The 57,671-nt window shown below is 36.8% G+C and carries 47 protein-coding genes and 1 pseudogene (1 of these 48 cut by a window edge); 12 read left to right on the top strand and 36 right to left on the bottom strand.

The window, feature by feature from the left end; all coding sequences use genetic code 11:
* Positions 1-201: 201 nt before the first annotated feature.
* Together rluA and GQR38_RS11245 are read left to right on the top strand one after the other, a co-directional pair.
* Positions 202-855 carry a bifunctional tRNA pseudouridine(32) synthase/23S rRNA pseudouridine(746) synthase RluA gene (rluA, locus tag GQR38_RS11250; protein WP_024589793.1) on the top strand — a complete coding sequence of 218 codons (654 nt, stop codon included), beginning with the start codon at positions 202-204 and terminating at the stop codon, positions 853-855.
* Positions 856-947: 92 nt separating this feature from the next.
* Positions 948-1,898 (top strand): DUF3530 family protein, encoded by a 951-nt coding sequence (locus GQR38_RS11245; protein WP_165721164.1) that lies wholly within the window; start codon positions 948-950, stop codon positions 1,896-1,898.
* Here the strand turns inward: GQR38_RS11245 and djlA are convergent.
* From djlA to GQR38_RS11230, 3 genes are read right to left on the bottom strand one after another with little or no spacing between them, the layout of a single operon-like run.
* On the bottom strand, positions 1,881-2,747 hold the full coding sequence (gene djlA / locus GQR38_RS11240) for a co-chaperone DjlA (protein ID WP_007585079.1): 867 nt from the start codon (positions 2,745-2,747) through the stop codon (positions 1,881-1,883). The two genes, GQR38_RS11245 and djlA, sit on opposite strands and share 18 nt — an antisense overlap.
* Positions 2,748-2,763: 16 nt before the next feature.
* Entirely contained in the window at positions 2,764-3,435 is a 672-nt protein-coding gene (murU, locus tag GQR38_RS11235) for an N-acetylmuramate alpha-1-phosphate uridylyltransferase MurU (RefSeq protein WP_165721165.1), read from the bottom strand.
* Complete coding sequence (locus GQR38_RS11230) at positions 3,432-4,433, bottom strand: phosphotransferase (protein ID WP_165721166.1); 1,002 nt, start codon at positions 4,431-4,433, stop codon at positions 3,432-3,434. The genes murU and GQR38_RS11230 overlap by 4 nt, the downstream gene beginning before the upstream one ends.
* Before the next feature lie 111 nt (positions 4,434-4,544).
* On the opposite strand from GQR38_RS11230, the gene lptD reads away from it, so the two are divergent.
* From lptD to GQR38_RS11185, 9 genes are all read left to right on the top strand, one after another.
* On the top strand, positions 4,545-6,797 hold the full coding sequence (gene lptD, locus GQR38_RS11225) for an LPS assembly protein LptD (RefSeq protein WP_024589798.1): 2,253 nt from the start codon (positions 4,545-4,547) through the stop codon (positions 6,795-6,797).
* Positions 6,798-7,133: 336 nt separating this feature from the next.
* The gene (surA, locus tag GQR38_RS11220; RefSeq protein WP_007585086.1) at positions 7,134-8,429 is read left to right on the top strand and encodes a peptidylprolyl isomerase SurA; all 1,296 of its coding nucleotides are present in this window, start codon (positions 7,134-7,136) and stop codon (positions 8,427-8,429) included.
* Between the two features lie 2 nt (positions 8,430-8,431).
* Positions 8,432-9,424 carry a 4-hydroxythreonine-4-phosphate dehydrogenase PdxA gene (pdxA, locus tag GQR38_RS11215; RefSeq protein ID WP_165721167.1) on the top strand — a complete coding sequence of 331 codons (993 nt, stop codon included), beginning with the start codon at positions 8,432-8,434 and terminating at the stop codon, positions 9,422-9,424.
* Complete coding sequence (gene rsmA / locus GQR38_RS11210) at positions 9,421-10,227, top strand: 16S rRNA (adenine(1518)-N(6)/adenine(1519)-N(6))-dimethyltransferase RsmA (protein ID WP_007585090.1); 807 nt, start codon at positions 9,421-9,423, stop codon at positions 10,225-10,227. The genes pdxA and rsmA overlap by 4 nt, the downstream gene beginning before the upstream one ends.
* Positions 10,211-10,600 (top strand): Co2+/Mg2+ efflux protein ApaG, encoded by a 390-nt coding sequence (gene apaG, locus GQR38_RS11205; protein WP_007585091.1) that lies wholly within the window; start codon positions 10,211-10,213, stop codon positions 10,598-10,600. The genes rsmA and apaG overlap by 17 nt, the downstream gene beginning before the upstream one ends.
* Before the next feature lie 8 nt (positions 10,601-10,608).
* Positions 10,609-11,427, top strand: a complete 819-nt coding sequence (locus GQR38_RS11200; protein WP_165721168.1) for a symmetrical bis(5'-nucleosyl)-tetraphosphatase — start codon at positions 10,609-10,611, stop codon at positions 11,425-11,427.
* Between the two features lie 136 nt (positions 11,428-11,563).
* Positions 11,564-13,579, top strand: a complete 2,016-nt coding sequence (locus GQR38_RS11195) for a methyl-accepting chemotaxis protein (protein ID WP_165721169.1) — start codon at positions 11,564-11,566, stop codon at positions 13,577-13,579.
* A 610-nt stretch (positions 13,580-14,189) separates the two neighbouring features.
* A complete protein-coding gene (locus tag GQR38_RS11190; RefSeq protein ID WP_165721170.1) occupies positions 14,190-14,642 on the top strand; it encodes a transposase in 453 nt (150 codons plus the stop codon).
* Positions 14,643-15,204: 562 nt separating this feature from the next.
* Positions 15,205-16,647 carry a capsule assembly Wzi family protein gene (locus tag GQR38_RS11185; RefSeq protein ID WP_165721171.1) on the top strand — a complete coding sequence of 481 codons (1,443 nt, stop codon included), beginning with the start codon at positions 15,205-15,207 and terminating at the stop codon, positions 16,645-16,647.
* A 607-nt stretch (positions 16,648-17,254) separates the two neighbouring features.
* Here GQR38_RS11185 and galU read toward each other — a convergent pair.
* The 19 genes and pseudogenes from galU to rfaH form a co-directional block, all read right to left on the bottom strand.
* Positions 17,255-18,145: a UTP--glucose-1-phosphate uridylyltransferase GalU gene (gene galU, locus GQR38_RS11180; protein ID WP_165721172.1), complete on the bottom strand. Its 891-nt coding sequence runs from the start codon at positions 18,143-18,145 to the stop codon at positions 17,255-17,257.
* A 198-nt stretch (positions 18,146-18,343) separates the two neighbouring features.
* Positions 18,344-19,348: an NAD-dependent epimerase gene (locus tag GQR38_RS11175; RefSeq protein ID WP_165721173.1), complete on the bottom strand. Its 1,005-nt coding sequence runs from the start codon at positions 19,346-19,348 to the stop codon at positions 18,344-18,346.
* 574 nt (positions 19,349-19,922) lie between these two features.
* Positions 19,923-20,063 (bottom strand): annotated as a pseudogene (locus GQR38_RS20670) (four helix bundle protein); the annotation flags it as partial.
* Positions 20,064-20,154: 91 nt separating this feature from the next.
* Positions 20,155-20,343 carry a four helix bundle protein gene (locus tag GQR38_RS20705; RefSeq protein ID WP_310735804.1) on the bottom strand — a complete coding sequence of 63 codons (189 nt, stop codon included), beginning with the start codon at positions 20,341-20,343 and terminating at the stop codon, positions 20,155-20,157.
* Between the two features lie 85 nt (positions 20,344-20,428).
* Positions 20,429-21,595, bottom strand: a complete 1,167-nt coding sequence (locus GQR38_RS11165; protein ID WP_165721174.1) for a nucleotide sugar dehydrogenase — start codon at positions 21,593-21,595, stop codon at positions 20,429-20,431.
* 288 nt (positions 21,596-21,883) lie between these two features.
* On the bottom strand, positions 21,884-23,839 hold the full coding sequence (locus GQR38_RS11160; protein ID WP_165721175.1) for a nucleoside-diphosphate sugar epimerase/dehydratase: 1,956 nt from the start codon (positions 23,837-23,839) through the stop codon (positions 21,884-21,886).
* A gap of 103 nt (positions 23,840-23,942) precedes the next feature.
* Positions 23,943-24,491, bottom strand: coding sequence for a sugar transferase (locus GQR38_RS11155; protein ID WP_165721176.1), 549 nt, complete (start codon positions 24,489-24,491; stop codon positions 23,943-23,945).
* Positions 24,492-24,506: 15 nt separating this feature from the next.
* The gene (locus GQR38_RS11150; RefSeq protein WP_165721177.1) at positions 24,507-25,445 is read right to left on the bottom strand and encodes an SDR family oxidoreductase; all 939 of its coding nucleotides are present in this window, start codon (positions 25,443-25,445) and stop codon (positions 24,507-24,509) included.
* Between the two features lie 2 nt (positions 25,446-25,447).
* Positions 25,448-26,596 (bottom strand): glycosyltransferase family 4 protein, encoded by a 1,149-nt coding sequence (locus GQR38_RS11145; protein WP_165721178.1) that lies wholly within the window; start codon positions 26,594-26,596, stop codon positions 25,448-25,450.
* Positions 26,597-26,641: 45 nt separating this feature from the next.
* Positions 26,642-27,790, bottom strand: a complete 1,149-nt coding sequence (locus tag GQR38_RS11140) for a glycosyltransferase (protein ID WP_165721179.1) — start codon at positions 27,788-27,790, stop codon at positions 26,642-26,644.
* On the bottom strand, positions 27,787-29,127 hold the full coding sequence (locus GQR38_RS11135) for a polysaccharide pyruvyl transferase family protein (protein WP_165721180.1): 1,341 nt from the start codon (positions 29,125-29,127) through the stop codon (positions 27,787-27,789). The genes GQR38_RS11140 and GQR38_RS11135 overlap by 4 nt, the downstream gene beginning before the upstream one ends.
* Positions 29,128-29,594: 467 nt before the next feature.
* Positions 29,595-30,707 (bottom strand): EpsG family protein, encoded by a 1,113-nt coding sequence (locus GQR38_RS11130; protein WP_165721181.1) that lies wholly within the window; start codon positions 30,705-30,707, stop codon positions 29,595-29,597.
* A 15-nt stretch (positions 30,708-30,722) separates the two neighbouring features.
* The gene (locus tag GQR38_RS11125) at positions 30,723-31,802 is read right to left on the bottom strand and encodes a glycosyltransferase (RefSeq protein ID WP_165721182.1); all 1,080 of its coding nucleotides are present in this window, start codon (positions 31,800-31,802) and stop codon (positions 30,723-30,725) included.
* A complete protein-coding gene (locus GQR38_RS11120) occupies positions 31,796-32,827 on the bottom strand; it encodes a polysaccharide pyruvyl transferase family protein (RefSeq protein ID WP_165721183.1) in 1,032 nt (343 codons plus the stop codon). Before GQR38_RS11120 ends, GQR38_RS11125 begins: the two co-directional genes overlap by 7 nt.
* Positions 32,817-34,031 carry an oligosaccharide flippase family protein gene (locus GQR38_RS11115; RefSeq protein WP_165721184.1) on the bottom strand — a complete coding sequence of 405 codons (1,215 nt, stop codon included), beginning with the start codon at positions 34,029-34,031 and terminating at the stop codon, positions 32,817-32,819. Before GQR38_RS11115 ends, GQR38_RS11120 begins: the two co-directional genes overlap by 11 nt.
* 575 nt (positions 34,032-34,606) lie before the next feature.
* Entirely contained in the window at positions 34,607-36,856 is a 2,250-nt protein-coding gene (locus tag GQR38_RS11110) for a polysaccharide biosynthesis tyrosine autokinase (RefSeq protein WP_165721185.1), read from the bottom strand.
* Positions 36,857-36,871: 15 nt separating this feature from the next.
* Positions 36,872-37,306, bottom strand: coding sequence for a low molecular weight protein-tyrosine-phosphatase (locus GQR38_RS11105; protein WP_007582278.1), 435 nt, complete (start codon positions 37,304-37,306; stop codon positions 36,872-36,874).
* A gap of 12 nt (positions 37,307-37,318) precedes the next feature.
* Positions 37,319-38,434 (bottom strand): polysaccharide export protein, encoded by a 1,116-nt coding sequence (locus tag GQR38_RS11100; protein ID WP_165721186.1) that lies wholly within the window; start codon positions 38,432-38,434, stop codon positions 37,319-37,321.
* Between the two features lie 997 nt (positions 38,435-39,431).
* Positions 39,432-39,914: a transcription/translation regulatory transformer protein RfaH gene (rfaH, locus tag GQR38_RS11090; protein WP_165721188.1), complete on the bottom strand. Its 483-nt coding sequence runs from the start codon at positions 39,912-39,914 to the stop codon at positions 39,432-39,434.
* A gap of 669 nt (positions 39,915-40,583) precedes the next feature.
* Between rfaH and GQR38_RS11085 the strand changes: the two genes are divergently transcribed.
* Entirely contained in the window at positions 40,584-41,954 is a 1,371-nt protein-coding gene (locus tag GQR38_RS11085) for an MBL fold metallo-hydrolase (protein ID WP_165721189.1), read from the top strand.
* 798 nt (positions 41,955-42,752) lie between these two features.
* On the opposite strand, the gene GQR38_RS11080 is transcribed toward GQR38_RS11085, so the two are convergent.
* The 14 genes from GQR38_RS11080 to GQR38_RS11015 form a co-directional block, all read right to left on the bottom strand.
* On the bottom strand, positions 42,753-43,979 hold the full coding sequence (locus GQR38_RS11080) for an exopolysaccharide biosynthesis polyprenyl glycosylphosphotransferase (RefSeq protein ID WP_024589829.1): 1,227 nt from the start codon (positions 43,977-43,979) through the stop codon (positions 42,753-42,755).
* A gap of 241 nt (positions 43,980-44,220) precedes the next feature.
* Entirely contained in the window at positions 44,221-45,282 is a 1,062-nt protein-coding gene (pseI, locus tag GQR38_RS11075) for a pseudaminic acid synthase (RefSeq protein WP_165721190.1), read from the bottom strand.
* A 7-nt stretch (positions 45,283-45,289) separates the two neighbouring features.
* Positions 45,290-46,813, bottom strand: coding sequence for a UDP-2,4-diacetamido-2,4,6-trideoxy-beta-L-altropyranose hydrolase (gene pseG, locus GQR38_RS11070; protein WP_165721191.1), 1,524 nt, complete (start codon positions 46,811-46,813; stop codon positions 45,290-45,292).
* Positions 46,807-47,493 (bottom strand): pseudaminic acid cytidylyltransferase, encoded by a 687-nt coding sequence (gene pseF, locus GQR38_RS11065; RefSeq protein ID WP_165721192.1) that lies wholly within the window; start codon positions 47,491-47,493, stop codon positions 46,807-46,809. The genes pseG and pseF overlap by 7 nt, the downstream gene beginning before the upstream one ends.
* Positions 47,494-47,495: 2 nt before the next feature.
* Positions 47,496-48,656: a UDP-4-amino-4,6-dideoxy-N-acetyl-beta-L-altrosamine transaminase gene (gene pseC / locus GQR38_RS11060; protein ID WP_165721193.1), complete on the bottom strand. Its 1,161-nt coding sequence runs from the start codon at positions 48,654-48,656 to the stop codon at positions 47,496-47,498.
* A gap of 10 nt (positions 48,657-48,666) precedes the next feature.
* Positions 48,667-49,680 (bottom strand): UDP-N-acetylglucosamine 4,6-dehydratase (inverting), encoded by a 1,014-nt coding sequence (pseB, locus tag GQR38_RS11055; RefSeq protein ID WP_024589834.1) that lies wholly within the window; start codon positions 49,678-49,680, stop codon positions 48,667-48,669.
* Positions 49,681-49,756: 76 nt separating this feature from the next.
* Positions 49,757-50,512: a glycosyltransferase gene (locus GQR38_RS11050; protein WP_165721194.1), complete on the bottom strand. Its 756-nt coding sequence runs from the start codon at positions 50,510-50,512 to the stop codon at positions 49,757-49,759.
* Positions 50,512-51,771 carry an FAD-dependent oxidoreductase gene (locus GQR38_RS11045; protein WP_101162756.1) on the bottom strand — a complete coding sequence of 420 codons (1,260 nt, stop codon included), beginning with the start codon at positions 51,769-51,771 and terminating at the stop codon, positions 50,512-50,514. Before GQR38_RS11045 ends, GQR38_RS11050 begins: the two co-directional genes overlap by 1 nt.
* Positions 51,768-52,553 (bottom strand): glycosyltransferase family A protein, encoded by a 786-nt coding sequence (locus GQR38_RS11040; RefSeq protein ID WP_024589837.1) that lies wholly within the window; start codon positions 52,551-52,553, stop codon positions 51,768-51,770. Before GQR38_RS11040 ends, GQR38_RS11045 begins: the two co-directional genes overlap by 4 nt.
* Before the next feature lies 1 nt (position 52,554).
* A complete protein-coding gene (locus GQR38_RS11035; RefSeq protein ID WP_024589838.1) occupies positions 52,555-53,625 on the bottom strand; it encodes an EpsG family protein in 1,071 nt (356 codons plus the stop codon).
* Between the two features lie 61 nt (positions 53,626-53,686).
* Complete coding sequence (locus GQR38_RS11030; protein WP_024589839.1) at positions 53,687-54,559, bottom strand: hypothetical protein; 873 nt, start codon at positions 54,557-54,559, stop codon at positions 53,687-53,689.
* Positions 54,560-55,768 (bottom strand): oligosaccharide flippase family protein, encoded by a 1,209-nt coding sequence (locus tag GQR38_RS11025; protein ID WP_165721195.1) that lies wholly within the window; start codon positions 55,766-55,768, stop codon positions 54,560-54,562. It lies immediately after the preceding gene.
* Between the two features lie 74 nt (positions 55,769-55,842).
* Entirely contained in the window at positions 55,843-56,763 is a 921-nt protein-coding gene (locus GQR38_RS11020) for a Wzz/FepE/Etk N-terminal domain-containing protein (protein ID WP_101163222.1), read from the bottom strand.
* Between the two features lie 7 nt (positions 56,764-56,770).
* Positions 56,771-57,671: the final stretch of an SLBB domain-containing protein gene (locus GQR38_RS11015; protein WP_165721196.1), read on the bottom strand. It continues 1,778 nt past the right edge of the window; only the last 901 of its 2,679 coding nucleotides appear in the window; its start codon lies beyond the right edge, outside the window; it ends in the stop codon at positions 56,771-56,773.

Raw genomic sequence — 57,671 nt, 5'->3', positions numbered from 1 at the left:
CATTTATGCTGCGTTATCGCCTAATTATGGGGAATAACCACACTACATAGGCTCTGCCTTGCCTAAAAACCAAACATACTACTGCAAATTCAACCACCAACGTTCAACACGCCCTAACTAAAACAATATAGCCAAACTTTTACTTGAGCCTGTTGGCTTGCTCTACTAAAATAGCGCCCTTCAAAATTACTAAGGTCGGCCGTGTTAGTTAATTACAATCCCCCTATGAGTCCGTATTTAACGATACTTTTTCAGGATGACGACTTACTGATAGTTAATAAACCAAGTGAGTTATTAACTGTCCCAGGTAAAGATCCTAAACATGCCGACAGCTTAATTAATCGTGTTAATCGTGTTTTTCCAACAGCAAGAATAGTGCACCGCTTAGATATGGCGACTTCTGGCATACTGTGCCTTGCCATGAATAAAGCAGCACACAGACATTTAAGTATGCAGTTTCAAGAGCGCGAAACAGCTAAACGTTACATAGCACGTGTATACGGACAACTTGAAGCTGAAACAGGATCAGTAGATTTACCCCTTATTTGTGATTGGCCTAATCGCCCAAAACAAATGGTTGATCACGACAGAGGTAAACCTTCGCTTACGCATTTCAAAATACTTGAGCGTGAAGAAAATGCAACCCGTGTAGAGCTAACTCCCATCACTGGTCGCTCGCATCAACTACGTGTGCATATGTTAAGCCTTGGTCATCCTATTTTAGGTGATAGACTTTACGCCCACAAAGAGGCACTTGCTGCCGCTCCTCGCTTACAATTACATGCACAAATGCTGCAATTAAAGCACCCTGTAACTGAGCAAGTACTTACTTTTGAAGCCGAATTAGAGTTTTAACAGGTTTAAATTTACTAGCTAATTCGCTCTATACATTAAACTTTTAGATAACCTTGCCGATACCTAACTAATTGTCATTAGTTAGGTGCGTTATGCTATTTACACGGTTTTTAAAAGGGGCTTTTTATATACAGCTCAGCTGTGCCCTACTTTTAGCTAACCCCATCAGCGCGGCTGAACATATTGCTCCACCTAATCTATCAAGCATTGAAAATAGCGACATTGAGCGACTACTTCCAAGCGATGAAATAAAGCCTATATTGGCGGGTGAAACAGAATTTTTAAGCCTTTACAGCGAGTATATGAGTAGTAATTTTAGAGGTATCGTAATACTTATACCCGATTGGCACTCTTCACCTACCAATAATTCAGGTATGAGCTACTTGCGCAAAGAGCTTAATAATTTAGGTTACAGCACCTACGCAATGACAGTGCCCGACATTGATTGGCAAACTAGTAAAATGGCAAAAACAACGCCCAGCGAAACCGAAGCTGCGCCGAGTAACGCCGAGGAGCCTGCATCATCCGACACAGCAACAAACGCACAACCGCAGCCTGCAAAAGTAAAAGGAGAACCTCATTACGTTAATGCAATTGAAAAAGTAACCGACGACATACTTGATAACTATAAAATAAATCTCATTTCTCGCTTTAATGCGCTGTATCAAACCGCTATGGAAGATTCGAATAATATAGTGGTTATAGCACAAGGCACGAGTGCGGGTGTGTTGTTGGAGTACTATGCAGATTTTCCGGACGAGAGAGTTGAGGCATTTATCAGTTTAAGTAGTTACTTACCTAATACCAAGCGTAACGAAAGCTTGAGCCAAACAGCATCACTTGTTACACCCGCCTTACTTGATATTTACTATGCAAATGACAGCACAGACATTTTAATGAGCCTTAAAAATCGTCAGCGCTGGGTTGACCGAAATGCAAAATTTGATTACCGCCAACGCCAGTTGTTTGGCCTGCGCGATCAACCCGATCAACACGCACGCCTAACAAAAGAAATAGACGGTTTTTTACGCCGACTTTTTTAAATACTCATAAGCAGCTTGAATATCTTGGCTCTTTTTAACAGCCAGTTCCATCATGTGCTTTGGTAAACCTTGCGATACTAATTTATCTGGATGATGTTGCGACATAAGTTTACGGTACGCTACTTTTATATCACGCTGCGTTGCATCGCTACTTAAGCCTAATAACGCCAATGCTTGCGCACGGTTCATATTATTATTTGGCGGTACATGGTGGCCAGAACCTTCACGGTAACTACTACTTTGACCTTGGTTTTGTTGCTGCTGATTAAAGCGCTGTTGTTGCTTTCTAAAGTTAAACTCTGCTTGGTAGCGCTTTAATACAAATGCAAAGTGTGTTTTAGAAATGCCTAGCTGTTTACTTACTTCTGCTAATAATTGCTTTTCTTGTTCGGCTAATACCCCGTCAGAAAACGCCATTTGAATTTGTATTTCTAAAAACAACTGTATTAGATCGTTTCGTTTAGCAAAGCGTTCTTTAAAATCGTGTACTGTTTCTTTAAGTGAAAAGTCGCTCTCTTTACCTGACTGAAATGCATGTTGTGCTTCGCGGCGTTCTTCGCCCTTTAAGCCCATTTCATCCATAAACAAGTTAGCCGCTTTTATATGTACTTCGCTGACTCGACCGTTCGATTTTGCAATGTGCCCCATGACAGCAAAGCAGCTTGAAAAGAATAAAGCTTGGCGCTCGTGAACATCGTCACCACTAAATAAGCTAGAAAAGCCGCCTGCTTTATCAAAGTTATTTTTTAAGCTTTTATCAAATAAATGACCTAGGTATAAACCTAAAATGGCACCAAATATTTTGCCAAACATAAAGCCAAAACAAAAACCGAGAATTTTTCCCCACATCTATAATACTGCCTTCTTAAAAATTGAGTTGTTGCGCCTCAAGGCGCTTGTTTAATTGGTTTAAACGCTCTGGTGTACCAATATCATCCCACTGCCCTATATAGAGCTCAGTAGAGACTAAATGTTCATTTAGCTTTTCACGTAAAATAGGCCCTAAAGGGCGAATACCTTGCGTTAATCCTTTAAAAAAATCAGCCTGATACCGGCCAATCCCCGAAAAGGTATATTTTTGACTCTCGGCCGATAAATGGCTCAATGCAAAGTCGCCATCTGGATTGTGTGGCGGGTTTTCTATAAGCACTATGTGCGCCTCACCGGGTTGTAAATGAAGTTGCTTTAGCGAACTTACATCATAGTCGGTGTATACATCGCCATTTACTACAATGAACGAGCCACCCAACAACGGTAACGCTTCAATAATACCGCCGGCCGTTTCAAGGCCACCTTCAACTTCTTGGCTATAAAGTATATTTACGCCAAATTGACTGCCATCTTTAAAGTAGTCTTTTATTTTATCACCCTGCCACGCAAGGTTTATTACAATATCGGTAATGCCGGCAGCTTTAAGGTTATTTATATGGTGCTCAATAAGTGGTTTTTGTGCCACTTTTAACATTGGCTTTGGCATATTTTGCGTGAGCGGCATCATACGTTGTCCGCGCCCTGCAGCTAAAATCATCGCTTTCATGAGCGCTCCTTTGCCAACTTTTCAGTCACTTTTGGCACTATGATATTTTTTGTCCACTCACTCAATGCTTTAAGCTCTGGGTAATTTGCCGCTACTTCAATAATGTAATCAAGCGTCGGTAAAATATTATCTAAATAACCTGTTTTACCATCGCGCAAATATAATCGACAAAATATACCCGCAGCCTTTAAGTGGCGCTGTAATCCGGTTAAATCAAACCAATATTTAAACTCATCAAATGAAGTGTTAGCCAGTAAATTTTGAGCCGTAAATTCTTGATAAGCAAAATCAAGCAAGCTTGTTAACTCTTTTTGAGGCAGTTTAAAATAGCAATCGCGTAGTAGCGATACTAAATCGTAGCAAAGCGGCCCGCGTACCGCATCTTGATAATCTATAATTGCCCACTGGCCGTTACTGTTCATAATATTACGGCTATGGTAATCACGATGAACGGTAACAGTGGGTTGCTCAAGCATGGCCTTTATTAATAGCTCTGAACTTGTTTGCCACATTACTTTTTGTTCTGCGCTTAGTGGCTCATTAATAAAGTCACTCACTAACCACTGGCTAAATATATCAAGCTCTAGTGTTATAAAATCTTCGTTGTACGCTTGCATAGCAGAAGCTGCCGGCGTTTTAGCCCACTGGGCGCTTAAGCTTATTAATGCTTTATAGTGCTCGGTGCGATTTGCATCATCAAGCATATCGGCTAGGTGCGTACTCCCTAAATCACTAAGAATAAAAAAGCCCTGTTTCTCATCACTTGCAATAATAGTAGGAAGTAAAAAACCTTGCTCAACAAACACCTGATTTAGCGAAATGTAAGGTTCGTTATTCACTTTTTTTGGATCTGAGTCCATCACTATTAAATGCTCATTATCGTGATTTAAACGGTAATAACGGCGAAAGCTAGCATCACCTGTGATCGCGTTTAAAGTATGCGACTTGGCATTAAGGTGTATGTTTATAAATTGTTGTAAATTCTCAAAGCGTGTCATTTTATAAGATATCTATTTTTCACTAAGTTAATTAGGTCAATTACTGTAATTGCCATTATTTTCCTTTATTATGTGTATATTATATTAAACACACAGTATTAAGGTCGATAAATGAGCAAAACCTGGGGCATATTGATGCTAAGCGTAGTTAGCGCACCATCGCTTGCCGAAACTGAACTGGCACACAACCTTTGTGGCATTTCAATGCAAACCAGAGCTTGGCAACCACTTGAAGGCCTTAACCTTGGTGAAGTTGATATTCAAGCTGATGATGTTGAGCTACTTGGCACTCAAAGCGCTGAATTTACCGGCAATGTTGATATTAACACCCTTAAGATGAGTTTGTCCGCACAAACTGCGTTGATAGACAAACAGCGTGGTTTATTAAATGCAACGGGGCCAATTACTTATCAAGATTACGTAAGTAAAGTAAACAGCACCGGATTAAATGCCGATTTAAATAATTCAGAAGTCAGTTTGTTAGGCGCCGACTACAGCCTAACCGAACAACAAGGTAAAGGCGGCGCTGAAAAGCTCACTGTTAATCAGTCTGGCCTATTACTCATGAATGCAAGCTTTACTACTTGCCCAAGTGACACCCCAGTATGGGAAATCGAAGCTGACGAAATAAACCTTTCACGCGAAGAAGGCTGGGGCGAAACATATAACGCCGTATTACGCATTCTCGATACACCGGTTTTATATCTACCTTATTTTACATTCCCGCTGGATGAGCGCCGTAAATCGGGTTTACTTACCCCGACTATTTCAAGCTCTGATAAATACGGTCTTGAAACAATTACGCCGTACTATTTAAATATTGCACCTAATTTTGATGCCACTATTACGCCTCGTTATATGTCTAACAAAGGGCTGCAATTACAAACCGAATTTAGATACCTAACAGAGCAACATGAAGGCTTAGTAGGGATTGAATATTTAGATAGTGATGATTCAGAGCCAGATTTGAATGAACGCTACATGTTTCATTGGCAACAGCAAAGCTACCTAGGTGAAAACTGGCGTGCAAACGTTGATGTAACCAATGTAAGCGATGATAACTACATCACCGATTTAAGCTCAAATTACGCAAGTAAAACCGATACTCAGTTATATCGTACTGGCTCACTTACTCATTTGGGTGATACATGGCGCACCGATATTAAAGTACAAAATTTTGAAGTACTGGGCGATCACTTAGAGTCATACACTGCAATACCGCAAGTTAATTTTACGCAAACTGCCCCTTGGCGTTTTGATAATTTTGACTTTAGTGTGTCTGGGGAGATTAGCCATTTTACTAATGATTCATCAGAAGTGGCCATAGACAGCGCAACTCGTGTACACGTAGAGCCAAAAGCCCGCTACAACTACGCAACGCATGCGTGGTCATTTTTATCTGAAGTGAGCTTATTGCAAACTAATTATAAGCAAAGCGGAAACTTAACAGGCACGCAATACAGCGATACCGTATCGCGTACTATTCCTAAAGTACGTTTGTATTCTCAGCTTAATTTTGAGCGTGACGCATCTTACTTTTTTGAAGATGCTATACAAACGCTAGAGCCGCAAATTCAATATTTATATACACCTAATAAAGACCAGTCAGACATTGGCTTGTTTGATACAACCAAGCTACAAGACGATTATTATGGTTTATTTAGAGACGTGCGCTTTTCAGGTGTTGACCGCATAGCAGCAGCGAATCAGTTTACTTTAGGTGCTACAACGCGCCTATTTGATAAAAAACAAGAAGAAGTATTTAATTTTAGTGCCGGCCAAATATTTTATTTAAGTGACGATGCCAAGCCAACAGAGCAAGGCTTGAACTCAGACACTAATTATAATGCACTATTTGCAGCTCAAACCATGTTACATTGGCACCGCCGTTGGTACCTCGCTGGAGGTATTCAATACGATACAGATGGCAAGCAAATGGTACAGTCAAATGTAACACTTGATTATAAAGGTGATAATAATCAGCTAGTACAATTGAACCATCGCTATGCAAATGATGTCTCAGGAAATACAATTGAGCAAGCAGGTGTATTTACAAGTATTCCTATTAGCGACGAATGGCAATTTATTGCAAGCTATCATCGAGATCTTGAAAACAACAGAAGTATCGAAGTATTGAGCGGATTACAGTATGAATCATGCTGTTGGGCTATCCAAATTACTGGGCACCGCCAAATTGAAACAGATTTAAATCAATCAATAGGCCAAGAACAAGCAACTTTTGATTCAGGTATTAGTTTGAATTTTGTATTAAAAGGACTTGGCAGTAAAAGCCGTTATGATGCACAAAAATTATTACAACAAGGTATTTTTGGCTATCGTAGACCGTATTTTCTTAGTAACTAGGGCCTGTTTATCTTTCGAGGTTGAATTTGCAGCCGTATGTTTGGTTTTTAGGCAAGGCAGAGCCTATGTTGTGTGGTTGTTCCACATAAATAGGCGATAACGCAGCATAAATGCCAAACATGCGCTGCCCTAGGGTTCGTCCTGGGGATTAACTCTTTAGGTGTAGGTAAGAGGCGTGAGCAGGACGCAGAAGCTTTGCTCGGTTTTACTTATTCCACTGGGTTACAAACCTCGTGCCGCGATTAAATCGCCTCTAGGTTGAACAAATTTTAATCCTGAGAGGTCAACAGACCCTGGTATCACAACAGTACTATCAGCAAGAGTAGTAAAAAGAATATGAATTTAAAAAAATTATTAACATCAGCAGTTTTAAGTGCCAGCCTTTGTCAAAGTGCAATGGCCGCACCAGTAGAAATAGATAAAGTTATTGGCGTTGTAAACCAAGGCGTAATTTTAAAAAGCGAAGTAGACACCATTATTAATCGTGTTAAAAAGCAAGCCGAAGAACAAAACCAGCAATTACCAAAAGATGAAACTCTTCGTGTACAAGCTGTTGAGCGTTTAGTTAATCAAGCCCTTATGATACAAATGGCTGAACGTATGGGATTACAAATCTCAGACAGCCAACTCGATCAAACTCTTGCAAGCATGGCACAAGAGCAAGGCGGAACAATTGCCGATTTACGCCGTACTATTGAAGGTTCGGGTGAAAGCTTTCAAGCTTACCGTGAAGAAATTCGTAAAGAAATAACAACGCAGCAAGTAACACGTGCAAGTGTCGATCGCCGTATTTATATTAGCGAGCAAGAAGTTGATAACCTTTTAAAAATTATGGAAACCCAAGGTCAAAGTGCTGAAGAGTACGACATAGGTCATATTTTAATAGATATCCCTAACGATGCGAACGCTGACGAAATTGCTGGCGCAAAAACACGCGCAGATAAAGTTATTGAGCTATTAAACGATGGCCAAGAATTTAAGCGTATTGCTATTTCATCATCAAGCGGCTCTAAAGCACTTGAAGGTGGACAGCTTGGTTACATGGGCATTAACGAAATGCCATCGCTTTTTGCTGAAGCAGTAAAAGGCCAAAAGAAAGGCGCTATTGTTGGCCCTCTTCGCTCTGGTGCCGGTTTTCATATCATTAAAGTACAAGATGTTCGTGGCCTACAAGTTGTAGAAACAACTGAAGTGCGTTCACGCCATATACTAATTAAACCTTCGATTATTTTAAGTGAAGAAAAAGCACGCTCTATGCTTGCTGGCTTTGCAAAAGATTTACGCGCAGGAACTGCCGACTTTGGCAAGTTAGCTAAAGAATACTCAGAAGATCCAGGCTCTGCACTTAAAGGTGGCGAATACGATTGGACTGATCCAACAACTTACGTACCTGCGTTTAAAGATACTCTGCTTTCTCTTAAGCAAGACGAAATAAGCGAACCGTTTAGAACACAGTTTGGTTGGCATATTGTGCAGTTACTTGGTAAACGTGTAGCTGATAAAACTGAGCTAGCTAAACGTAACCGTGCTCACGGTATGTTGTTTAACCGTAAATTTAAGGAAGAAAGTTTTAACTGGCAGCAAGAAATGCGCGAGCAAGCTCACGTTGAAATTTTCACAGCAGACCAATAAATATGACTCTAAGAATTGCTATTACACCGGGTGAACCAGCCGGTATTGGCCCAGATTTGCTACTCACGCTTGCTCAGCAAGCGTGGGACGCTCAACTTATAGCGATTGCCGATGGCAAACTATTAAAAGAGCGCGCAAAACATTTAGGCTTAACAATAAACTTAATTGAATTTGATGATAATGCCCCAGCCATCGCAGCACCTGCTGGCAGCTTGTATATTCATCAGGTTGATTTAGGGGTTGATGTAGAACTTGGCGTACTAAACGACGGTAACGGACAATACGTGTTAGATACCTTGCGTATAGCAAGCGAAAAAAACATGGATGGCACCTTCGATGCAGTTGTTACAGGCCCGGTTCACAAAGGCATAATTAACAAAGCAGGTATTTCGTTTAGTGGGCACACTGAGTACTTTGCGCAGCAATCAAATACTGCTGATGTAGTTATGATGCTTGCAACAGAGGGCTTACGCGTTGCACTTGTAACCACGCATATTCCACTAGCGTATGTATCGCGTGCAATTACACCTGAGCGTTTAACTAAAGTAGCGGGTATTTTAAATCACGACTTACAAACTAAGTTTGGTATAGAAAAACCACGTATTTTAGTGTGTGGCTTAAATCCGCATGCCGGTGAAGATGGTCATTTAGGTCGTGAAGAAATAGAAACAATCACGCCAACGCTTGAGATACTTAGAAGCGAAGGTATGAATTTAATTGGCCCACTACCGGCCGATACCTTATTTCAAGATAAATACCTATCTGAAGCAGATGCAGTGCTTGCTATGTATCACGATCAGGGATTACCTGTGCTAAAATACAAGGGATTTGGTAAATCGGTAAATATTACCCTTGGCTTACCATTTATCCGCACATCAGTTGACCACGGTACTGCACTCGATTTAGCAGGGACTGGTACAGCTGACGTTGGCAGTTTTGAATTAGCGATCCGCGAAGCAATTAAGCTCGCCCAAGAAAAAGCACAAAATCAATGACCGATAAAGTACATTTAGGACACCGCGCTCGTAAGCGTTTTGGGCAAAACTTTTTATTTGATGAATCTATCATCGACAAAATAGTCTCTGCGATCGATCCTAAACCAGAAGACAACCTAGTAGAAATTGGCCCCGGCCTTGGCGCAATCACTGAGCCAGTAGCCGAATTAAGCGGCCATTTAACGGTTGTTGAATTAGATAAAGATTTAGCGCAGCGATTAATTGAACACCCATTTTTGGGTCCTAAATTAACCGTTAACCAAGGCGATGCAATGACGTTTGACTTTGCAAGCTTGGTTCGCGATGACAAAAAATTAAAAGTGTTTGGTAATCTACCTTACAATATTTCGACACCGTTATTGTTTCATCTTTTTGAATTTTCAGATCATATTGAGCACATGCACTTTATGCTTCAAAAAGAAGTAGTAAAACGCATGGTAGCAGGCCCAGGTAGTAAAACATTTGGCCGTTTAAGCGTAATGACTCAATACTACTGTAATGCAATGCCGGTTGTTGAAGTACCACCTGAGTGCTTTAAACCAGCGCCAAAAGTTGACTCTGCGGTTATTCGTTTAATACCTAAAAAGCCAGAGCAACGTACAGCAAAAAGCGTTAAAATATTAAACACAGTGTGTTTAGAAGCCTTTAATCAACGCCGTAAAACACTGCGTAACAGTTTAGGTAATTTACTAACTGCAGAAGAGCTTACTAGCATTGGCATTGATATAACGCTGCGTGCTGAGCGCTTATCTTTACAACAATTTATTGATATAGCTAACTGGATTTATGACAACAAGCAGTAATATTGGATCGCCTGTAAAGGTGTCTGTAGAAACATTTTACGTAGAAGGTCAATCTCAACCTGAGCTTGAAAAATACGTATTTGCTTACTCAGTAACGATTAAAAACCATAGTTTATGTAGTGCAAAATTACTGAGCCGCTATTGGTTAATTACCGATGCAAATGGCAAAGAAGTAGTAGTAGAAGGTGAAGGCGTTGTTGGCGAAATGCCAGACATTGGCCCAGGCGAAAGCTATAAATACACCAGCGGTGCAATTTTAGATACACCTGTAGGCACTATGCAAGGCCATTACACGTTACGCAACGAATTTGGCTCTGAGTTTCAGGCGCCTATTAATGTGTTTCGTTTGGCTTGTCCTAACATTTTGCATTAAGCACTTAGATGGCAGATTATGCGATAGGTGATTTACAAGGGTGTTTTAGTGAATTTAACACCCTTTTGCAACGAGTTGATTTTAACCCAAGCAAAGATCACCTTTATTTAGTTGGCGACATAGTTGCCCGCGGGCCAGACTCCCTAGCCTGCTTAGACTATATTTACCAAAATCAAAATAGCATGACCATCACTTTAGGCAATCACGACCTTCACATGGTTGCCTGCTACTTTCTTAACAAACCTACCAATCCAAAAGATAAACTAAACCCAATATTTGAAAGCCCAAAATTAGCGCGTTACATCGCCTTTTTACAAACCCAACCATTGGCCTTAGAGCTTATAAAACATAACTGCTTTATATCTCACGCAGGATTAAACCCAGATTGGTCTATTGAAGACGCGCTAAAACAAGCGCAATTTGCACAAAGCTGTTATCAATCAAACAATGCCAAAGCATTTTTTGAACACATGTATCAGTCTCACCCGGAGCAGTGGTCAAGCAATCTTGAAGACTTTGCAAAATTTAGATACATAGTTAACTATTTTACCCGCATGCGCTTTTTAACAAGTGATAACAAACTCGAGCTTAATGCAAAGGGTGCAATAACCGATAGCCAAACATTAACACCCTGGTTTAACCATCCTAATATTACTAAAACTAAACACGATATTATTTTTGGCCACTGGGCGGCGCTTGAAGGTAAAACAGATAATCCACGGGTTCACGCCTTAGATACAGGCTGTGTATGGGGTAACACCATGACCCTAATGGAGCTAAGTACTAAAAAAGTAATTATCGAAAAATCCCACCTTTCGTCTAAATAAACTGAAAAAAAACAGTACATCTGTTAGATTTATCAATTAATAGTTAAAATTAGTTAAAGTAATTGATTTTAATTACTTAACTTATTGGTACAAACGCCGATAAGTCTTAATTGAAGTACTTTTGAGTGGAAATCTTATGAACCTGACAGTAAGCCAACGTATTTGGGGTGGTTTTATATTTATCACACTATTATTATTAATAATTGGTGGTAACTCCTTAATAAAAATTGCAAATATTGACCGTTCTACTCAAAAAGTGAACCAACTATCACTTCCGGCACTAAATAAAAGCTCAGAACTACAAGCCGAATTTATTTTAATGAGTAAAGCCGCTCAAGCGAGCTTTTACACTACTTCTGCAAATGAACTAGCCCCCATTAAAAAGCAAGTTTTTGAGCAAAAGCAGTTATTCAATACCCTTCATCGCGAACTTCAAGACGTAGTTAAAAATGATGCAACGCTTAATCAAAGTAGCCAAAATGTAGAAAAAACCTACTTAAGCTTTTTAAGCACAGTTGAAAGCTTGTTAGAAGATAAAAGCAAACAGCTAGCATTAAACAAAACATTAAAAGCACAATTAGAAAATATAGAGCTAAGTGCAGAAGATGCCAATTCTGTTGTACTCGATATTATTGACATTGATGGGTTTGAGCAAAACCACCCTCGTGCTTATCAAGCTGCAAACAATTTAGAAAATAACTTTATGTCAGTGGTAAGTAACAGCACTGATATGCTAACTGTTAAAACGCTTAATACACTCGATATTGTTAAAAACGAGCAAACCTATTACCTAGAAGAAGTAACGCGTACCATTGCCTTAATTAAACCGGCTATTGAGCAAACTCACAGCGATTTATACTCAAGCTTAAAAGAAAATGTTGATACTTTAGAAAACAATATAAAAGGTAGTAGTGGTTTAGCTGCAAACAAAAAACGATTAATTGACTCTATTACGCTAACAGAGTCAGAGCTTGCACAGTCAGAGCAAGCCACCAAAATGGCACTTAACCAAATTGATGAGTTAGTTAATCAAGCAAGTGACGTTGCCTTTAAATTACAGCAAGGCGTACGCAGCGACGTAGACTCAGCAAACTTATGGACGTGGGTTGGTATGATTATAGCCACCCTTTTAGCTGTAGCGATTGCTATTATTACTGTTAGCCGCATTACTAAACCACTTGCTGAAGTTAACCGAATTTTAGATATTGTTGCCAGTGGCGACATGACACAACGCTTAGACGACAGCGCTAAAGACGAATTTGGCGAACTATCTAAAAGTTGTAACACCCTAATTGATAACTTACGCAGCCTAATTAAAGGCATTATTTCGCGCTCTACTCAGCTAGCTGCAGCATCAGAACAAACATCTGCAATTACAGCCGAATCAAGCCAAGCAATTCGTAATCAACAAGCACAAGTTGAACAAGCCGCAACTGCAACAACCGAAATGAGCAGTACATCGCAAACGGTTAGCAACAGCGCTCAACAAGCACTTAGCGAAATTAAAAATGCTGACAAAGAAGCTGAGCGCGTTAAAGGTATTTCGAATAACAATAAAGCCACGATTGAGCAATTAGCACGTGAAGTAGACGACGCCTCACAAGTAATTAATAAACTACATCAAGATAGCGCATCAATTGGCAGCATTTTAGATGTAATACGCGGCATAGCGGACCAAACCAACCTACTTGCACTAAATGCCGCAATTGAAGCTGCACGTGCTGGTGAATATGGCCGAGGCTTTGCCGTTGTAGCAGACGAAGTTCGCTCTCTGGCGAGTAAAACTCAAGAGTCGACCCAAGAAATACAATCAATGATTGAGTCTCTTCAAACAGGCGCTGAAGCTGCAGTAACAGCAATGAGCAAAGGTAAGCAACGTGCGGTATCGTGTGTTGAGCAAACCGACCTAGCAAGTAGCGCACTTGATTCAATTACATTCGCTGTATCGCAAGCTCACGATGTAAGTGAAGAAATTTCGACTGCCGCACTTGAGCAACAACAAGTAGCACAAGAAATTAGCGAACGTCTTGAGTCGATTGTAGCCATAGCAGAGCAAACAGCCGAAGGCGCAAACCAAACTAATATCTCAAGTTCAGAAGTAGCAAAACTAGCCGAAGAGCTTCGCTTATCGGTAGACGAATTTAAAGTTTAGGTTTACTAAAACGATTAAAAACCCCGATGATACTATGTACCATCGGGGTTTTTATTTATCAGGACTTTAAAAATGAGATGTAAAACTTTACCTACAGCATATACCAACCTATCGATGCGAATTTACTTCGCGCTCATCTAACTTAACTTTACCAAAAGCGAGGTATAAAACCTCACCTACAATACACACACCCTATCGATGCGAATTTACTTCGCGCTCATCTAACTTAACTTTACCAAAGCGAGGTGTAAAACCTCACCTACAACATACACACACCCTGTAGGTGCGAATTTACTTCGCGCTCATGTGATTTAACTTTACCAAAAGCGAGGTATAAAACCTCACCTACAATATATGCACCCTGTAGGTGCGAATTTACTTCGCGCTCATCTAACCTAACGTTACCAAAGCGAGGTAATAAAACCTCACCTACAATATATGCACCCTGTAGGTGCGAATTTACTTCGCGCTCATCTAACTTAACTTTATAAAAAGCGAGGTGTAAAACCTCACCTACAATATATGCACCCTGTAGGTGCGAATTTACTTCGCGCTCTCTTATTTTAAAAACCTCTGCTACCTTTAAACAAAAGTACTGAAGGCCTGAAAAATGTATCGTTCAGATTTATTGCGAAAAGGCAGAGTATCATTAACAAATCGATTTTACTCAATCACACTAGTGGCGCACAAAAGAGAAAACATATTTATTTCTATGGATATTAATCGTTTGATAATCACAGAAATGAAAAAGATAGAAACGCAAGAAGCAGCTAAAACAATAGCATTTGTAATTATGTCAAATCATATACATTGGCTAATTCAATTAGGAAATAAAAAAACGCTGTCCGATGTAATTAAGTTATTTAAAGGCCGTTGTTCTAAAGTAACCCGTGACGATTTAGGTATGTATAAATTATGGCAACGTAACTACTATGATCACATGATTAAAAATGAAAACGATTTACTGAACAATGCTAGATATATTATTGCTAATCCTTTGCGGGCTAAAATTGTCGATAAAATTGCTTCATACCCTTACTGGGATTGTATTTATATAAAATAAAAAGCGAGGTATAAAACCTCACCTACAATATACACACCATGTAGGTGCGAATTTACTTCGCGCTCATCTAACTTAACTTTACCAAAGCGAGGTATAAAACCTCACCTACGATATATGTACCCTGTAGGTGCGAATTTACTTCGCGCTCATCTAACTTAACTTTACCAAAGCGAGGTATAAAACCTCACCTATAATATATGCTTCCTGTAGGTGCGAATTTACTTCGCGCTCATCTAACTTAACTTTACCAAAAGCGAGGTATAAAACCTCACCTACAACATATGCTTCCTGTAGGTGCGAATTTACTTCGCGCTCATCTAACTTAACTTTATCAAAAGCGAGGTATAAAACCTCACCTACGATATATGTACCCTGTAGGTGCGAATTTACTTCGCGCTTATGTAATTTAACTTTACCAAAGTCAGATATAAAAACTCCCTACAACTTACACACACCAATTACTAACCACTAATATATCGCTTTTTTCTTCCTTACTTAGGCGTTTATTGCTAACCTCGCGTTAACGTTTTTACTTAAACAAATTTTTGCTAACGGAATAATTATGCTCAAAAAAATATCACTGTTTATCGGGATGGCAATCAGTGCAAATGCTGTTGCTAAAGGTGGCGTATCACCTTATTTACCTTTAAATCAAGCCCCTGAACTTGAGCACCAAGTACAACGACTTTTAGCCGTAAGTAAAAACACACATATTATGAGCAAGCCTTATAAAGCGCACGATATTTATAGAGTGCTGCAAACAGTAAGGCATACTTACCCAGAACTATATCAAACACTTTCGTACCAACTTAGCCCTTATATTCAAAGCGATGCAGGCACATTTGCCAAAGTAACACTTGCTGCTGGCACAAAAGATAAAACACTGCCTAACCAACGCGGCCAAACTACTAAAACCAACTTAATTGTTGAAGGTGGTGCTTACGCTAACTTTGGGCGTTACTTTGGTGTAAGTGTTGCAGGCATAGCCAACGAAGACGAAATATTACCTACACAAAGCTTTTTTTACCTTGGTAATAAATACGCGCAGCTAGATGTAGGTTACCGAGAGCATTGGTACTCACCCTTTAACGACAGCGCCATGCTATTAAGCACACAAGCTAAAACAACGCCTTCTATAACGCTTAGTAATGTAGAGCCAATAACCAGCTTTAATATTCGTTACGATATGTTTATTAGTAAAATGACAGAGCAAAGCGGAATTTTGAATGAAGAAGAGCAAAACGCTGCCAAACGTACGTATGGAAAAGGTAAACCTTACCTATACGGTTTGCATGTCAGCTTTGCTGCAACCGATAACTTAACAATAGGTTTAAGCCGCTTAATGCAATTTGGCGGAGGCCCGCGAAGCGTAACGTTAAAAGATTTTGCTGAAGGTTTTTTTACACCGGGAGAAAAAGATAATGTAGGTGGCAAAGATGCCAACGAAATAGGTGGTAACTACGAGCTAGGGGATCAGCTAGGCTCTATAACATTCGCATACAACAATAGTATTTACGCACTGCCTTATAAGTTATACGGTGAAGTAGCACTTGAAGACACGCTAGGTGGCTCTCGCAACAATGCATATAGCTTTGGCCTTTACTTACCTTTTATTGCTAATGACCACAGCTTACGTTTTGAGCATAATAACTTACAAAAAAGTTGGTACGCCAACCGAATTTACCTAGATGGTAACCGCAACTCAGGCAATGTAATTGGCCATTGGCTAGGTGATGAACACGACTACACCGATTATACTCCTGCTAAATCGATGAGCATAAACTGGCATTGGCAATTAAGTAAAATAGAAAGTTTAAATACGACAATTCGCACACTTGAAAATAAACGCAGTGGCTATAAAACAAGTTATGAACTGCAAACAACGTACACACGCAAGTTGAGTAAACCAATAATGGGCGCTGAAAGTTGGGGAGCTGAGCTATACCAAGGAAAGGATGTATACGGGGAAACATTTGCCAGGTTAGGTGTATTTGCAAAATTCTAACACCCTGTAGGTGCGAATTCACTTCGCGCTTATCTAATTTCACTTTACCAAAAGCGAGGTATAAAACCTCACCTACAACATACACACCCCCTGTAGGTGCGAATTTATTTCGCGCTCATCTAACTTAACGTTACCAAAAGCGAAGTATAAAACCTCACCTACAACATACGTACCCTGTAGGTGCGAATTTATTTCGCGCTTATCTAACTTAACTTCACCAAAAGCGAGGTGTAAAACCTCACCTACAACATACACACACCCTATCGATGCGAATTTATTTCGCGCTCACCTAACTTAACTTCACAAAAAGCGAGGTATAAAACCTCACCTACAATACACACACCCTATCGATGCGAATTTACTTCGCGCTCATCTAACTTAACTTTACCAAAGCGAGGTATAAAACCTCACCTACAATACACACACCCTGTAGGTGAGAATTTATTTCGTGTTTATACTAGCCTAGCTTTACCAAAAGCGCGGTGTAAAACCTCACCTACAATATATGCCACCCTGTAGGTGCGAACTCACTTCGCGCTTATCTAACTTAACTTTACCAAAAGCGACGTATAAAACCTCACCTAGGGGATATTAATTAACTATGTTATTAATTTTTACCATTAACAAAGGTATTTATATACTGAGTAAAATCTTTACCTAGCTTTTCATCGCGCATTGAGTATTCAACAATTGCTTTTAAATAACCTAACTTATCGCCACAATCGTGCGAAGCACCACTCATATGAAAAGCCTCAACCGTTTCTTGTGTCATTAACGCATCAATAGCATCGGTTAATTGAATTTCGTCACCAGCGCCTACAGGCGTTTTAGCAAGTAATGGCCAAATATTTTTACTAAGTACATAACGACCAACAACCGCAAGGTTTGAAGGAGCTAAATCGGTAGCAGGCTTTTCAACCATTGTTTTAATTGCTGCGCTCATACCTGGGGCAAGCTGCACACCATTAATATCGGCAATACCGTATTTACTTACATCTTCCTGCGCTACAGGCTCAAGCATAATCTGGCTTGCTTGTGTTTCATTAAAACGCTTAATCATCGCAGCTAAGTTTTCAGTTTTTTGATCAGCTGTATATGCATCAAGTATTACATCTGGAAGTAACACTACAAAATCGTTATTACCTACAATGGGTTTGGCGCATAAAATTGCATGACCCAAACCTTTAGCTTCACCTTGGCGTACACTCATAACGGTTACATCTGGCGGGCAAATTGATCGGACTTCATCAAGCAGCGCACGTTTTACTCTTTTTTCAAGTGTGGCTTCTAGCTCGTAGCTTGTATCAAAGTGATTTTCAATTGCATTTTTAGAGCTATGCGTTACTAAAACAATATCTTTAATACCAGCAGCAACACATTCACTAACAATATATTGAATAAGTGGCTTGTCTACAATTGGCAGCATTTCTTTAGGAATAGCTTTGGTCATCGGCAACATACGAGTACCAAGGCCTGCAACAGGAATAACGGCTTTCATGGGTAGTCCTTTATTTGTAAATTAATAATTTTTAAAGTTAATAGGTTAAAAATAGGTGGATGGTAAATAAAAAGTAACTTTCAGTAAAATTTAGCTCACCAATGGTTTAGTGTGTTTAGGTTAACCAATCTAAACATATTAAAAAACACTGCCTCAAATAGAAAACAGTGTTTTTAAATAACTCACTAATTGTAACTTTTATTTATAAAAGTCTTTATACCACTTAATAAGCTCACTAACGCCTTGCTTAACCCCAACCTGCGCTTTATAGCCTGTTGCATTAAATAAATCTGTAGTATCAGCATAAGTTTTATAAACATCGCCGGCTTGCATTTCACGGAAGTTCTTTTTAGCTTCAGTACCTAGTTCAGCTTCAATGGCTTCAATAAACTTCATTAGGTTTATTGGGCTACCGTGGCCAATATTATAAACCGCATACGGCGCAGAGCTAGAAGCTGGCGAACCAGTTTCAACTCTCCAATCTGGATTTGCAACAGGTATTACATCGGCAGCACGAACAACACCTTCTACTATGTCATCTATGTAAGTAAAGTCACGCCACATATCGCCATTGTTGTTTATATCAATAGTGTCGCCGGCAAGTATTTTTTTAGTAAAAATATACGGTGCCATATCTGGGCGACCCCATGGGCCATATACAGTAAAAAAGCGTAAGCCTGTTGTAGGTAAGCTATATAAATGAGAATAGCTATGCGCCATTAGCTCATTCGCTTTTTTAGTAGCAGCATAAAACGACACGGGGTGATCAACACTGTCGGTTGTTTCAAACGGGGTTTTTTCGTTTAAGCCATATACAGAGCTAGATGAAGCATAAACCAAGTGCTTAACTTTATTATTACGACACCCTTCAAGCACATTTAAATGCCCTACTAAATTAGAATCGGCATAAGCATCAGGGTTTTCTATTGAATACCTAACACCGGCTTGCGCTGCCAAATGTATTACTTTATCAAACTGCTGTGCTTTAAATAGCTCGCTCATTGCAGGGCGTTCACTTATATCAAGCTTAATAAATGTAAACGCTTCATGGTTTTCAAACTGCGCTAAACGAGCTAGTTTTAAATTAACGTCGTAATAGTCATTAAGGTTATCAATACCGACTACTACATGGCCAGCTGCTAACAATTTTTGACATGTTGCCGCGCCAATAAAACCAGCAGCACCCGTTACTAAATATTTCATAATTTCCTAATCTTTAAGCTGATAAAGTTGAAGGTTAAAAGTTGAAAGTTGAAAGTTGAAAGTTGAAAGTTGAAAGTTGAAAGTTGAAAGTTGAAAGTTGAAAGTTGAAAGTTGAAAGTTGAAAGTTGAAAGTTGAAAGTTGAAAGTTGAAAGTTGAAAGTTGAAAGTTGAAAGTTGAAAGTTGAAAGTTGAAAGTTGAAAGTTGAAAGTTGAAAGTTGAAAGTTGAAAGTTGAAAGTTGAAAGTTGAAAGTTGAAAGTTGAAAGTTGAAAGTTGAAAGTTGAAAGTTGAAAGTTGAAAGTTGAAAGTTGAAAGTTGAAAGTTGAAAGTTGAAAGTTGAAAGTTGAAAGTTGAAAGTTGAAAGTTGAAAGTTGAAAGTTGAAAGTTGAAAGTTGAAAGTTGAAAGTTGAAAGTTGAAAGTTGAAAGTTGAAAGTTGAAAGTTGAAAGTTGAAAGTTGAAAGTTGAAAGTTGAAAGTTGAAAGTTGAAAGTTGAAAGTTGAAAGTTGAAAGTTGAAAGTTGAAAGTTGAAAGTTGAAAGTTGAAAGTTGAAAGTTGAAAGTTGAAGACTAAAAGCCTAATCCCAAGTTTCAATAGTTTTCATTAAGGCAGATATCATTTTTGATAACTGCCTAGACTCTTCTATCCAGATTTCTGCTGTTTTTGTATCAACCTCTCCAATTTTTAAGGCAATATATATTTGTGAGCGAAGCTCACCACAACTACCTTTAGAGTAAGAGAGAAGACGGCAGTAATCTTTAGCTGTCTTTCTCTCATAACGTTATTCGATGAATCCCTTCATCTCACCTCTACGAGGCCGCACAAGTGCGTTCAAAATTTGCTCCTGCTATTTTGTCAGCAATATTTGATGAAATTGATAATGCAGAGCGTGTAATTTGATCTTTTAAACCAAATTGCTTACTTGCCTTAAAATAAATAAAAACTTCACAAGCTAAATCGGCAGAGCGTTGCCATACATTTAAGTTCTCAAACTGCACAACGCCCCCTAATATAAATCTGCTTAAGTTTTTAACTTATAACTTAGTCTTTAATCTTTAATCTTTAATCTTTAGCCTTTGTTTATTAATCGCTACCAAACAAGTCGCGAGTATAAACTTTGTCAGCAATATCGCTAAGCTCTTCAACCATACGGTTAGACACAACAACGTCAGATATTTGCTTAAACTCGTTTAAGTCTTTAATTACACGTGAATGATAAAACTCATTTTCTTCAAGTACTGGTTCGTAAACTACTACCTCAATACCTTTCGCTTTAATGCGCTTCATAATGCCTTGGATGGCAGAGGCTCTAAAGTTATCAGACCCAGTTTTCATTACTAAACGATACACACCAACCACTTTAGGGCTACGCTTAATTATTGAGTCGGCGATAAAATCTTTACGTGTTGTATTAGCATCAACAATTGCACCAATAATGTTGTTTGGTACATTTGCATAGTTTGCACGTAGCTGCTTTGTATCTTTTGGTAAGCAGTAACCACCGTAACCAAACGATGGATTGTTGTAATGGCTACCTATGCGAGGGTCTAAGCTAACACCCTGTATAATTTGTTTAGAGTTTAAGCCATGAGCTTCAGCGTAGCTATCAAGCTCATTAAAATAAGCGACACGCATTGCTAAGTAAGTATTCGAGAACAACTTAATAGCTTCGGCTTCAGTTGAGTCAGTAAAAAGTACTTCAATATCTTCTTTTATAGCGCCTTGCTTAAGTAAGTTGGCAAACACACTTGCTCGTTCACTTTGCTCACCTACTACAATACGTGATGGGTATAGGTTATCGTGTAGTGCTTTACCTTCACGTAAAAATTCTGGCGAAAATATTAAGTTATTAATGCCGAGTTTTTCTTTTATCCCTTGCGTAAAGCCAACAGGTATAGTCGATTTAATAACCATAACTGCATTTGGGTTATGTGCTATAGCATCTTTAATTACAGCCTCTACAGAGTTTGTATTAAAGTAATTGTTTTCAACATCGTAATCGGTTGGTGTAGCAATAATTACAAAGTCTGCATTTTTATAGGCTGCTACTTTGTCGGTAGTTGCTGTAAAATTTAAGTCACTACGTGTTAAAAACTCACTAATTTCGGTATCAACTATTGGTGATTTTTTATCATTTAAAAGTGCTATTTTTTGTTCGTCTATATCTAATGCAACCACTTCATTGTGTTGTGCTAGCAACATAGCATTAGAAAGGCCTACATAGCCTGTACCTACTACGGCAATTTTCATATTAATCCTTTAAGATTAGTTAATAAGTAATAAAATAATTCTATCAGAGTTATAAATTAGGCTCTAGCTAAAAGGCTTTAGCTAAAATATAATATCGAATGATATTACTAAATATTTTTTTGAAAAATAAGAAAGAGATAAAAATATTTAAATATACACCAATCGATAGCCTCAGATTTACTGCGCGCTCATGCAATTTAACTTTATAAAAAGCTAGGTATAAAACCTCACCGACAATATACGTACACTTTAGAGGCTACATACTTCGCACTTGTACAGTTTATATTATTAACTGTTTATGTTAACTATATTATCTTTTGCGACATCTGCGTCTAACTTTTTAGCCTTAGCATTCCAAACTAAATCACATATACCATCAGTTGGGTTAAAGCCTGTTGGTGCATCTAGTAACAATTGACGTATTGATTCGTGATCAAAGTTATGACACGCAATATCTAAAGCCTCTATAAAAACATTAAGTTCAGCTAAAGGCAGCATAACTTCACTGGCTGTCATTATGCGTTCGTGTGTTGTTTCACCTACGTTATCACCAATTAATAGTTCTTCGTAAAGCTTTTCACCAGGGCGCAAGCCAGTGCACTTTATTTCAATGTCACCATGTGGATTAGTTTCGCTTTTAACTTCAAAACCAGAAAGTCGAACCATTTTTGTAGCAAGATCTTTAATTTTAACAGGGTCGCCCATATCAAGCACAAACACATCGCCGCCTTTACCCATAGCGCCAGCTTGTATTACTAGCTGAGCAGCTTCTGGAATTGTCATAAAAAAACGTGTTATATCAGGATGAGTGAGCGTTATTGGACCGCCCTCTTTTATTTGTCTGCGAAATAGCGGCACAACAGAGCCACTCGATCCCAATACATTACCAAAGCGTACCATACAAAAACGTGTTTTATGTTTAACACCTTGCTCTTGCGCTAAGCCCTGTAATACTAACTCGGCCATACGCTTAGTGGCGCCCATTACATTAGTAGGTCGCACTGCTTTGTCGGTAGATATAAGCACAAAATTTTCAACGCCTGCATTAACTGCGGCTTTAGCACAGTAATAAGTACCAAACACATTATTACGTACACCTTCAACAACGTTATGTTCAACTAAAGGCACATGTTTGTAGGCAGCAGCATGATAAACGGTTTGCACACCAAAGGTTTTCATTACTGTTTCAATGCGGTTAATGCGCTGCACTGACCCCATTATAGGCACCAATTCAATGTTAAGGTTATTATTAGTAATGTACTCACTAAGCTCCTTTTCTATTGAATATAAGCCAAATTCACTAAGCTCAAATAAAACTAGTTTTGTTGGTTTTTGTTTAACTATTTGTCTGCAAAGCTCTGAGCCAATAGAGCCGCCAGCCCCTGTTACCATAACCACTTTATTAGCAATGTTAGCAGTCATCAAATCCTTTCTAGGGGCTACGGGGTCTCTGCCTAATAAATCTTCAACGCCCACTTCTGTTATTTCAGCAAGCTTAGCTTTACCTTCAACAACATCAGCCATACCAGGGATAGAAAGCACTTTAATGGTGAGCGGCTCTAATTGAGCGAGTATTTCTTTACGGCGTGCGCGAGTTTCACTAGGTAAGGCTAATAAAACTTTACTCACTTTACGTTTATTTATTAGTTCATAAATATCTTTAAAACATACGACAGGTATACCTTGAATGATTGAGCCATGTTTAGTTACATCGTCATCAATAAATGCCCTAACAAAATATTCTGGCCCAGCACTTAAAGCTGTGGCTAGTTGTCGCCCAGCTGAACCTGCACCATAAATAATAACAGACTCTTTTTTACTCGTGGTCATTTTACCGATAATTGCGCGCACCAATACACGTGCACCGCCCACAGTTAACAAACATAACCACGCAAATATAAAAGGCATTGTGCGAGGTATATCAATACCTATAAAAAAGGCAAGTAACACTAAAATCACAGTTGTTATAACAGTACCAAGTACTATAGCCCATATAGCTTGCGAGTTCATATACCGGAGTACAGCTCGGTATAGCCCTAAACTTACAAACGTATATAAACTTACAGGCGTTAGTAATGCCAACAAAAGCCAGTTATCCAATTGCTTTAACGGCTCTAGGCTATCAAGCCTCACTATTAATGCTAACCAAAATGCCAGCATTATAAATAACGAGTCAATACATAATGTGATTAGGCGTTTTTTTGCACGAGATGCATTTAAAATAGTACGTATAAAACTTTCCACTGCAAGTTCCTTTGATTATCAAGGTAACGTTCTAGGTGTATAAAATAGAAATTACTAGGTTGGTGTTTTAAAGATATATTTAATATTAGTAACTAAAACATAGTTACTGAACCCTATCACCACTACCACTACCACTAACTGTCATGAGTATATATTTAAAATAGTTACCAATTGTGAGTGTATCAATCATTTCTTTGTCTGTTTTAGCTAGCAACTCTGGAGTTGACATGTCTATTTCGTTTACCTGTGCCAAGCCTGTAACACCTGGGCGTACATCAAATATATTATTAGCGTCGCGTGCTTGGGTTAACTCTTCTTGATTAAATAAACCCGGACGAGGTCCAACCAAGCTCATTTCACCTTTTAGCACATTCCAAAGTTGTGGAAGCTCATCTAACTTTGTTTTTCGCAAAAAACTACCAAAAGGCGTTATTGATGCAGTAGAAGCTAAGTGGCTTGCAACTGAAGCTGTATCAACCGCCATAGTTCTAAACTTAACAAGCGTAAATGGTTTTTTATTGCGGCCAACGCGCTCTTGCGTAAATATAGGTGAACCAGTGTCAAACAAACCAATAATATATAAAATCACTAAAAATGGTGAAGCAAAAAGCAAACCAAAAAGTGAAAACAAAAAGTCGAGTAAACGTATCATTTATAAATCCATTAATTATTTTATTGAAGACTTTTTAGCTGCAAGTTTAAAACCATGCTCAACAGAGTATGGTGGGGCCCAATCAAGTGTATTCTTCGTATGAGTAATATCTAATTGAAGAGAACCAGTCAACCTATCAATTACATCACCTTTATTAAGTAATTTACCGGCTAATTTAAAACACCAAACAGGGACTGGAAGAGCTAAGTTTTTTTTACCTTGTACCTTAGCCATCAGTGCAACCATTTCAGCGGTTGATAAGTCATGGTCATCGCTAGCTAAAAAAACTTGGTTCGCCGCTTTGGGGTGTTCAATGCATACTTTAATTAAATCAACTAGGTTATAAACTGACACTAAACTACGCTTATTATTTTTTATAGATCTAAAAGGGAGTGGCAAACCTTTATAAACAAATTTCATTAATGAATAAAAATTTGCTTTAACACCTTTACCATAAACTAGTGGTGGCCTGATTATCACTATCTCCATACCTGTTTCCTTACCCAGCTCTAATAACTGTTGCTCCGCTTCATATTTTGAGATCCCATAAGGATCTTCTGCGCTAGGGGTATCAAAAGCAGTAAACGGCTGCTTACCTGTAGTACTTTCACCATTTACTTTTATCGAGCTTACAAAGATAAAACGTTTAACGTTTGCCCGTGCTGATTCCCTAGCAAGGTTTAAAGTTCCTTCAGTGTTTACGACTCTAAATTCAGCTAACGGATCACTTGAACCATCGTTCATAACATGCACGCGTGCTGCTATATGTATAATAGTATCAACAAGATGTAAATCATCGACTAGATCTAAACTTTGAGTAGAATTTAAATCAAACAGCTTAAATTGGTTATAATTCGGTGATTTTTGACGCCCTAAGAGTAAGATATCTGAAATTTGTAGCTGCGCAAGTAAGACCTTGCCAACAAAGCCTGAATAACCAGTAACTCCGATCATCCTTATACCTCATTTTCAGTTAACATAAATCTATACTTATCTTTATGCTGCTCAAAGACACTTTGATTTGAGAACTTAGATTCAACAAGTTTTCGCCCGTTAAACCCATACTCATTAATTAAAGCATGATTTAACGCTAATTTTTTTAATGCTAATGAAATAGACTGCCGAGAATTTGGTTCAACAAGAAAACCATTCAAGCCATCTAAACAAATATCTTTACAGCCCCCAAGAGGAGTCGTAATAATAGGTCGTCCTACTGCACACGACTCAATCAAAATTCTAGGTACGCCTTCTCCATATGTCGTAGGCAAGCAAACCACATCAGATTCAGAAATAAGATTTTTGATATCGCTTCTTTTCCCTAGCCAATCAACAAACGGGTAGATCGCCATTTTATCAATTTCTTCTGCCGTGTAAGCAAAAGGCGAGTCAGAATCAAATATTCCGGCAATTTTCAAATGAACCTTCACACCTTGCTCATTCAACTCTTTAACAGAGTCAAACAAAAGAGTGAGCCCTTTATTTTTTAATAACCGGCTAGCAAAAAAAACATTTAAACCCTCAGAGTTTTCTCTATAACTAGGAGAAAATGAGAAAGACTCTAAATTAATTCCAGCGCCAAATACCCTTTCTAATCTGCTTGTTGGAATTACCTTTTTATCACAAAAAAGGCTTAAATCCTCATCATTTTCAAAAAATGCTATATTTTGTTGATTCGACGAAAACGCCCTTAATATACTAAAAATAATTTTTCTAGATAGTGTATATTTTAGCTTTTTTGATACGCCTAAAGTTCCTAAACCAGGATATGTAGATATTAGTGGTATTTTATTAAATCTACATAATATAGTTGAGTAAAGGTTAGGCTTTATTGTGACTGAATGAATTAAATCAGGCCTAACTAACATTATAATTTTCTTTAGTTTAATTAGTATTTTTAACTCATTAAAAATAGACATACTTGTTCTTTCAAGGGGTAAAGCATGTATTGAGAAACCTAATTGATTTAACCGTTCTAAAATCAAAGGATCATTAATAGGCATAGCAATATGTATTTCATACCCTTCATCTTTAAAATATAAGGCTCTCTCGACCCAGTGCAAATCAAAATACCAGTCAGCATTAATTACATATAAAAACTTTTTCAACTGTATCAACTCCAAAATGAACCCTTTCTGCTATACGCAGCTGAATTAGCACTCATTACCCTTAATAAACTGCGAGTAAAAGTTCGCTCGTTTTTTCTTTAGAGTAGAACTCAAATATTTAGAGGAAACAGATATGCTGTGTAGAGAGCTGTCTTTCATGAGCTCAGAATTATGGAGCAAGGCTTCTATATCTTTTCTTAACTTCAAGTGATCACCAGCACTATGAATATAACAGTCCATAGTTAGTTCAGAAAGCCCCCCTGCATCCGACGAAATTATAGGACAGGCCCTACTCATCGCTTCTATAGTAGCTCTTGGCAACCCCTCTTGAAAAGAAGGTTGAATATAAATATCAACGTCATCAAGCCAATCTAAAACATCACTTTTAACTGATTTGAAACCATCATACTTTAAAGTAACATCTGAATTGATAGCAAGTTCGGAAAATCTATCAGGATTACCACTTCCAAGAATATGAAAACTTACTCCTTTAATTTTGCGTAATGCCTTTATTGCAATATCAATCCCTTTAGAATCATTTTGCATAGTTCCAATTAAACCAACTTTAACAGCACCATTGTTAACTCGATTTATAAATCGGGTATGCCTAGAATTCAACTGCTCGGCTTCAACGACAGTGCTAATCTCTACATTTGAAGCATTCGCTTTAACGCCATCACATTTGTACCTTTCTTGTAATGCATGTTCCGTTACGTATAGAGCAGCATCACACTGGTTAACCCAGTACTGCATTCGCTTCCTTATTAAAGGTGCATATACCTTCGCAATTAACCCACCATGATAATTCAACCCATCATAAGGACATGCAACAACTTCACAGAGAACTTTCTTCTTTTGTTTTTTAGCTTCTTTAATCGCTTTAAATCCAATTTCACTAGGTAATCTAGCAACAATGATGTCTACATCACTTACTGCTTGCTTTACTTCGTTGCAATTAGAACCAAATGTTAAAGAAGAAATATTCGACAGATTCTTGGAAAAAACAAAACCAACATTATCTCTTTCAGCTATTGGTCCTAATTTTATGCTGTCTGAAAACCGGCCGCAAACAATAAGGCTTTTTGCTCCAGCATCAAAAAAACGATCCCAAACCTGTGCAGCCAGGGTTCCACTAGAATGGATTACACCATTACCTTTGGTAAATATATGATCATGAAAAAAACCGACCTTCATCTTTCAAGTACCCCTCTTAATTCAGAAGCTACAGATTTTTTATCCATTTCAATGGCTTCAAATGCATCAGCAAGCTTTTCCTTATAATCTAAATTATTCTTTATTAGATTATCGAAGATAGCTTGCAACGCACTATATTCTATATCATTAATATCGACTACATATTCATGTAAACCAATTTCTTTCATAATCCCATGAGTTTTATTACCACCATAGGCAATCGCAGCTGCAGGGATCCCTTGAACTTGTGAAAATATTACAGAGTGAAAACGCGTCCCGATTAAGTAATCTAACTTGTCGTATATAGTCATAATTTCTTTGTAATTTATATCCAAATCTATGATCGAGTACTCGCAATTATTGTCGAGACGAGATTCGACATCTTTAATAGCAATAAGATCTGTTTCATGGGCGCTCGGGCCCTGCACTTGAACAATAAAATGAAACATAGATTCATTTTTATTTTCATTACAAAATTTAGCTATAGATTTAATGTATTTCTCGTATTTTTCACCAGGATTATCAGATGAAGGAAACCTATATGGGCGAACTGTAATGCCTACATTACGTTTAGTCGTGCTGTATTTTTCAATACAGGCTTGGATTAACTTTTTATTATTCTCTTCAGGAAAACTTTCTTCGGCGTAATAGCCTAAGTCAAATGCATACTTTGCATTTTTTATCCCAATTTCATTGCAAAAATCAAGTGACACTCGCTCTCGAACGTACAATAAATCGCATTTATTTAGCACCCATTTAGTAAATAATCGATTTCCATATCCTGTGATCGGTCCAATTGAATTAGGTAAAACTATAATTTTTTTATTTAACCTTTTTCCAAGTAATAAATAGTATAAGCCAAACCATAAATAATAGAGATCACCAAGCTTTCCATATGTATGTAAAAAACCGCCCCCTTTAACTACGATAGAGTCTGCAGCCTTAAATACTTTAAAAGTTTTTTGATGCTCAACATTAGGAAATAAGAATTTAAATAGAAAATCAACAGGAAAAAATAAAATAGTCAAATGCCTAATAAAGTCAGCAATAGCTAATAGACCTGCTATGAAAAAACCAAATTTAGAGCTGTGCACTTTTGACTCTGATGATATACGCTTAGGATTCTCTACTATGTTTCTAAGTACTTTAAAGCCTGCGTCTTTAGTTTGCCTAGATTGTTTTTCCCGGTCTTCATCGTTATTTCCGTAGTCAACTATAGAAATGTCAGTATCTCCCTCTAAAGAGCTTTCCAATAAGTACGCAGCCTCCCAAACTAAAGCCTGATCTCCTCGATTAAGGTCTGTACAAGCCGGTACAATTACAACTTTATTTGTCATCGTGACATCCTAACGTTTTAGATTTTTTAATCTGTTAATAAAAATTCAACTTATCCTGGATAAGAGGTGTCGATGAGTATCAATTAGATATGACATGCGGTGTTACATAGCGTAACTAGGTCTTATATGAAGCCATGCTAAAATGATACCTCGATGGTATTAATCATAAAGAAAGAAAATATTTCAAAGGGTATATACTTTAATAAAAAATTTATTAACCGTACTTTATAACACTTAAAATTTATGCTTATGATAATTTATATCTTCAATAAAATATTGGAGACTCTTTATAACATTATTAGTTCCCCTTTGTATGACAGTAGTTCGTAATTAAGTGGGTTTTATTCTACGCAATATAGTTTCGCATCGAAGTGAATTTATAGAGCCCTCCGAAATACAAATTCAATTAAGTTAATACTACAAAATCAATATAACTACCTTTCAATAAAACAACATACACACCATTCTCAAAAAATATAGAAAGCAGGTAGTAACGACCAATTCTCAGCACTTAAAACATCTCTTGTATAAAAATTATAAACCTTAGAGGTTATATACAAAACAGGGACTACGGCAATAATAATGCGCAATATAAAGCTAGTATTATTCTTTTTTAGAAATATAAAAAGGTCGGGTACAATGAAGGCAAAAAAGAGAATGTAAATAAAGTTAAATCTATACGCTATAGGGATAGCAAAATAAAGTGGAATAATAAAAACCATTGTTGGTAGGAGCTTAAAAATCGTATCAGATACAGGGTTACTAACAACACTCTTATTTAAAAATAAATAGTAAATAATTGATAAATAGATTGCATATAAATAATTAGCTCCTGAAAAACCCTCACTTTCTTTAGACAAGTAATGCCCATAATTAACACTAATCAATACTACCTTGAACACTTCTACAATCAAAAATGAATTAGCAAGGACCAATAAAAAAAGGAAGATAAAAAGAGTCTTACTTTTCACTTTATTCAATACATAATAATAAATAATAAATACAACGCCCCAAAGACAAACCATTTGTATCAATGAAGAAAGAAGAGTAATCAATACAGCCTTTTTGTATTCATTTTTTGATAAAAACTTAACTACAAAAAAAAGTATAAAAACACCTAACATCATTCTTGAAAGGTTAAAACTTATTATTAAGAAAAAAGCAATTAAAAAATAAGAAAACAATCCGAATATAGAACTTGTGATGGACTTAGTAATCAACCTATATAAAAACAACATAACAAGAAAATAAAAAAATTGGAAAATTTGATAATTATCAATCACAGTCCTAAAAAACCAAACTACAGTTGCATATCCCTTTTCGTACCGCTGCTGTTCGAGCGCATCAAAATAACTATAAGAAAGCCCGTCAAATACAGACTTATACGTATCTGCATCTATTCCACCATATCCGTCTTCTATTACTCGCCATCCATATAAACTCGAAAGGAAAAAGCTAGTTAGGCATAACAATATAAATGAAACTGCTTTAAACTCAATTGACTTTAGTCTGACTAAGTAATTATCGTATAGGAAAAATATAATAGAGACTATTATTGGAAAAAAAATGTATGCATACATATGGGTTATAACAACCTAACTGACGTATATCTCATTGAGCCTCTCCATATTAAAGCGGATACTCAATGGGGATTTATCGAGTCGACTCCTACACTCAAGTATACTTTCTACTTTAGGCATTTGTAAGTTTAGAATCGTATTTTTGAAATCATCAACTCCATTTATACTTTTATAAAGAATATAATCAGACAATGTATGTTGCTTGGATAAAGTATCCGATACGATTAAGGGCTTTCCATAATACTGAGCTTCTAAGGCTACCATAGCTAAACCTTCATGAAGCGATGGAAGGATTATATAATCAAAGTCATATAACATTAATTCCTTTACATCATCCCGTAGACCGAGAAAAGTGATAGTATTATCTAGATTTAATCTCCGTACTTTATCTCGTATAGAAGTAAGTAACTCTCCACCACCAACAAGTTTAAACTTAAAGCTATTGGGAAATTCATCATTAATAGCTTTTGCTAATTCACATATAAAGTTATGATTTTTTTGCTTTGAAAAGCTTCCAACATGTCCAATTATGATTGGTTCATTATTTTTATTTACTTGTTCTGGAAAAGGTGCAACCAACCTAAGTCCGCAAGGTAAAATATAAACATTCTTAGATAATTGAAATAGTGACTTGGAAGCCTTATCACTAACGGCTATTTTTTTATTAGCAAATAGTTTCAATAGTAATTTACATACAGCGAAGTATGCTTTCTTCTGAAAACTCACATTTTTATACTCATCGCGCTTGTCATTGTGGCTTTGAGCTACTCGAACCTTTACTCCAGCTAAAAATGCAATAAATACTACAATCCCACTAAAATGATGAACATGGGAGTGAACAACATCATACTTCTCAGTTTTTAATTGCTTATACATCTCTATACAGTATTTAAAAAAACTTCTTTTCAAATCACTTTTTTTTATTTGGACTGAATTATTAGGAATTTGCTCTTCGAAGAATCCTTTATCTTTACTTTGAAGCAAAAAATGTAATTCAAAATCCTTTGAAGTGTTGTTATGTATAGCAATATCAGTCAACCATTTTTCTATCCCACCCGCAGAAAGTGATTTAAAAACATGAGCCACTTTTAACATTTAAATTGCTCCATCCACTTATTAATAGACTCTTCAGGAATTCTAACATTTGTTGGAAAATTACTTTTAATCTTATTAGTTAATTCTTTCTGAATATTCTCTCTTAAAACCACGGGCAGATTGAAATCTTTTTGTTTTTCAATCGCCCTATTGTCAACACCTAAAATTATTGCTCTTCTTCCTTTCTGCATAGCACGTATTCCAGCATGAAGTCTCGTACCTACAAAATCTAGAGACTCCGAACTATCTAAAATGACATCATAGGCATCAAGCCTTGGTGCTACTAATATAACGTGCTTCGTTAGATTTTTATCTAATTGATTGAAATACGATAAATCTCTACTGCCTTGAATCCAAAAATAGACACTTTTATAATTAGAAATTAAAATTTTAATCAATTCAGAATCTTTAATTAAATCAGCTCTGTAATCAGTTAAAGTAAAAACAACATTTTCAGCTTGCTCTTGTGGTATTTTTTTACAATGTGATTCAGTTAAACCCCACATTGTTGGACAGGAAGTGTTTATAACATTTTTCACACCAATAGTATTGAGCATGCTTAATGAATAACTATCTCGTACAGAATGTATAATATCTTTTTCTAATCGGTTGTTATAAACCCATTTGGTATAGCTAGATGGTTTCTTTTGATAATTGGACCAACCAACACCCATAAGCGTAAGAGGCTCAATCCTAAGAAAATCGAATGGTGAAAAATTCCACTGCTGAGAAGTCAATAAATTAGAGTTAAGAATATTTGATCCACAAACGAATCGGTAGTCACTAGTACTTGATCTATTAATACCAACATTACTTATCCCATCATGGGTACTTAGGTTGATAAACTGTTCATTTGAAAATAAATATTTCAACCATTTTTTAGCTGAATCATTAATGATTTCATCACCTACATTCATAGTACCTATGCTTGTATCAAACACAGTAATAGAATTATTAAATTTTGTTTTATCAAAGTAAACTTTAGATAAACCCAGCCTGTTCAGTACTTTACTTTTAACACTCAAGAAACACCATCCTTCTTGTTCTTTTAAATAGAACCATAAATACAAATGAAGAAAAAAACCAAAACATTAATAAACCACCTACAGCCATCTTTATATCAAAACGGTCAGAGTATAAAAAACAAAAACACACAAATAGAATTAACCCAATTGTATTTCTTATTAATGCAAAATGATAGAGGCCTTCAACTACCAATAATCGTCCATTATATATACCTAAAAAGTTAAAAAACACTAAGAAACTAATATACAAAGATGTTTCAAGATCATAAGCATAATCTACTCCAAAAAAGAGTGGAGCAAAGTAGTAGAAGAAAACAAAAATAACTAAAGTAGCAAGAGTCGATAAGAAATACATTCTTTTTAGATACTCATTTTTCTTAATTATATAGTAATCTGTATTATAACTTTTTAAGAGCAGTCTTAACCCCATCATCGAAGTTGCTACAGCTAAAATTAACGATGCATCTAAAACCCTAAGTGATAGAGCTAATTTACCAACTTGATCTAAAGTAGAATTTTTTTCAAGCCAAAGTAGCGAAACCTTTGAAACTGCACCGATAATAATTGTAGAGATGATTAGATACCAACCATCGCTCAAAATGCCTTTAATCACTTTTATTTTAGGAATTATAAACTGCTTGTTTTTTAAAATAAAAAAACATGAATAACCTAGAGGAAACGCTAATGCTTCGATAGAGTAGCTCAAAATGAAAAATTCTATTGAAATTTCAGTTTGAAAAATATACAGACGAAATAAGTTTGATACAATAATGACTCCAAAACTCACTATAAAAATTTTAGAGTAATCTTCAAAATAAAGGAGCCCTTGATAAGAAAAAGACATCATCATTGATATTGTAAATGGTAGGAAGTAAATTAATAACTCCCTAGGATCTTCTGAAAAGAAATGACTCCAAGAGTAATATAATGAAATAATAATAATTAGTGGAATAAATTTAATAGCAAAAAAGCTAAAAAAAACCTCAGAAGGGTTATTTGATTCTGATAGTCTTTTCTGAAATAAACCATCTATTCCAGCTAGCGAGAACACACCTAAAAACCCTGCGACAGCTAAATTAGCACTGTATAAACCATACAACTCAGGGCCCAAAAACTTTGCTAGTAACAGTATATAAACAGCACCAGATGCAACTTTTATATACCGCTCAAGCATCAAAAAAGTTGATGTCTTTAAACTATTCATAAACTATCTGATTTAATCTCAAAATTATAATATTCCTATACATGACTAACTTTCAACGGCAACATGAACTTTGCACTTTCTAGTGAAAATAAAATTAAATATATTAGTGAGTCTTTACGCAAGTCAGTAGTAACTAATCATATTTTGCTATTAGGTCTACTATTAAAACTAAGCTAAATTATTTACCCAAATAGAAAAACGGTTATTGATAAGTTATTTTTACTAGTATATAAAAATCACGCAAACTGTAAAAAGGATAAGTAACTCAGCGAAGTAAACTCTATAGAAGACTCTATTTTTGCGTTTAAAGCGAGTTTACAACTCTAAAAAACCGAACATTCTTGATGGATTAAATCTGATATCTATTATTTTAATGATAAGCCCCCTTAACTCCGATAAGTGTAGATAATTACACTACCCGTAGCTGTATTTCTTCATAGTAATATACAGGTATACTACAGAGCATAGAGCCACGCCTTCTATTTTGAGTAAATAAATTTAAACTATTTCATTGTAATTTATTTTTTTGTACTTTTATTTAAAAGCACCAAATAGGTCCTAATTTAAACTAAAAACTATTTATCGCTTTTGTACTCGTAGTTGTAGTATCCATAATACCCATAAGCATTACTTGCTTTTTTAACTACCCCATTAAATACCACGCCTTTTACATCTATGCCGTTTTGTTCAAAGCGATTGCGCGTGAGTTCTATTTCACGTACATGGTTTTGGCCAAAACGGGTTACAAGTAATGTAGTGCCTGTATGCGCACTTACAATTGCGGGGTCGGTTACTGCAAGTATTGGAGGGGTGTCGATAATTATAATATCGTAAGCTGCTCTTACTTCTTCAACTAATTTGCTAAAGTTACTATGCATTAATAACTCTGAAGGGTTTGGCGGTATTTGCCCCCGCGTAATAACACTTAAACCTTCAACTTTAGTTGGCTTAGTAACTTGCTCTAGGTTTAAACGGCCGGATAAGTAATCACTTAACCCATCGTCCCATTTTAAACCAAACTGTGTTTGTAAGTAGCCTTTACGCATATCGGCATCAATAATCAGTACTTTTTTACCGCTTTGTGCAAGCACACTTGCTAAGTTAACCGATATAAACGATTTACCTACGCTTGGGCTTGGGCCCGATATAGCAATAATGTTATTTTTAGCTTCCATCATCGCAAAGTGCAGGCTAGTTCGCAGGCTACGTAGTGCCTCTATTGCTAGGTCGGCTGGGTTATCTAGCGCGAGTATACTTTTAGGCTTATTAACTTTGTTTTTGCGGGCTCGCTCGGCAAAGCCACTTAGTTTATCTTGATAATCTGAGTGCGGTACACTTGCGTATACAGGTAGGCCTAGTGCTTCAATCTCTGCAGGGTCTTCAACCCCTTTATGCATTGCTTTCTGTATAAGCACAATTACCACTGCTAACATGCCGCCTAGCACAGTTGCCATTACTACGATTAATGCTTTTTTAGGTTTAACTGGCTTACTGATATTTACCTCAGCATAGTCAATAATACGTACATTACCTACAGTACCAGCACGCACTATATCAAGCTCTTGTGTTTTACTAAGCAGTAGTGTGTAAATTTGGTTACTTACCTCAACATCGCGCTTTAAACGTAGTAGCTCTTGTTGAGTTTCTGGCAGATTACCTACCTCACCTACAAGCTCTTGTTTTTGGCTTTCAACCGCTTCAATTTGCTCAAGTATGCCTTGGTATGAAGGGTGATCTTTTTTAAACTTTCGGCCAATATCTAAACGCTTTAAGTTTAGCTCTTGTAATTTGGTTTCAAGCTTAACAACTTGCTCAAGCACGCCTTGTGTTTCAAGTGTTATGTTTATTGATTGGCGCTTTATTTGGTAGTCGTTAAAGCGTTGCTCTGCGTATTCAAGCTGTTTTTTAATTTCTGGTAATTGTACTTCTAAAAACTCCAACGACTTTTGCGCTTCAGCGCTGTTGCGCTCAACATTGCGGCGTACATAAATAGCGGCCACTTTATCAAGTACTTTTTCGGCATAGCTTGGTTTAGTACTTTGTAAGCTTAAGTTAATTATGCCTGAGTCTTTGCCTTTTTCGCTTGCGCCAATTGCAGTTTGCAAATCTAAAATAGTATTTAGGCGATCTTTACGAGTAATTGTAAACTCTGTACCAGCGCGTGCATTTAAAGTACGAATAGTTAAGTTAAACTTACCGTTTGTAAGCTCCTCGCCTACTTTACCCGATAATATTTGCTCACCGTCACTATTTAAAAGTACAAGGCTATTATTAGCTTGCGCTACCAATGTAAATGCTTGATTTACAGCAAAGCGTGGTACATCAAACCTAAATACATTTATGCTCTCGCCACCCCACGCGTAGCTGCTTGCGCCAAAACTTGGCTCAGCTAAGTTGCCATCATCCATTGGGGTAAATTTACGGTATGCTCGGCTACCTATAAACGGGAATAGCTTAGGCTCTGCTGTTACATCAAGCTTTAAAGTGTCTACTGCTTCACCTATTATACTGCGCGACTTTAGTAGCTCTATTTCGGTTACTGCGGCCGATGTACTTTCGAACATGCCTGCCATATCGTCAAAACCAGGGACTGATGCGCCGCCGTCTTCAACTTGTATCATGGCTGTTGCTTGGTAAACAGGGGTACTTAATACTGCATAAATAACACCTACAAACATAAACAGCGCGGTTACGGCTACTATAAAATATTTGCGATCTAGCAATGCGCCTAGTAGCGGCATTAAATCAATTTCTTGCGTTGGTTGTGTGTTATTAGTGTTTTTATTATTAGCGTTACTAGCGCTGTTATTCGGCTGGGTATTCATTAAATTAGCCATTCCTTATAAATACTTTTGCCAAGCGCTACACGCGCTGTCGATTAATGTATAAACGTGTTCAAAAGCCTCTTGGCTTTGGCGGTACGGGTCTGGTATTTCGGCGTTATTAATCCATTTACCGAGTAAAAACGTTTTACCGCGCGCCTCTGGGTAGCGAGCATGTACGTCGTTTAAATGGCGTTCTTCCATTACGAGTATTACGCTGTTTTGCGCCACTAAGCTTGATGTAAGCTGCTGGCCTTGGTGAGCATCCATATTAACGCCATGTGCAAGTGCTATTTGTTTTGCTTTTGCATCTGCTGGTTTGCCTTCAAGCGCTGTTAACCCAGCAGACGATACTTTAATATTTTTGCCTTCAAGCTTTTGCTTTAAAACATACTCACCTGTTGGGCTACGGCAAATATTACCTGCACACACTACTAAAACTGAATCAAACATTTTTAAAAACCCTTAGTTTGATGAAATATCGTCTAGGCTATCAACCGATGCTACCGACGGTAATAACAAACTTATTACACGGTTCCAACGGGCAAGTGGTGCCGATGTTACATATACAATATCGCGCGGTTGTAACTCAAACTGCTCAGCTAATACCATTGCTGCTATATTTTTAGCGTGTAATTGGTATACGTTTGCAATAACACCAGTTTGCTCTAGGTCACTTTTACGCAGTACAAATACGCCATTAGCGTCGGCTGTTGCTTCGTTTAAGCCGCCTGAGTCGCTTAGCGCTTCGGCTAAGTTTAAACCATAACGGTTAAGCGTTACTGAACCTGCTTTTTTAACATCACCTAATACAAATATTTTTTGTGCATCGTTACGATTTACATGCACTATGTCGCCATGTTGCAGTAAACGGTTTTGCGAAATATCACCATGGGCATAAAAGTCATCAAGTTTAATAACTTCTGTTTTGTTGCCACGAGTAAATGTTACTGTGCGCCAATCGGCTGCATCAGTTAAGCCGCCAGCTTGGTTTAATGCATCAATTAAAGTAAGTGGAATTTCGGTTACTGGGTATACACCAGGCTTGTTAACTTCACCGGTAACGTAGGTTTTTTGGCTTCTAAAGCCAACTACTTTTACGTCTACTTGAGGGTCTTCTATTACTCGGCTTAGGCGTTTAACAAGCTCATTACGTACCTGGCTTATTGTTTTACCAGCAGCAGGTATATTTGGTGCGTAAGCGTAAGTAATGGTACCGTCTCGTTGTACTCTAAAGCCGTCAAACTCTGCGGTACGTTGTACTGCTGCCGGTATTGTTAACTCTGGATGATCCCATACGCCTATTGTTAGTACGTCGCCAACACCTAGTTTGTATTCGTAGTTACTTACGTTTAAACCATCAGTGCTTGAAATTGGTTTAGCTGCTATACGCGCTTGATTTTGTTTATTTATTAGTAGCGAGTCGATTATTTGAATGTTTACTTTTTCGAGATCTTGTTCGAGGTTTTGTGTTTGCTCGCCTGAGTCTATACCTTCAAAGTGGCTGCCTGGTACTATTGTACAGCCGGTCATGCTTAGTATTGCGAGTATTGATGCGAGTGATTTACAGCTTAACGCCATTGTAGAATCCCAAAATTATTTTAATATTGCACTTACTCACCAACCTTGGTGAGCACTTGTATTTTAACCGACTAATTAAAGCATGTGCACTATTGTGAAGCAATAGTCTTTGCTTTGTAAAAGCTTTGTTACTAAGTTTTTAATTAGCACTGAAATTATATCAGTATTTTCATAAGGTCTTTATGAATAAATTTAATTGATAGCCGTTTTCAGTAAAACACTTAACGCATTCATCACCAATTGCACAAAGAGAAGCGAGTGAGGAGTAGTAAATGAGGAGCATTTAAACAAGTACTTTATGGCTGTTTACTTCTCTAAAGCACAGTGCGCTCTTAACCCTTTCATGAATAAACCCTATTACGAGCTTTGCTCGTCACGCCAGCAAGCTACTCGTCTACGAGTGACCGTAACCACGGTGTTAAACTTTGCCACGGGGCTTCAACGTTAAAAGCGCAGCGTGCTCATAACTTCTTTTTGAAATACATTTATTGATAATTGCACAAAGAGAAGCAAATGAGGAGTAAATGAGAAGCCATTTAAATAAGTACTTGTGGCTGTTTACTTCTCTAAAGCGCAGCGCCCTCTTAACCTCTTTGTGAATAAATCACTCAAAATATGATTGCACAAAGAGAAGCGAATGAGGAGTAAATGAGAAGACATTTAAATAAGTACTTTATGGCTGTTTACTTATCTAAAGCGCAGTGCGCTCTTAACCCTTTTGTTAAGAAGTTCTATTACGAGCTTTGCTCGTCACGCCAGCAAGCTGCGCGTCTACAAGTGAACTTAACCATGTAGCTTTAAGTGCTTTAGGCACGCTTCCGCCCTTAGGTTACAGTTCCTAGTTACTGATATAAAAATATTTTTTCGCGGCATAAAGCCGCTGCTACATTTTAATTCACGCAGTGTAAAACCGCTGCTACGTTTTAATTCACGCGGTGTAAAACCGCTGCTACGCTTTAATTCACGCGGCATAAAGCCGCTGCTACGTTTTTAGTTATTATTGTTTAATATCTTTATTATCTACACTTACTTCAATTCTTTGATTAAGTAAGTTAATTAGTAAAATACTGCGCAAGTCGCCATCGGGCTCTTTGTATATTGCCTGTATATTACTGAATGAATCGTTATTCACACTTACTACATCACCTGTTTTTGGTATTTGTGATTCAGTAGTGTGTGAACGTTCATTTTTTAGCTGGTCAATTATGTGCTTAGAAACCAACTGATAATTTGACCCATAAGAAACAAAACCGCCTATTCCACGGGTGTTTTTTACAGCAGAAAAATTACCATTTTTTGATTCAAGGCATACAAATAAATAATTAGGGAATAAAGCAGTGTGTTTGACGGTCCGACGACCTTTAACCAGCCTCTCGGTGGTTAATTGGGGGTAAAACGCTTCAATCCCTTGATTTTGCAAGTTAGTTTTGGCTCTCTCTTCTTGCTTAGGTTTGCATACGACTAAATACCAACATTCCATAGTAGCCCTTAATACATAACTAAATTGCAAAAAATACAATTCCAAACTAAACAGCGGCGACATTATAGCCAACATAGAGTGCCTATGTAAATACGTCTTAGTGGTTAATAGCCACTCACTTTAATAAATATTGTTATTGAGTTTAAAGGGAGTAAAGGCTTTAACGCTAGTTTAGTACCTATAAAGCCATGTTTAGATTGGGCTAAACAAAAGTTTAGCCGCGAAAATTTATTAAAAACTTTAATTAATATTTTTTTAATAAATATATAAATAAGAGCGCGAAGTAAATTCGCACCTACAAGTTGGTACATGTTTGTAGGTGAGGTTTTATACCTCGCTTTTTTTGGAGTTAATACAAGAGCGCGAAGTAAATTCGCACCTACCGGTTGGTATATATTTGTAGGTGAGGTTTTATACCTCGCTTTTGGGGAGTTAAAACATGAGTGCGAAGTAAATTCGCACCTCCGGTTGGTACATGTTTGTAGCTGAGGTTTTATACCTCGCTTTTTTAGGTGTTAAAACATGAGCGCGAAGTAAATTCGCGCCTACAGGTGGGTACATGCTTCTAGATAAGGTTATTAATTTAGCCCAAGCGTTAGAACCTTGAATAATTATGGCTTTACTTCTACCTTAAAATTCAATGTAACAAATTGATGACAAGGAAGCACAATGCAAATACTTCACCACGGAGCGGTTAATGGGGTTACTGGTTCGTGCCACGAGCTAGTCGTTAACGAGCAAACAAGTGTGCTTATTGATTGCGGGTTATTTCAAGGCGAAGACTCTAAAGCCGATTTATCAATTGAGTTTAATATTACCCATGTTACTGCGCTTATTGTTACTCATTGCCATATTGACCATGTTGGGCGAATTCCTTACTTATTAGCAGCCGGTTTTAAAGGCCCTATTTTTACAAGTATTGCATCTGCCAGCTTATTACCTTTAGTAATTGAAGATGCTTTAAAAGTGGGTGTAACCCGCGACCCTAAAATTATAGCTGCCTGCTTAAGCTTATTAAATAAACGTATAGTTGCTGTAGATTATAAAACGTGGTTTGAACTACCTTGCAAAGGGCTCAGTAAAGCTAAAGCGAGGTTTCAGCGTGCAGGCCATATATTAGGTTCTGCATACGTTGAAATTGATGTTACAAATAGCGATAACAACAAACATTGCGTTGTATTTTCCGGAGACTTAGGCGCGCCATATACCCCGTTACTCCCTTCGCCAAAGCCGCCCTATAAAGCCGACACCCTAGTTATTGAATCAACCTACGGTGATAAAAATCACCAAGGCCGTAAAGAGCGTACTAAAACGCTAAAAAGCATTATTGAACGCGCCGTAGCCGACAATGGTGTTGTTTTAGTACCTGCTTTTAGTATTGGCCGCACACAAGAGCTACTTTATGAATTAGAGCAACTCATACATAGCTCATCTAAAAAGTCTAAGTGGCGAGACATTCACGTAATACTCGACTCCCCTATGGCAGCCAATTTTACTGAGCAATACAAAACGTTTAAGCACCTATGGGATAGCGAGGCCAAACGCAAAGTTGCAAACGGTAGGCACCCGCTCGATTTTAACAATCTAACTACGGTTGATTCACACAAAGAGCATTTGGCTGTTATTAACTATTTAAGTTCGCGACAAACACCAGCCATAATATTAGCGGCAAGTGGTATGTGCACTGGTGGCCGAATAGTTAATTATCTTGAGCGATTTTTAAGTGACAAAACCACCGATGTATTGTTTGTAGGTTACCAAGGAAACAAAACGTTAGGCCGCGAAATTCAAACATATGGCCCACGTAATGGGTATATTTTTATAAATGATGCTCGTATTACTATAAACGCAAAAGTACATACAATTAGCGGGTACAGCGCCCATGCCGATCAAAACGGATTAATTAAGTTTGTAACGGGCATGCATAATAAGCCAAGCCATATAAAAATTGTACATGGCGATGATGATGCTAAAGCTGCTTTGGCAGATAAGTACAGGGCTGTTTTGGACCTAGGTGCAATTATAGAAATTGGAAAGTAGTTTATAACAGTAAATATTTATAGATCTATTTTTACTGTAAGTACAACTTTTGAGTTGAATTAAATGTAATCAAGGTAATCAAGGTAATCAAGGTAATTACGCAGTATGTATATCGAAATTTGAAGTGGTAGTCTAAAGTAAATCCCCGTAATAGCTCCTACACCAGTGCTGTGGCTAATAACTTTTAAATAATAAATTAAGTTTACCTAGCACTAAGAAGGCAATTATATTGGTGCAATTGTGAGAGTTCTTCGATTAACTGAATTTTTAAGTGAGCTATCGTCTTAAGCTAAATTATTAACAGCGTGGACTGTCCAGCCACCTTCTCATTTCAAAAATTTAAATTCACTTTGTAAGTAATTACCTAATTTTGTTACTTGCTGAGTAGCGACTTGGGTTATTCAGTTTAGTCACAAAGCTTAAGTTACTATATAAATAATCATTATTGTATTAATCGATGACTCGTTTTATTTTTTCACTATTAAATTTAGGTATTAAAAATAATCGCCATGTTAAAGTGACTTTTTGGCAGAGATAACGCTGGCAATTTAAAAGTACGGCAGTACTTAACAGATATTAAACTTTAGTCGAGCAGATAAAATGTAATTTTAAGACAATATTAATCACCCCTTTCTGTCAAGGCTTACTAAATACCAGCTATCGGTATATATAACTAAAAAATTTCTATTACCAATAGCTGCAATTTCAAACCGGAGATTCTTCCATTTATTTAACGATTGAGCTTTTAAATATGAATATCAAATTTTATATTAACGTCTTTCCACACTTTCTAGTTGGTTACTTTGCACCAAACCCCGTTAGCATTGTCCTGATGGTTTTAAATACAATATTAAGATCAAGCCAAAAAGATAAGTGTTTAATATAATAAAGGTCATATGCTAACTTTTCTTTTGTTGAATCCGTATCATCAGCATAACCTTGTACAGTTTGCGCCCAACCAGTTATACCTGGCTTTACTATATGCCTATAGCCATAAAATGGAATTTCTTGTTCAAATAGCTTAACAAAAGATTCTTGTTCAGGCCGTGGGCCAATTAATGCCATATCACCTTTTAGAACATTAAAAAACTGTGGTAATTCGTCAATTCTTACTTTTCGAATCACCTTACCTATGCGAGTTATTCTAGCATGCTCTTCAGTAGCAAACTTATCCTCTGCACAACTAGTTTTTACCGTCATACTTCTGAATTTATAAATTTTAAAAACTCGACCAGCTTGTCCTACACGTTCTTGCGTAAATATAACAGGGCCTCGACTTTCTAATCGAATAGCAATAGCTGTAAGAACCATAATTAAAAGAGTTAAGGGGAGTGTTAAAACAATAATTACAGTCTCCCAAAGGCGCTTAAATATTTGATAAATTGGATTAGGCTGTAAGGTACCAATTGAATTGTCAGATAAATGTTTTATTTGCACCTTTCCATCAATCATCTCTTTGATACTATCCGCATGGAAAACTGGGATGTTATTAAGGCTGCAATCAGCAATAAACTTCTCTTGATGATGAGTAATATTTTTGTGGAGATCAACAACTAAGCCATCCTTAATTGCAGATTGCCTATATGGTTCAGTTAAAAAGTAAACGTCGAGGTTTTCATGGTCAATTAGATCTTGCGTGTCAAAGTTATCTATTACATGTAAAGTAAGCTTTTTATGTCCTGTTCTCAAAATAGTAGTAATAAAAAGCCAAACAAAACTAAAAGCCGCTCCTATTGCTAATAGATATAAAGAATAATCAAACCGTAATAATAATATTAGAGATAAAGAGATACCATAAACAGAAAATATTACGGGTATTATATAATATTTACGATCAACTAATAGATACTTTGCAACTAAAGGTAAAGCGAATGCCGTTGCCAAATAACTCCCACACACTAAAATAAGCGAGTTTCTAACAGACTCTTCAGATATTGGATACATTGAAGATAAAACAACACATATTGATGTGAAAACGATACCAAGAAAATGGCAAATATATGAATTAGAAAAAAGTTTATTCACGTTGAAATCTTTTGGTTGATAAAAATAATATACATTGACATGCACCATCCTTGTAGAATTTAGCATTAACGGCTTGATTCTCTGAGTATTATACTTGAAGTAGAGTCAGATGAGCAATCTAGCTATAAAAAACTTTGCAATTATTTGTAACCAGAATTATAAATTCTGTGTAAAACCTTTCATCATTTGATAACCATTAGCATGAAATAGCTTAAATAATTGCATAAGAAAGTATGTTAGATTATTTTTTTCTATTTTCTACATACAATTTTTTTAAAGCTGTTCCAGCTTTAATACTTTGCGTGGCTACGCTTCCAAGTACCTCATGTAAGTACTTGGGAGCTAAGCCATAACCAGGTCTTATACTTTTTACATTTTCATGTGTAAATAACTCACCTTCAGCAACATCTTTTACCACATAGAGTGAGCGCCTAAATATTGCATTACCTTTTTCACTCTCTTTTCGCTCGTAATTTACTTTACCAACCGCTTCCCATGCTATTTTAGAGTCTCTACATAACTGTAATAACTCTGGCTTTTCTAGGGAGAAACTATCATCCGGTCCACCACCATTTCTATTAAGCGTTACATGCTTTTCTATTAAGCATGCGCCTAACGCCACTGATGTAATAGCCGTCGTATTATCAATAGTATGGTCTGATAGACCCGTTAATACATCAAAACGTGTGGCCATATCTGCAACAGTCGCCAAATTATAATCGCCTGATGGCGCTGGGTAACCACTTACACAATGCAGTACAACAAGCTCTTTACACCCTGCATTTTTTGCTGTTTCTACTGCTTCACGTATTTCTTCTTCGTTCGCCATACCCGTTGAGATAATCATTGGCTTACCAGTCTTCGCAACATACTCGATTAATGGTAAATCGATGGCTTCAAATGACGCTATTTTGTACGCAGGAGCACCAAGCTCTTCGAGTAAATCAACGGCAGTAAAGTCAAACGGCGAGCTAAAAATAGTGATACCTAACTCTTTGGCTTTTTCAAATAAAGGTTTATGCCATTCCCACGGCATGTGCGCTTCTTCATATAAGTCATACAGTGTTTTACCATCCCACAACCCACCTTTAATTAAGAATTCAGGGTTATCGCTTTTCATTGTTATGGTATCAGGGCGATAAGTTTGCAGCTTCATTGCATCTGCACCACACTCTTTTGCCATTTCCATTATTTTGTAGGCATTTTCGATATCACCGTTATGATTCGCTGACATTTCAGCAATGATATACGGCGCATAGCCAGGGCCAATTTTTCTGTTATCGATAGTAATAAATTTATTCATAAATCCCTCACTCCACAGGTTGTCGAGTAAATTGCTCTTCATTAATTCGTTGGTAGCCAGCTCGGCTAAACAAAGCTTGTGATGCTGCATTTTCTTTTAGTACAACAGCATGTATAATTTTTGTAGGATGCAATATATCTACTTGTTTTAAAGCGAGTTTCGCAACCCCTTTACCAAAGTGCTCTGGTGCTATAAAGATGGAAATGGTATACGTATCTACGGCTGTCATATCTAACCTGACCACACCTACAGAAGTCGTTTTTTCATCTTTGCTATTGGTTAGCTCAATGACATAAAAGTAGTCATTTTTACTTGCTAGCTTTTTAGTCATCCAAGCCCGATGCTCAGCCAAACTCGGAACGTCTTTATTAAGTGCATAACGACGTGTTTCGGGTTTACATTGCCAAGCGTACACCTGTTCAACATCAAGCTGTGTCGCTAATCTTAGGGTTAGTGAACCGCTAAATAATTGAGTAATATGCTTCATTAATCGCTTAACACCTTGCCCATCACATAACTGCAGGTTTATTGTTCGCATTTTTGAATAGTCTGTAATTAACTGCTCATAGGCCTTCATTAAACTTTTACTAATCGCCTCTAACTCAACGCTAATTGCAGCACCAACGGCTTCTAAATTTTTACAAATAGTCTGCTGGTTATCAGCAAGTGCAATAACAATACTTGGTAAGCCGACACAAGCACGTTCCCATGACGTTGAGCCTGGCGCGCCAATGGCAATATCATGTTCACACATGAGAGTAGCCATGTCATCTACAAAATCGATATGAGTCAACCACGCGCTATGCTTTACAGCAAACTCTGTAACACTTTTATAGTGAGGTGCTTTAGGGCTAAGCAATACAGTCGTTATTGGCGGGTTAACGCTTTTCTTTAAAACATCAAGTACATGCAATGTCGCATTGGGGGCATCTATACCCCCCATAGATAATAATAAACGCGGTGTATTCGCTAATGTATTTAAAGCTATCAATTGTGATGAATGTCGATGCGAAAAGTGAGTATTTATAATTGCATATTGCGTGCCCGTTAAGACGGTGGCCTTAGAGTTTAATAAACGATACTCGCTTGGCTCTCTAAGCAATGTTTGATCTATAATCAAGTCTGCAGCGTGCTCTCTTACTAAGTCGTCAATTGCAATGATTTTACAGTTATACGCTTTTTTTACTACCTTATGCCACTGTGCACCAATACCATAGTGGTCTGTAATAACTAAATCAGGACTATCGAATGCAGTAGCGCATTCTTGGGCATCATCACACTCAGTGACTTGCAACCACGCGGCATAATCCGCAGTCGAGGTTGGTACTAGCCAATCTGCAGGTTGCTGTAATTCATAAATAGAGAAACCACGCTGCTTTATAAATGTGACTAAATCACCGTTTTGCGGGCGGGTGGCAAATAAAACGTCGTGACCATCTAGTTTTAGCCTATCAGCCAATACTAAGCAACGCATGATATGGCCGCTGCCTATGTAAGAAGATGCATCAGCCCTAATTACGACCTTTAGCATTCAATCGCTCGGAACAAAGCTTCTGCCAATTCCCAATCTTCAGGTGTATCTATGTCTTGTACTCGTTTACGTGGTAACAAAACAGCCTTCGACCTTGTTCCAAAAATAGCTTTTTTTGCTATAAATGCCTTCGCAGTGCCCCAATAAAACTGCCCGGCATCATGGTATGCTTCTTCGAGATCTTGCGAACGAGTATTTAAATGTTCTGGCTGAAACATTTCAACACATTGTGCATCATTAAGCTTTAAAGCTCTTTGAATTGGAAAAGGAAAACTTGTTGCACTGAAGGCGTAATCTATATTACTCGATGTCAGCTCTATAAATCCGCGCTGGATAAACTCAGGTATTAAAAAAGGAGCGGTTGCATATATACAACATACATTTTCAACATCCCATCCCTGTAACTCGGTATACTCGACAGCATGCTTTATTACATCAAGCGTAGTTGCATAATCATCCGCAATATTAGCAGGGCGCATAAATGGCACTTCTGCCCCATATTGTATTGCAATATCAGCTATTTCAGTATCATCTGTAGAGACAATTACTTTATCAAAACACTTGCTGTCTAAAGCCGCTTCAATCGAATAAGCAATCATTGGCTTACCGTGAAACTCTTTGATATTTTTGCGAGGTATACGCTTACTTCCACCACGAGCAGGAATGATTGCTATATTCATGATTAGGCTTCTAATATTAGTGTTAGCTTACTGATAACTTCGTCTTGCTGCTCATGGGTCATACCATGAAACATCGGCAATGAAATAGCATTGCTGTAATAACTCTCTGCATTTGGAAAGTCACCTTGTTTAAAGCCCATTTTTTGGTAATAAGGCTGTAGGTGCACTGGAATATAATGCAGGTTAACACCAATACCGTTTTCTCTTAGCTCGTCAAACACTTCTTTATGCGTTTTGCTAATTTCATTTAGGTTTAGACGAATAACATATAAATGTAAGCCAGAATAAGTGTTAGGCAACTGATAAGGCAGTACAATCGGTAAACTGGCCAGCTTATCGTAATAACGCACTGCTAATTCATGACGTGCGGAAACGAACTCACTTAACCGGCTCATTTGCGAAACACCGAGTGCAGCTTGCAGCTCCGTCATGCGGTAGTTAAAACCTAAATCCACTTGCTCATAGTACCAACCACCATGCGATGCATTTTCCATTAATGCTTCGTCACGTGTTATTCCATGGCTTCGGTAAAGTGCCATTTTGTCTGCAAGTGCTTTGCTATTAGTTAATGCCGCACCACCTTCTGCAGTGGTAACAATTTTAACAGGGTGAAAGCTAAACACGGTAATATCACTGTATTCACATGAGCCAATTGGTTGTTCTAAATAACGTCCACCTATTGCATGTGAAGCATCTTCAATGACTTTAAAGCCATATTCTATAGATAACGCATGGATTGCTTTCATGTCACATGGCTGACCACATAAATGCACTGCAACTAAAACTTTAGGCAAAATACCTTCTTTTTTAGCGCGGATAAGCTTTTCTTTTAATGCTACAGGGCAAAGATTATAAGTTGCGGGATCTATATCAACAAAATCTACTGATGCGCCACAATACAAACCACAATTAGCTGAGGCTACAAAAGTGACAGGTGTTGTCCATAATATATCACCGGCCCCTAATTCAAGCGCTAAACAAGCAATATGCAAAGCTGACGTTGCACTATTAACAGCCAAGGCATGATTGGCGCCGCTTGAATCCATCAGTGCACGTTCAAACGCAGGGACTTGTGGCCCTTGCGTCAAAAAGTCCGACTTTAATACATTAACCACAGCATCAATATCTGCTTGAGTTATATCTTGCTTTCCATACGGTATCATTTAGCTATCTCTATACTTCAAACGATGGGTCAACATGTTCAACAATAAGCTCACGCAAGCCTTCAATTGTTTCCCACTCAGTGTTTGTTCCTGAGTTGTATTTAAAACCAAATGGTACTTTTTCAGCTTTATGGTGAGCAAGGTATTCTTCTTCGGTATATGTATACGATACAGAGGGTAAAATTGCGTAGTATGGACCCAAATCAATCGTATTTAACGAGTCAGTATCTGTAATCATTTCTTCATGTAGTTTTTCACCTGGGCGAATACCTACATCACGCGTTTCACATTCAGGTGCTACGGCTTCTGCAATGTCTAAAATTTTGTATGACGGGATTTTAGGGATGAATATCTCACCACCAAGATGGTTACCCAAGGCAAACATAACTAGATTAACGCCGTCTTGAAGCGATATATTAAAACGAGTCATTTCATTGTGTGTGATTGGTAAAATACCTTCTTTTCGTTTTTCTAAAAAGAAAGGAATAACAGAGCCACGAGAACCCATTACATTACCATAACGAACAACGCTGAATTTAATGTCTTTCGAGCCGCGAATATTATTAGCAGCAGCAAATAATTTGTCTGATGCAAGTTTAGTGGCACCGTATAAATTAATTGGTGCACATGCTTTATCTGTCGATAGCGCTACAACATCTTTTACACCACACGCTAATGCGGCATGAATAACATTTTCAGCACCATCTATGTTTGTACGAATACATTCTGTTGGATTGTATTCAGCGGTATCAACCTGCTTAATAGCTGCTGCGTGAATAATGACATCTACACCTTCACACGCTTGCGTTAAACGTTCTTTGTCGCGAACATCACCAATAAAAAAACGTAATTGCGGGTAATCGTATGCTGGGTACTTTTGTTTTATTACAGACTGCTTTAATTCATCGCGCGAATAGATGATTATTTTTTTTACATCTGGGTAACGCGCTAAAATAGTTTCTATAAACTTCTTACCAAATGACCCAGTGCCACCCGTGATTAAAACTGTTTTATTGTTTAACATAACTTTTCCAATATGAGACTATTTTAAGAGCTATTACTAAAGCGTAATTTCACCTAAAAAATAATTTTACGATAGATCATGCTCGCTTTCTGCTAGCAAAATATAAATAATTTAATATAAATAATGAGCTTTGAAATATATTCAACCTCATATGGTAACGAAGTATATGCCAATGCCAAGTCAGTGATTTAAGCTTATTAGCCGATATGGAACCAGCTCTAACTCTGTATTTTGCCAAGACTTCAGGTACTCCTAACGAGTAAAAATCCTGCCCACTAGATAAAATCTCGAGCCACATTACATAGTCTTCGTGTTTTATCTCTTTTTGTTTAGGTAATACAACTTTAGAGCGATCAATTATACCTGTTAAATTACCAATAAAGTTACTCTTTAAAAGAGTTTTAAAATTAACGCTATTTTTTATACTTACTCGAGTTAATACACTGCCAAATTCATCAATTCTTTCATATGAAGAGTGGGAACAGACAGTATTTTCACCCGCTTTACATAGGGCTATTACTTGTTTTTCTAACTTAGTACTATACCAAAGGTCGTCACTATCTAAGAAGGCAATAAAACGCCCTTCGGCTTTCTCTATCGCAATATTTCGGCTATTTGCTACACCTAAGTTTACTTCATTATTTATTAAAGTAACTCTAGGATCTGAAAACTCAGTGACCACTGCTAGAGTGTTGTCTGTTGAGCAATCATTAACAATGATTAGTTCCCAGTGTGTATATGTTTGAGCCATCACAGATTCGATACTTTCTTTGATAAAAGCCTCGCAGTTATAAGCTGGCATTATAATACTAACTAGGTGCTCTTTAAACATTAGCTAATTTCACTTGCTAGGTTTATTGCGTCAAGCATTGAGTCCTCGATAGAACAGTATTTCCAGTCTCCATAACGACCTATGGAATGAATATTTTTTTGAGACAAAATTTCTAATATTTTTTGTTTTGAAGAATTCGATTTGTCACTAACATGTACGTACGCAGGATCCATCACAATGGAACAATGAGAAATCAATTTGTGGTCATCAATAATACCCACAGCCTTCAAATTATCTATCGTTAATTGTAGTTGTGTCTCTATATCAACGTCATCTTCGGGTGAGTAACCAACCTCTACATACATACTTAGCTTATCACTACCCAAAATATTATCGTAAAAGCCAACTCTGTAGAAGTTGATATTTTTATCTGGGAAATATAACCAATGCGTATCCTGGTTCGGTGATTTTTTATCAAAACCTAAGTTAAATACTAGTACTTTATTATAGCTAAAATCATCAGCTAGCAGGTTTACTCTATCTACATCTAATTGCTTAGAAAACATTTTCAAAGGCGAACTATTTATCAAATAATCAAATGCTATTGTTCTTTTATTTGTAACAACGAGCTTTTCTTCATAGCAAATTTTTTGTACAGTTTCGTTTAGTGAAATTTTCGTTGTTGGGACTGACTCAGCTAAAGCATCAACAAAAATCCTTGCCCCTTCTTTTGGATAAAGAAAACTTGAGTTGTAGCTTTCAACTGACTGCTTTTTGAAAGATTTGATAACCTGATCTAAGTTAGCATAAGGGAAAAATCGCCCCATGGCATTAACATCTAGTGTATTCAAATCACAAGCATATAGCTTTTCATTATAAGGTTTCAAAAAGTAGTCAGTTATAGCCTTACCAAATTTCGAATAAAGCATATCTAAAAAAGAATTATAGCTTTCTTTGTCTGAACGGAAATAAAGATCATACAAACATTCTTGAAATTTATCTTTTTTAAGCTGATGTATATTAGACTGAAAAGGAAAGTCTATAAGCTCATCATCAAAGAAAATTTTTGTGACTTTAGTTCTTTCAACAAGTTTACTATCATCAATCTTGTTTTTAAAAAAGTTTTTTAGTTGATCAGTTGCAAAGTGAAAAAAGTGACCTGCATAATCCCAAACAAAACCATCTTGGTAAATAGTTCGACAATAACCACCTAACTCAGGCTCTTTCTCTATAATTAGGTAATCCTCTGAATTTACAAAGTTAGCGAAGGCTAGCCCTGAAACACCGCCACCCAAAATTAAATATTTCACTTTAGTCATTTACTTTGTTCCTTAGAATAACTCAATGTACCTTTAACCATAAGCCTTAGACACTGTATAAAACTAAATACATTTTTGTACTCTGAATATTTCTTGATTGAGAAAGCTAAATCATATAAAAGTCCTGAAATGCCAAACAGACGGTAAAATGCAGCACCTTTTGAAAACAACAATTGCTCATTATAATCTGTACCAGAACTTTCTGGTGGATGAATAACTATAGGTAATGGGATATAAACACACTTAAGGCCATTATCTAGTGCATCTTTCAAAAAAATAATCTCATCATGAACACGATATTTACTACCTAAGCCAAATTCTAGATCCAGTTTCAAACCACTTTTAATAATCGATTCTCTTTTAAACGTAATCTCAATAGATGCGCATTTTAGAATGCTCATCTTAGTGTGATAATACTCTTCGTTAGAGTAATTTGGTTTAAAAGGCTTACCTTCTGTTGTTTGTATCTGAAAAGTTATAATGTCAGCGTCTGGATACTTAATATAAGCATCTTTGACTATGCTCTCATAGTTTTCTAAATAACTAACATCGTCATCAGCAATGATGCAGATATCACCGCTTGCATTCTCAATAGCGAGATTTCTACTTTTTGAGGAGCCTCTTTCTTTTTTTGATATCATAGTAATATCATCTAAAGTTTCGGTACCTTCGAAATCTGATTGGTTGATTAATAATAACGGTGAAACTATGCATTTATTTTTCCAATCGATATCACCGATACACGATTTAGCCATAGTTGCCATTAAAATTTGAATATTCATTTTAACTCCACGAGTAAATAACCTCTGCTTTTGACATAATATAGAACTCCCAAATTAAAAAGAAAGAACCATAAAGAAGTATAAATAAGAATAGCTTTCCTCTATTTTTCACATACTCAAATAACATAGCAATGATTAAAAATTCAGAAATCAGGAAAAGCCGACTTGAACGTGATGCAAGCCTTAAATCAAAACTTAAAAGCATGTATAAACATGAACCAGTAAGAAAGCTCAAAATTAAGATTTTGCGGTATGTGTTAAGTTTATCAAACTCGGGGACAATCAACAAAACTAATATAGAGATAACCCATATCTTAAGAAATTCAGGCGTTAACCAGCCACCCTGAACATTAGCATTTTCAATATAAAATTGTACTTTCATTAAAACTGGGTTTGGATCTAATCCGATTAAGTATGTTAGGAGGTTACTAAAGACCCCCGCAAGATAAAAAATTGAAAATAAAGAAATTAATATTAAATATCTCTTCTTTGTTAAATTAAAAAAACTGGCCAAAATTAAAAAAACAAAACTAAATATAGCAACGCTATGAAACATTAATGCTATAAAGTTAAGAAAAATGTATAGCATCTTTCTATCAACAATAAATCTCAGCGAGTATAAGAAGATCAGCATTGCTAATGCTTGCCTTATTTGCCCATATGGTCCTCTAAAATAATAAAGAAAGAAAAACATTAATACTGCTATTGATGCATATCTTAAGTCTCTATTTACAATAGAATATAAAAAACAACATATAATCAATGAGTAAATAGTATTAAATAAGAGAAAGTTCCCATTGATTGATTTAACCGCTAATATTAAAAACTGAAAACCTGGCTCTATCCACCCACCAATTCCAATATCATTAACATTATTAAAAATATTTTCATATAACTCTAAATCCCAGCCTTTATCACGGGAAATCAAAAGCACTAATAAAAATAAAATAGATAACAACGCACTTGAGCTTTTAAAACTAACTTTTCCCAAAATATCACTGTAAGCAATAAGTAAAATGAGCAGTAGCGCAATGAGTAGCAACCCATAATTAGCGATTGTATAATAATTCACTTAAACGCCTTAAATGATAGATTGTTAAAAGGTTCACACATCAACATTGCTCAAAAATAACTCACTTGGAAACTTTTAAATAAGACACATTATCGTACTTCATATAGTGCGCGACACTCGAACCATGATGTAAAACTTGAACTTGTGAGTAACTCTTTGAAAGTGCATTTATTAAAATCTCTGCAGGCACTTTATTCTCAACAACCTCAAAACCGAGTGCCCCTTCAAGCCCTAAGCTATTTTTGATATTCGGGTGTAATTTAACTAACTTTTTATCATAAACTCTATCTGCAATATCGATGAAACGACTATCAAAACTCCAGTCACTTATATATATAAAACACTTATTCCCCTCACCGACACTTGCTGGATCAAAGTTATAAATTTTATTTAAATAAGCTACGTTTTCTTCGCAGTAACTCTTCATACTTTTAGTGATTTTTAAGATAGAAAAGTTTTTCTTTTTTATTTTAATTCGCTCTGCATACTCTTTTGGTTCAAATACATAAACCCCATTACAGAACCAACTTCCTCCAAATACAGTACTTATACCTAACACATCAAAAATTTTAGTTTTATAGCTAGGTACATATATGTCATTTCTATATGTACCAATTCCTTCTTCGTAAACATAAATCTGCTTTGTTCTGGATATAAGTTTGAAGTAAGCGAGGTATAAGGCTAACCTAGTACCTATGTCACCATCGATATAAGTTTTTGTCGGTTTTAAACGACTTCCTTTAACAAATGACATGAATCGATTTTTTACAAACAGTACTTTTTTCCAATCACCTGCAGATTTAATATTATTAAAAACAGCTTCTGCATCATGAAACATATCAATAATTATTAAACAACTACCTTCTTTTTTAGAACCGGCAATTATACTAGAAACCGTGATTTGCATGGGTTTTGAGGCAATATAAAGTTCCATTTATTGTTTGACCTTACTTATATTTTTAAATGTACAAAAATACATTATGCATATTTGTAATATTGATGAAAAAAACAATGAGTAAACCAACAAGTCCATTGAATATAATGAGAATATGCAAGATATCCCTATATGTATCAAAGCGACAAAAATGCTAACCGATGAGATTAACTTATTTCTTGCTTGATAAAACAAAAGGTTTACCAGAATGAAGTATGGGATCATTAAAGAGTATCCTAACACTAGAACAGCAACCCACTGACCTAGGTTTGTATACTCATCACCAAAAATATAAACAAATAATGAGTCTGGAATTAAGTAAACAAAAATAGGAAACAAAGGCACAATTAGGAATGACTTTAAAACAAGTTGCTTTACCTCTATTGTGTTAAGGGCCCTATTTTTCATTTTCGCATAAAAATGAGGTACTAAAGCTCTATTTAGTGCCAGTAAAAGCAGGTAAAAAATACTTGCAATTTGAATTGCTAAAAAGTATTCCGCAAGAGCACTTTTGGAAAAAGAGTCATTGATGATAAACCTTTCGACATGTCCTCTAATCACACCTGATAGAGCATGTAGTAAGAGAGGTAAACCAAAAGAAAATAAATATAAAATATGCTTTTTATTTATTTTCTTATTGATTCTATTCGTATACGTTTTTAACGTAAAAAATAGCCAGAGAGAAGGAATAAACCAAGAAAGTGCCCCGGCATAAACTCTGGTCTGTGATGTTGCTTGCGTAAACTCGAATAAAATAATAATACTAAATAGCAAAGTCACACCACTAATCACTTGTGCTAAAAAGTATTTATGTACTTGCCTAGAAGCTTGAGCTATAGAGAAGTTAAGCATAAGTAACACATAGCAAAATGATGCTAAAGCCGATATTGCTATGTGGTTTTCACCTAATAACAAGGAGATTGTAATAATTACTAAACATAGTGCTGCACTTATAGTTACAGCAATACGTCTGAGTATACTGATCGACCTGAAACCATACCTGTGATAATAGCGGGCAATTGCACCATCCATTGACAATAGTATAACTACAGAGGCTATTGCGATAATTGACTGATACAAAGAAAAATTAGCTAACTCATTTACTCCCATTTTTTTAGCCATATAAGGAAGTAAAAAAACAGGTATACCTTTACTTATTACTTCTCCTAAAAGGTATAAATATGACTCTTTTAAGATTATTTTTGACAAATTTTTGATCTCTGATTAAATGCTAAAAAGCGACATATAGAAAAGAAAAAGTAATATTCAAGGTTTAACACTAGTTACTTTTGTCGTTTATATATAAAAAACACTAAAAGACTGAATACAGCTATAAAAAAACCTAAAATTGCACCCATAATACTTAAAATGGCTCTTTTAGGTGAAAACTTAACTTCATCAACAATTGCAGGATCGATAGTTTTAAACACATACTCATCCCTTACCTCTGCAAGCATTTGATTTTGCACTTGCCCTTCAATCATATCGAACATGATTTTTCTTATATCTACATTCTTAGTTTCTTTAAGTTTACTTTGTAAAAAAACTACACTTTTATTGGCTTCTTCAATATCGATCATTCGTAATTTATTGTTTATAGAGTTAATAAGGCTATCTAAGATTCTTTTAGCTATATATGGTGAATAATGTTTTATAGATACACGAATAAAACCAGTGTCTTCATCTTCCGAAATAGACAAGTTTTCCTTTATTAAGTAGCGGTATGCTTCTAAGTCGCTAGGTGTTTTTGTTTTAGGGTAACTGACCTCACGCACCCAGATGTTATTTTCTATATCATAAACTTCAGAATCATAAATAAGTTCGTTTTTCTCAGCATTCCAGCCCTCAACACCTATTAGTAAGGGCTTTAGCTCATTAATATTGATAAAATCACTAATAAACGTCCTACTTTTCAGTGTTTCGATTGCTATATCACGTTTACTACCACTTCCAGCTTGTAAATTTATTCCGGCGATGGAAGCCAGTCCTCCAAATGTGGAGGATAATCCACTTAAAGTTGAGTCCTGTCCCTGTTCAACGACACTGATCAATGCCTCAGAACGATAAATATTTGGCAAAGACAGTGAGAATAAAACGGCTATTACAGAAAATAAAGCTGTAATACCTACAATTAATATACGCCCTTTCCATAATATAGAAATTAAAGTTCGGAAATCCACCTCTATGTAATCTTGATTATTCATTTTTCACCTAAAGACTTCCAATTGCTGCTACAGCTACACCTAGCTGATAAAGAATCTGCGTTGCTGTACTCCAAAGCGTTAGCTTATCCATATGCCCTGCATCCATTGGGATTACTATTGTGTCCCCTGGTTCTAACTGGTCAGCATTATTTGCTGCAAACCAGCCACCTGTATTTGGTATTTTCACTGAACCATTAGCTTTAATAATGTAAATTCGATCTTCAGCGGCACGCTCTTTGAGCCCGCCACTTAGCGCTATATAATCATCAACACTTACACCTGTTTTATAAAGATGCGATGTTGAGTAGTTAACTTCACCAATTACACTAATTGAATCGCGCTTGCTTGGTACATATAGTGTATCGCCATCTTGTAATACTAAATTTTGTTGATTATTTACAATTAACGGTAAGTCAATTACTAAACGGCCTACGGCTTCAACACTAGCGAGGTCGTTTAACAGCTTGTTCATCTCTTCATATGAAAGCGTACTACTGCTTACGGAGTTCTGAAAGCTTTTTGAAGCTATATCACGACGAAGCTCTGTAGATAAACGCGCTAGTTGCTTTTGCTCTTGCTCTTTTATCGATGCACGCGTAAATACAGCTGCTTTTTGCTCTGCAAATTTTGAAAAGCCACCCGCACGTTCAAGTAGTTCAGTAAGCGTTTCACCACGGCGTATTGTATAAGTGCCCGGGAATCTAAGCTCGCCTTTTAATTCTACTTTTACATTTTCTTGCCAGTTTGGAATTGCAAAAACATTGATGCTGTCTTTGCTTTGTAACGTAATATTACTTTGAAGATCGCCCTTCATGGCGCTTTCAAGGTCAAATCTTAAGTGTTCTATTTTAGAACCATCGCTGGCTACAATACGTGTAATTTCAGCTTGTTTTACGTAGGCAGACTCT

The organism is Pseudoalteromonas sp. c7(2019) (assembly GCF_011378625.1).
Lineage (GTDB): Bacteria > Pseudomonadota > Gammaproteobacteria > Enterobacterales > Alteromonadaceae > Pseudoalteromonas > Pseudoalteromonas arctica.
This window is presented reverse-complemented; position numbering and strand designations above follow the sequence as displayed.

Bases quoted from the DNA above. Each gene is read 5' to 3' on its own strand.
- GQR38_RS11245 (WP_165721164.1), top strand. From the start codon at position 948: ATGCTATTTACACGGTTTTTAAAAGGGGCTTTTTATATACAGCTCAGC.
- djlA (WP_007585079.1), bottom strand. From the start codon at position 2,747: ATGTGGGGAAAAATTCTCGGTTTTTGTTTTGGCTTTATGTTTGGCAAA.
- murU (WP_165721165.1), bottom strand. From the start codon at position 3,435: ATGAAAGCGATGATTTTAGCTGCAGGGCGCGGACAACGTATGATGCCG.
- GQR38_RS11230 (WP_165721166.1), bottom strand. From the start codon at position 4,433: ATGACACGCTTTGAGAATTTACAACAATTTATAAACATACACCTTAAT.
- lptD (WP_024589798.1), top strand. From the start codon at position 4,545: ATGAGCAAAACCTGGGGCATATTGATGCTAAGCGTAGTTAGCGCACCA.
- surA (WP_007585086.1), top strand. From the start codon at position 7,134: ATGAATTTAAAAAAATTATTAACATCAGCAGTTTTAAGTGCCAGCCTT.
- pdxA (WP_165721167.1), top strand. From the start codon at position 8,432: ATGACTCTAAGAATTGCTATTACACCGGGTGAACCAGCCGGTATTGGC.
- rsmA (WP_007585090.1), top strand. From the start codon at position 9,421: ATGACCGATAAAGTACATTTAGGACACCGCGCTCGTAAGCGTTTTGGG.
- apaG (WP_007585091.1), top strand. From the start codon at position 10,211: ATGACAACAAGCAGTAATATTGGATCGCCTGTAAAGGTGTCTGTAGAA.
- GQR38_RS11200 (WP_165721168.1), top strand. From the start codon at position 10,609: ATGGCAGATTATGCGATAGGTGATTTACAAGGGTGTTTTAGTGAATTT.
- GQR38_RS11195 (WP_165721169.1), top strand. From the start codon at position 11,564: ATGAACCTGACAGTAAGCCAACGTATTTGGGGTGGTTTTATATTTATC.
- GQR38_RS11190 (WP_165721170.1), top strand. From the start codon at position 14,190: ATGTATCGTTCAGATTTATTGCGAAAAGGCAGAGTATCATTAACAAAT.
- GQR38_RS11185 (WP_165721171.1), top strand. From the start codon at position 15,205: ATGCTCAAAAAAATATCACTGTTTATCGGGATGGCAATCAGTGCAAAT.
- galU (WP_165721172.1), bottom strand. From the start codon at position 18,145: ATGAAAGCCGTTATTCCTGTTGCAGGCCTTGGTACTCGTATGTTGCCG.
- GQR38_RS11175 (WP_165721173.1), bottom strand. From the start codon at position 19,348: ATGAAATATTTAGTAACGGGTGCTGCTGGTTTTATTGGCGCGGCAACA.
- GQR38_RS11165 (WP_165721174.1), bottom strand. From the start codon at position 21,595: ATGAAAATTGCCGTAGTAGGTACAGGCTATGTAGGCCTTTCTAATGCT.
- GQR38_RS11155 (WP_165721176.1), bottom strand. From the start codon at position 24,491: ATGATACGTTTACTCGACTTTTTGTTTTCACTTTTTGGTTTGCTTTTT.
- GQR38_RS11150 (WP_165721177.1), bottom strand. From the start codon at position 25,445: ATGATCGGAGTTACTGGTTATTCAGGCTTTGTTGGCAAGGTCTTACTT.
- GQR38_RS11140 (WP_165721179.1), bottom strand. From the start codon at position 27,790: ATGAAGGTCGGTTTTTTTCATGATCATATATTTACCAAAGGTAATGGT.
- GQR38_RS11135 (WP_165721180.1), bottom strand. From the start codon at position 29,127: ATGACAAATAAAGTTGTAATTGTACCGGCTTGTACAGACCTTAATCGA.
- GQR38_RS11130 (WP_165721181.1), bottom strand. From the start codon at position 30,707: ATGTATGCATACATTTTTTTTCCAATAATAGTCTCTATTATATTTTTC.
- GQR38_RS11125 (WP_165721182.1), bottom strand. From the start codon at position 31,802: ATGTTAAAAGTGGCTCATGTTTTTAAATCACTTTCTGCGGGTGGGATA.
- GQR38_RS11115 (WP_165721184.1), bottom strand. From the start codon at position 34,031: ATGAATAGTTTAAAGACATCAACTTTTTTGATGCTTGAGCGGTATATA.
- GQR38_RS11110 (WP_165721185.1), bottom strand. From the start codon at position 36,856: ATGAATACCCAGCCGAATAACAGCGCTAGTAACGCTAATAATAAAAAC.
- GQR38_RS11105 (WP_007582278.1), bottom strand. From the start codon at position 37,306: ATGTTTGATTCAGTTTTAGTAGTGTGTGCAGGTAATATTTGCCGTAGC.
- GQR38_RS11100 (WP_165721186.1), bottom strand. From the start codon at position 38,434: ATGGCGTTAAGCTGTAAATCACTCGCATCAATACTCGCAATACTAAGC.
- rfaH (WP_165721188.1), bottom strand. From the start codon at position 39,914: ATGGAATGTTGGTATTTAGTCGTATGCAAACCTAAGCAAGAAGAGAGA.
- GQR38_RS11085 (WP_165721189.1), top strand. From the start codon at position 40,584: ATGCAAATACTTCACCACGGAGCGGTTAATGGGGTTACTGGTTCGTGC.
- pseI (WP_165721190.1), bottom strand. From the start codon at position 45,282: ATGAATAAATTTATTACTATCGATAACAGAAAAATTGGCCCTGGCTAT.
- pseG (WP_165721191.1), bottom strand. From the start codon at position 46,813: ATGCTAAAGGTCGTAATTAGGGCTGATGCATCTTCTTACATAGGCAGC.
- pseF (WP_165721192.1), bottom strand. From the start codon at position 47,493: ATGAATATAGCAATCATTCCTGCTCGTGGTGGAAGTAAGCGTATACCT.
- pseC (WP_165721193.1), bottom strand. From the start codon at position 48,656: ATGATACCGTATGGAAAGCAAGATATAACTCAAGCAGATATTGATGCT.
- pseB (WP_024589834.1), bottom strand. From the start codon at position 49,680: ATGTTAAACAATAAAACAGTTTTAATCACGGGTGGCACTGGGTCATTT.
- GQR38_RS11050 (WP_165721194.1), bottom strand. From the start codon at position 50,512: ATGTTTAAAGAGCACCTAGTTAGTATTATAATGCCAGCTTATAACTGC.
- GQR38_RS11045 (WP_101162756.1), bottom strand. From the start codon at position 51,771: ATGACTAAAGTGAAATATTTAATTTTGGGTGGCGGTGTTTCAGGGCTA.
- GQR38_RS11040 (WP_024589837.1), bottom strand. From the start codon at position 52,553: ATGAATATTCAAATTTTAATGGCAACTATGGCTAAATCGTGTATCGGT.
- GQR38_RS11030 (WP_024589839.1), bottom strand. From the start codon at position 54,559: ATGGAACTTTATATTGCCTCAAAACCCATGCAAATCACGGTTTCTAGT.
- GQR38_RS11020 (WP_101163222.1), bottom strand. From the start codon at position 56,763: ATGAATAATCAAGATTACATAGAGGTGGATTTCCGAACTTTAATTTCT.